Raw genomic sequence first — 57,671 nt, 5'->3', positions numbered from 1 at the left:
AGTAATCTCCATTTCATGTTGTATATTCCTCCTTTCGCTTTTGATTTTAGTATGTAGTTTCAAAAATGATTTATGCGATTTTCTTGTTATCCTTTAAATGGGATTCACACCATAATTGTTTTTGAAAATAATATATAATGCGGGGAAACTAAGCGTAGCCCTAAATCGGCGAAGGAGGGGTTAAATGGATATTCCAGATTACGACAGGGCACTATACTATACACTTTGGGGACAATGGGATGATTTGCTCGTTCTCATGGTTCGGACCAAAGACGATCTGCTTTCCAAAAAAATTCAACTGTTTCTAAACGCCTACCACTATTCATTAGATGAACGCACCATTATCCATTCCCATGACCAGCTGCTTTATTATTTAGAACATGCCATGAATCAGCAGCCGCAGCCCATTATGAAAATATAAATCATATGCCCCGGTAACACAAAATAAAAAAGAAGAACGCACCGCTGGTGTGCGTTCTTCCCTTTTGTGGCTATGGACGGTGCTTGTTATGATGCTTTCCTTTTCCATGCCCATGCCCGTTATTTCCTTTTTTCTTTCCATGTGTGTGCTTTTGTTTATTTTTTTCTTTGTCCTTCTTGTGCTTTCCGTTTTGCGGCTGTTTATTTCTATCGTTATGAATATGATTCTGCTTGTTTTTTTGATCTTTTTTCTTGTAATGCTGCTTTTTCTTCTGCTGTTCTTTTTTCTTCTTTTGTTGCTCTTTCTTTTTTTTCTGTTGTTCTTTCTTTTTCTTCTGTTGTTCTTTCTTTTTCTTTTCTCGCTCTTTTTTCTTTTTTTCTTGTTCTTTCTTCTTTTTTTCCTTAGCTTTCTTATCCTGATTTACATGTTTATTTCCATTCTTCTTGTCTACAGAATGACCATGATGATCTGCTTTCTTTGTATTAGGGTTTTGCTTTGTATGTTGATCTTTTTTACCATTTTGATGTTGAGGAGCATTCTTTTTATTATCTTGTTGTTTCTTTTTAGTCGCATGACTTTTATTTTCGTCTTTTTTTGGCTGAACTGGTTTTATTTTTACTTTTGAACCTGCTGGAATATTTGTTTCTCCAGTTATTTTTTTATTCATCCCACTACTTTTTGGACTCTCATTTTGAATATCGGAATTGCCAGTCAGTACCTTCTCCGCGTCCTTTTTGTTGATGGCAGCATATTGTTTATTTTCATTTTCATAAAATGTTTGTATAATAGCTAATTCTTTATCATTAAAATCATTTACATTTTTTATTTGCTTTTCCATAATTACTTCTGCCATCATGCTATTCATGGATTTATTTTTTTCAAGTGCATCCTGGCGAATATCTGATGGAATTAATAACGTAATAATATCCCAATCTATACGCTTCTCTTCAAAATAATGTTCAATAGCTTCCTGTACGGTACGCTCATGTTTATCAGAGGAATTAATACCAACTACTGCTTGTTTTCCATTCTCCAAAAAGCCGTGTGATTCACTTTGCTTCATAATATCCTGGATAACTTTAGCTACTTTTTTTCCTTTATAATCCGGGAAGTGTTGCAAAAGCTCTTCTGCATCATCATTTAATGCCTCTATAGAGGAAACTTGAAGATGCTTATCCAGCTTCAACTCAAGACTTGGATTAATATCCACATTTACATAGGCATAGGCTTCATGGTTATTTCCCAAAAGAAAGAACGGAATACCAATAACCAAGAATGTACAGACAACCGCAATCATTTGCGTAGCTAGCTTCCAACTTCCGAACGAAAATGAAAATGCCGGCTGTTCATAAGGTTCAAATTCTACCTCTGCACCTATATCCTTATCCTTTATAGGAATAGCCTTTTCAAATAAACCATCATGTGTCATGACGATGTAATAGTTACGATATTTTTCCATAATAATGCCTTTATTCACTTACCCACCCCCTTTAAGTAATCCTGTAGATATAAGTAATCCTCATTCAAAACGATGAAAATCGCTAGAATATACTTTCGATTCCGTTCCAATGTTTTCTTGCTTACATCCACTTGTTTAACCAATTCTTTAATGGGCAACTTCTTTTTCTTCTTAACAAATGCACTCAATTGATCATCCTGCTGCAAAATACGGGCAGTACGAATTGCAGAATCCCGTGCATCCTTATGCTTTGGCGCAATCTTCGTTAATTCTGCAAAAGATAATTTATAGGTTGAGAGCTTATGCTTAAAATCTAAAATTTCTTGTTTACGATGCCAATTATCTTGATCCAATTCATATTGCATTTTGACAGCAATAATTTCCATTGGATTTTCCATCTTTTCTTCATCATACGTTTCATCCAATGAAATAGATTGCGGGTATTTTTGATTGGATCGAATATAATCAATAATTTTCCGCGAGATAACCAGCTTTGCAAAAGATAAAAAAGAACTGCCTTTATCAGCAGAATAAGATTCTATCGCACTGTGAAAAGCAAATAGACCAATGCTGAATTCATCGTCGGTATCTGGATTAATAAATCTTTTGCATACTTCAGATACACATTTAGCGATAAACGGCTTGTAATTCTCTAATAAGTAATGAACCGCCTGCTGATCTCCTTTTTGTGCAGCAGCAACTATTTCTTCTAATGAAGTGTGCTCTAATGATTTTGAAGTCGACAATGTAGAGCACCTCCGACTATTATAAATTTCGTTATCATATGATTATTTGAGGGTGTAGTATAATGTTTATTTTTAATATATGTCAAAAAAGAAAACTTTCTTTTTATCGAAACTTTCTTCAAGAATTCCACCAACTTTTATCTATTTTCCAAGTAATGTATAATTCCTAACGTTAATAATAACTTAGTACTATCGCAAGGCTATCTCAAACCAATTACAATTTGTTTAAATCTCGGTAACGGTACCATCTTTTATCGGCTTGATACAATGGAAAATTCATTTTATAGATCGATTGGCTGACTTTTCACGGCCTCATATAAATAATCAATTGGTACAAACAATCCCACTTTTCCAAATGAGGAATGGTCCAATGTTGCAAAAACGACACCAATTACTTGTCCCTCATTATTTAGTACTGGACTACCGCTATTCCCACGATAAACAGGAGCATCCATCATGACAACGGGAAGTCCATCCTTCCAACTTTTTAATTGTATGTAATCTATAATTGTTCCTTGGTTGGCAATTCCATTAAATCGTAGCGGATTCCCTATAAAATAAACTGCTTCCTCCTCCTTAAATGTAAGCTCCTGTGCAAGCTTTAAAGCGGGTAATTGCTGTTCATCTTCTTGTAACTGAAGTACTGCCAAATCAATTTCCGGAAAATCAGCTACCACTTCTGCAGTAAATAAACCGTCCTCTGGAAATCCAATGATTGCCTCGTCCGCTCCTTCAATCACATGATGATTTGTAATAATCATTCCATCATTAGAGACGGAAAAACCTGTCCCTCGGCCATCCTGTGTTTCTACTACTACAATAGCTTGTTTGTATTCCTTAATCTCTGCCTTGGTAGATAATTTCGTGGATGTCATTAAAAATTCAAATATTGGAATAGAAAAGGTTTGTGGAAGTAAGGCACCAACATTTAATACCATTGCTACGACAATAAGCCAAAACGCCCATTTCGGAAATGGACGTTTTGGTGTTTTATTTTCTTTCTCTTTTGCAGCACGAAGAAGCGCTTCCTGACGCGCTTCTTCTACAAGCCGATACAGTTCTTCATCATCAAATTCTTCATACAAATCCTCATCGATAATATCTTGCGTATATGAATCCCGGTCATTAGCATACTGTTTTTCTTTTTCTTCATTGTCCACTTGACCACCCCGCACGATGGGGCATCTACACAGCTTTCATTGTTTTCCCTTGCTGCATCTGATACATCTGATGGTAGATACCTTTTTCCTTAATTAAGCTTGCATGGTTTCCTTGTTCTACTATTTTACCATGTTCCAGAACAAAAATCGCATCTGCTTGCTGAATGGTAGACAATCGGTGTGCAATAACCAAAGTTGTTCGTCCTTTTTTCAAAACTTCGAGTGCACGTTGAATGAGACTCTCTGTTTCAGTATCAATATTTGCAGTCGCCTCGTCAAGAATTAAAATAGCAGGATCAAACGCCAATGCCCTGGCAAAAGAAATAAGCTGTCTTTCTCCTAGCGAAAAAGTACTCCCACCTTCTGTTACCGGCTCCTCATAACCTCCAGGCAGCTTACTTATAAAGCGGTCTGCACCAACTGCCTTTAAAGCCTCTATCGCCATATCACGTGTTATGCCAGGATCATCCATCGTAACATTGGATAGAATTGTACCAGAGAATAAGAATGGATCCTGTAATACAATTCCCATATGCATTCTAACCTGCTGACGGGTCCATTCCTGTGTATCTTTTCCATCAATTAAAATGCGTCCCTCTTGTGGGTCATAAAATCGGAACAATAAATTCATTATTGAACTCTTCCCTGAACCTGTATGCCCAACAAACGCTGCAGTTTCGCCAGCATTAATATGAAAGTCAATATCATGCAATACCTTATTTTCATTGTCATATGCAAAGGTAACATGCTCAAAGGTAATATTCCCATGATATCTGTCCACCGGTTCTATTGATTCGGTTTCGCTTGGATGGTCCATCAATTCGAATACCCTGCTTCCAGCAACTCTTGCCTGTTCAATTAATGGCAGCTGATTCACAATATCAGTTACTGGATTAAATAGCCGATTTAAATAATCTACAAAAGCATATAAAACACCAATTGAAATGACACTGCTGGTTTCAAGTGACGCAGAACCAAAATACCAAATAAAAACAGCAAAAGCTAGGTTTCGAAAGACAGTTACCAAATTATAAGATGTGAGTGCACTTAGTTTTACCAATTTCTTTTGGTAAGTGTAATGTCTTTCATTTAGCACTTCATAATCTGCTGTTGTCTTCCGTTCCCGTCGGAATGCTTGAATAATTGGCATGCCCTGAATGGCTTCGTTTATATTCCCATTGATCTCACTAATTGTCGCACGGATTACTTTGTTATACTTGGCACCAAAATATTTATATACCCTCATCCAGCCATATAGTAATGGAATAATTAATAAGCATAATGCCGCAAGCTTCACATCCAATAAAAATAGTGCTCCAAAAACGCCTGCCATATAAATGACACTGGTCACAATGATAGACAGCACCCGTTCATATAAATCTCGGATTGCTTCCGTATCGTTCGTAATACGGGAAACGATTCTACCAGCCGGCTGATCCACATAATAATGAATTGGAATGCGTTGCGTATGAGAAAAAATATCATTGCGCATTTTCTTCACAATTTGATTAGATGCTTTTTGTAATAAGAAGGTCTGATAAAACTGAAAAACACCCGCAATAATGAGCAACACCATATATAAACCTAATAAAAATAAAATCGGTCCTTTTTCCGGTTGGAAGAAGTGATAAATTTCACCCAACGTTATTTTAGTTGCCCCATAGTTGTGTTTTTCTCCGCCAGTATCAATCACAACATTCTCTCCGTTGACACTGCGTTTTCCTTGTAATGAGACAGCTTCATGAACAAAGTAATACTCCCGTCCAACTTGTAGGATGGTTCCTTCTGAAAGAACGGAATCAGAGGCTGTTACACGATCAGCACGCTTGTAAAACCCGTCATGAAAAGGAATTGCATCCTTTCCGTTATCCGCTTTAACTTCCTGCCAGCTTCCTTCAATTCCAAGAATATGGTCATCAATAATCGTCTTTGCAATGAGTGGACCAGTAAGTTGAAGTACCGTGGCAAACACAAGACAAATTAGTCCAATGATGATGCTCCGTTTGAAATGCAATGCATAACGAAATAAGCGTTGTTCTGTAGAATGTTTCATATTATGCATCCACCTCCCCTTGCTTCAACTGTTGTTGATCGTATTGTTCCTTATACCAGCCATGATTACGCATTAATTCCTCATGGTTTCCTTTTTCGACAATCCTTCCATCGGCAAGAACAAGAATGAGGTCAGCATGAGCAACAGCTGACATACGATGCGCTGCGATAAAGGTTGTTTTATTTTTTCTTTCTTTCCGTAAGTGTTCAATGATTCTTGTTTCTGTTTTGCCATCAACTGCCGACATCGAATCATCCAAAATCAATATATCTGGATTTTTGATGAACGCTCGCGCTAGAGCAACACGTTGCTTCTGCCCTCCGGATAGCGTTACCCCACTTTCACCTACCATCGTATCCAATCCTTCTGGTAACTGATTGATATCATCTAGGAAATGTGCCAGCTCCATCACATGTTTTATTTCTTCATCTGTGGCATCGTCCTTACCAAATTGAATGTTTTCCCGAATGGTTTTAGAGAACATAATTTGATCCTGGGGCACATAGCCAATCCAATTGCGGATTTGCTCCAGACTCAGTTTTTCAATTGGCACACCTGATATTTTAATGTTTCCAGTTATACCAGGGTATTGGCGCAATAATAGTTTAAATAGAGTGGTCTTACCCGCACCTGTCTTCCCGACTATTCCAATGGTTTGCCCTTTCCTCACATCAAAGTCAATGTTGGACAATTGGTTTCGACTCGTATCAGGATAGGAAAAAGACATATCATCAAATTCCAAGTCCGTAACAGAAGCAACCACTTCTGCTTCCGATGCAGACTCCACATCAGCTCGATAATTTAAAATTTCATTCACTCGATCAAGCGATGCATTTCCACGCTGTAATATGTTAATCAATTCACCAACAGCAAACATTGGCCAAATCAACATACCCAAGTACACGTTAAATGTAACGAGGTCACCGAGTGATATACGATTCTCAAACACAAGTAATGCACCATATCCAAGCCCGATTGTATAAGATAGCCCTACTAAAATATTGATCGTTGGCTCAAATAAAGCATCAATTTTTGCTACTGCAATATTTTTGTCATACACATCTTCTGTCATATCTGAGAAGCGCTTTTTATCTTGTTTTTCTTGTACAAATGCCCTAATAACGCGAATGCCACGAATCGATTCCAACACATTATTATTCAAATTACCAAAAGCAGCCTGCGCTTTCGTGAAACGTTCATGAATGACTGCACCATATTTATTCATGACAATCGCCATAATAGGTAATGGAATAAGTGCAGCTAATGTAAGCTTCCAACTAATCGTAAACCCCATGACACCAATAATCATCAGCATAAAAATGCTGGAATCCACTAATGTTAGCACACCAAAACCAGCAGTAAGCGCAATCGCCTTTAAATCATTGGTGCTTCTTGCCATCAGATCCCCTGTCTTAAATTTCCCAAAGAAGGGGGGCGACATTTTTAAAAAATGAGCCATTAACTTACTTCGAATCCATCTTTCTAGAATAACTGCACCACCAAACAATGTGTAATCCCATAAAAAAGAAATACAATAATGCAAAAACGTAAGTAATACATATCCTATTACCAAATAAAATAATAGCTGTCCTGTAAGTGTCTCGAATTGAATATAATCGATTGCCATCCCAACTAATTTTGGAGGAATTAATCCAATTGCACTTGCAATAATCAATGCAATGATTGCAAATGTATACCTTCTCCAATAATGCTTAAAAAACCAATCTAAGTTTTTAAATACCTGAAACATATAATCATCTCTTCTCTCTTTCTGATTCACAACAAATTCAGCAAAAAATGCTAACCCGTTCACACCACCCTCAGCGATCAAACATAAAAAGAGCACACGCCCGTGACGTATGCTCCATAATATGCGTAAAAAAACGCACGTATCCTATGAAAGTCAAAAAGGCCACAGTGTAACGTGACCCTCTATTCTTAATTAAAATATGTACGCAGAAATTATCTGAAGTATATATTTATCCGCTGAAGGTCACAAAAATGTATTAAATTTGTAAATGACTGTAAAGCTAATTTCTTTTCCATGTTCATGACCTCCTTCCAGTTTTTTAAATTCTTATAAATTATAGTGTTTAACAAATTATTTGTCAATAGTGTTTTTCGGCAAAAAATTAGCGAGCACGATTTTACACTGTGCTAGCTTCGAACACCACAAGAATGACCTGTCTTGATTGTGGCATGTATTCAAGCTTGTCCCTTCGACCATTCTAAGACGTTCTGATTCCCACATGATATATTTACCTTAACCATCGATTTGCTTGCTGCCTTTATCATAAATAATTGAGACGAATGTCATTAAATCTTTGTTTCCTCATTTGATTTCTTATTTAAGCCTAAGTGAATCAAACGTTTTATTTTATCAAGAGGCACTTTTGTTGCTTGGGAAATTTCTTCGATGGATACTTGTGGGTTTTTCCCTACAAACTGACGAACTTTTGCACTCACATCCAAACATGTTGGACACATGGTAAATGGACTGCTTGACATTGGTTCATGACATAATCGACAATTTCGAACAAATACTCCCATTAAATCACCCCTTATTTAATGTTAATTATAGATTACACGAAAACTCTGTAAATTTCAATAACATTTTAGAATTTTTTGAAAAATGGTTCTTTCGTCATATAACACAGTTTACACGCTTATTTATTAATTATAATACGAATTTTTAACGAAAAACTATCATATTGTCATATAAATAGTTATCACTATACGAATACAGTATTTATTGCTATATTTTTAACAAACGTTTTTTTATCGACAAGAAACAGCAGGATTCCAAATAAATATTTTCCAAAGGGGTTTTTTAGTATGCATTTAGAAGAAATGTTAAAATTTAATGAAGAATTTGTATCTGGTAAACAATATCAGCAATACGAAACAGACAGTATTCCAAATAAACGAATGGTTGTTTTTACTTGTATGGAATCACGTTTGGTTGAATTACTGCCAAAGGCATTAAATATTCAAAATGGTGATGTGAAAATGTTAAAGAATGCAGGTGCAATCATTCGCAAACCATTTGACAGCATTATGAAAGGAATCTTAATTGCCGTGTTTGAATTGCAAGCAGAAGAAGTTGTCGTCATCGGCCATCATGATTGTGGTATGTCACACGTAGATCCAGACGCGCTTGTCCAAAAAATGGAGGATAAAGGCATCAAGAAAGAAACATTGACAGACTTGCAGCATGCAGGAATCAATTATTTTGATGAATTTCACGGCTTTGATACAGTGGAAGAATCTGTTATGCAAAGCGTATCCATCATACGTAACCATCCCCTGTTGCCAAAACATGTCAAAGTACATGGCTTAGTCATTGACCCACATACTGGAAAAGTGGATGTCGTTACGAAAGACCAAGATTGAAAGTGATAGAAATATAAGTGAACCTTCCAACTGGAGGGTTCTTTTTTTGTGTTTCCATTCGCAGTTATATCCAGCATCAGGATTCCAGAAACGGATCATTTATTTAACTGAAAGTCATTTATTCCCTAAAAAAGGATAAAACGACATCACCTCCACATACTACAGATATATTATTTTTTAAAGGACGAATAACTATATGCGCAGAAGAAAAGTAAAACAAGGTTTTTTTCCAACTACCATAAACCAACTAAAAGAAACATTGGAAAAACAATTCGAAAATAATTCGGATTTAATGTTTTCAAGTTTTACCCACCAAGGAAAGAAGCTTGCTGTCTTTTACATTCCTTATCAGATAGAGTCTAATAAATTGGAGAAATTACTGAAAACCCTGCTTTCCGAGGAAAAAGAATGGACAAGTGAAACATTATTAAATGAAATTCCACTCGGCTCAGGTAAAAAAACATCGGATTTACAACAAATATTAACCAAACTCATTGTTGGTGAAATATTTATTTATATTGAAAATGAGAACGAAGCAATCTCCTATCAAGAGGAAAGTAGAGAGAAGCGAAATTTAGAAAAAGCGGAAACAGAATCACTGGTTTTAGGTCCTAAAATTGCATTTACCGAATCACTGGAGACAAATTTGAATATCATTCGCTGGGAAATACGTTCTCCCGATCTTGTCTTGGAAGAATTAACAATTGGAAAAGATCTTCCTTGTAAAGTGCGAATGATTTATTTAAAAACTGTTGCCAATGATCAGGACATCCAGACGATGCGCCAGCGTTTACAGGATTTGGATGTTGACATGGTAGAAGATGCAGCAGTCCTGGCACAGTATATCGAAGATTCGGAGACTAATTTATTTCCGCAATTGGAAACAACGGAATTACCAGACCGATTTATATTTGAAATCAATGAAGGGAAGGTTGGCGTACTAGTCGAAAATAGTCCGACTGGAATCCTCGCACCCGCTACCATTTTTAGCTTTTTAAAATCGACTGAGGATTTATATATGCGCTGGCAAACCGGGTCTTTCTTACGCCTCCTTCGTATGATTGCAATATTTTTATCTATTATTATTACCCCTTTATATGTCGCCATTGTAAGCTTTCATTATGGGATTATTCCTACACAATTACTTGTGTCCATTGGAAAGTCTCGTGCAGCTGTTCCTTTTCCCCCACTTGTTGAAGCATTATTATTAGAATTCTTAATTGAATTGCTGCGAGAAGCTGGGGCTAGACTTCCTACCAAGGTGGGACAAACAATGGGTATTGTTGGGGGTATTGTAATTGGACAGGCAGCGGTAGATGCGGGATTAACGAGTAATATATTAATCATTGTTGTAGCTATGAGTGCGCTAGCTTCCTTTACTGCACCGAGTTATTTACTTGGAACAACGGTTCGACTCGTACGTTTTCCGCTTATTCTTTTGTCCGGATTTCTTGGGTTTTACGGATTGATGTTTGGGCTATGCCTATTAATTATCCATATGCTGCGAACGAAATCCTTAGGGCATTCTTATTTAATACCAGTGTACCCTTTAAATATATCTGATTTTTTGGGCGTCTTTATACGGTTGCCCATTCGCTATAACTATAAGCGAATGGAATCCTATCATCCGAAAAAATTATTCCGTTTTCCCAAAAAAGAAGCATTGGGTAAAAAACATATGAAGAAATAGGTGACTGTCTTGCAAATCAATATGGCAATCGACAATAAAATCAGCAGCTTCTATTTGTTTTTTATCATTACGAGCATCCAAATTGGAGTCGGCATCATGGGGGTTCCAAGATTCATCTTTAAAGTAGCGCATCAGGATGCTTGGATTTCCATCCTCGTTACTTTAGTATGGATGCTTCTTGTAATCCAAGTGATGCTGATGATTCTTAAACAATATAAAAATGCAGACTTATATGGGATTCAGGTAGATTTATTCGGGAAATGGATTGGTAAATTATTAGGTACCGTTTATATCTTTTTCTACTTTGTTTCCCTTGTTACCGTCTATCTAAATTATATCGAAGTCGTTCATGTGTTTTTATATCCGACATTAAGCCCGTTTGTTATGGCGATCTTATTAGCCTTCTTAGCATTATATACTGTTATGGGAGGTTTTCATGTCGCAGTTGGCATCTCTTTTATTTTCTTTTTTCTCCCGCAATGGTTATGGTTTTTATTGTACGATCCCATATCAAGAATGGATTTCGATCATTTTCTGCCGATGTTTGATGCTTCCTTTACACAAATTATGAAAGGGGCAAAGGTAACCATCTACTCGGTTCTCGGCTTTGAGATTTTATTTTTCATCTATCCATATCTCTCCAATAAGAAGAAAGTCAGAAGGTCTGCTTTTTGGGCTGTTTCCTTTTCTTCATTCGTCGTTATGACCTGTACTGTTATTTCAATTGGCTATTTTAGCCCACATGATTTATCAGATGTGAATTGGTCCGTAATCACCTTGTATAAAAGTGTTTCCTTTTCATTTATTGAAAGACTCGATTATATTGTAGTGGTTGAATGGATGATGATTGTGCTGCCTAATTTAGTACTGCTCCTTTGGGTTATTTCCCAAGGTTTAAAGCGGATTTACAATGTACCCCCTAAATATAGCCTATACATTATTTCAGCTATTTGTGTCCTGCTTGCCTCCATTATTAAAAAATATGACACCATTCATTTCATCACTAATTTTATTGCAAAGTTTGGATTTTGGCTTGTATTTATTTACCCGTTTTTCTTATTACTTTTTGTCTGGATAAAAAAATTACTGTTTCGTAAGGAGTCCTCACAAAATGCTTAAGCATTTCGTTCTATTCGGTTTATTATTAAGTACGCTGACGGGATGTATTGCAGCCCAAGAAGTGGAAAGTCTTGGAATTATTAATGCACGAGGTGTAGATGAAATAGATGAAAATGTAATCGAGACAACGCTTATCTTATTCCAATTTGACTCGCAATCTGATCAAATTACCAAAAAGGTCAGTGGACAAGGTGCAACCGTCAAAAGCGCATTAAATGATGCCAACCGTGAATCCAACTTTAAGCTGGCACCCGGTAAAATCGAGTTGGAAATATACGGAAAAGAGACAGCTGAGGGAGGTATTTTCAACTATTTGGATACCCTAAATCGGGATGCAACGATACCTGATAATCTCAATATTGCAATCAGTGATACGACAGCAAAAGCGTTATTGTCTTTAAATAAAGAAGATGTTGCCATGAATCTTGGACAATATTTACATCGCATTATTGCTGAGAGCTCCTCGGATCACTTATTTCCAAGGGTAACGCTCCAGGACTTTATTAGTCATTTGTATGATGTAGGAAAAGATCCTGTATTACCTATATTTGAGATTCACGATAATTTACCAAAACTTTCAGCCATTGGTTTGATGCAAGATGACAAATTAATGGGCTCTCTTCCAAGTTCAGATATTAATCTATTCAATATGCATATGGAAACGGTAAAAAAAGTAATTCTCAATTTGGATATTCCAGTCCAGCCATTCGAGAAATACTTGGAAAAAGAAGATTTTATACGGATTGACAGTGATGTACTCCATACTTCATCGAATTTAATTAAAAGCAGGTCAAAAACTACGTTGATGGATAAAGATGCATTAAAATTTAAAACAAAGCTCAGTGTAAAGCTGGATTTACTGGAACTGTCTGAAAAAATATTATTAACGGATAAACAGGTCATAGATATTTTGGAAAAAGAGTTTGAAAAAAATATTATTTCCCGATATGAAACGATACTTGCAAAAATGCAGGAACTTAACACGGATGCTTTTGGCTATGGTACCATTTACCGCATACATGCTAAAAAGAATAAATTAAGCGCGGCAGAATGGCGCAAACTTTTCCCAAACATTCAAGTTGATTTTCAAATTGACGTGGAAATCATTCAGCATGGTTCCATTATGTAAGCATATAGTGAAACTTCAATCAGTGGAGGCTTACAGCCAGTTAATCTGTGATAAAAAAAGGATGCCCGACATATGACAAAATATGCCGCGCATCCTTTCTTTTTACGATATCATCATCACTTATTCCCGCTCAGATTCTGATTCATCGCCATTTCCAGTATCACCATTCCCATTGTCAGAAACCAATCCAGCAAGTACATGTACGCGTAAGATAAATCCGACGAGTTTATCTTCTTCATTTACAACTGCTAGTGGATATTTGGTTTCCAAAGCTTTCGGGATTAAGTCATTGACATATTCATCCTGCTGCACAATGGTGAAATCTTGCTGTAAGACATCCTCTAAAGATTTCTTTTCCTTAATTCCAGCTATTGCGTCATCAATCGTAACTATTCCTTTCACACGTCGTTGACGATCAACTGCAAATACACTCGAAATGCCGTTCTCCTTCATTTCCTTAATTGCAACATTCAAGCCATCCTTTGTTGAAACAAGTGCGTTTGGAGCAATCATCACATTTTCAGCTTGAATGACCTTTGAACGATCAATATCTTTAATAAACTCAGAGATGTATTCGTTCGCTGGCTTTTCAATGATTTCTTCAGGTGTACCAACTTGGACAACCTTTCCATCTTTCATCACCGCAACTCGATCCCCAAGTTTAAAAGCCTCGTTCACATCATGGGTGATAAATATAATGGTCTTTTGTAGACGATCCTGAATATCTAGTAATTCCAACTGCATTTCTCTTCTAATGAGTGGGTCCAGTGCACTAAATGGTTCGTCCATTAAAAGAATATCTGGATCATTTGTCAATGCACGGGCAAGTCCAACACGCTGCTGCATCCCACCGGAAAGCTCATCCGGATATTTCTCCTCATAGCCTTTCAGACCAACAATCTCAATATTCTTCATTGCTATTTTGCGTCGTTCTTCTTTGGAAACATTTCGTACTTCCAAACCATATTCTACATTAGCTAAAATGGTACGGTGGTTAAACAAACCAAAATGCTGAAACACCATTGCCACTTTTTCTTGGCGAACTTTTTTTAATTGATGTTTATTACTCGTAACGATATTTTCCCCATCAATATAGATTGCACCATCTGTTGGTTTATTTAATAGATTAAAGCAGCGAATTAAGGTAGATTTCCCACTACCGGACAGGCCCATAATAACAAATACTTCTCCTTTTTTTATGTCAAAAGAAGCATCATATACTCCTACTGTATGACCTGTTTTTTCTAGTATTTCACTTTTTGACATACCTTCTTTAACCATAGGAATAACTGATTTAGGTTTGGGGCCAAATATTTTAGATACGCCATCTAATTTAATTTGTGTTGTCATTTATCTCCCCTCCTGTGTCGCTGTAATTTATCAGCGATTCCATTTGTGATGCGGTCAATAATGATTGCCAGGAATACGATACTGATACCAGCCTCGAACCCAAGCGCAATATCTATCCGGTTAATGGAAACAAGCACCTGCTCCCCTAACCCTTTTGCTCCGACCATGGAAGCAATAACTACCATTGCCAAAGCCATCATGGTTGTTTGGTTTACACCAGCCATAATTGTAGGCATTGCTTGTGGCAATTGAACCTTACGAAGCATTTGCCATTTCGATGAACCGAAGGACTGTGCAGATTCTATCACTTCCTTATCCACACCGCGAATGGCTAACTCCGTTAATCGAATAACTGGTGGAAGAGAGTAGATTAAAGTTGCAAAAATCGCTGAAACATTCCCTAATCCGAAGAAAAATATAGCAGGTATTAAATATACAAAACTTGGCATCGTCTGCATGGCATCCAATATAGGTCGCATAACTGTTGAAAAGCCTTTACTAAATGCCATCCATACGCCAAGAGGAATCCCAATTAATAAGGAAATAATCACTGCTGCTAAAACGATAGCTATTGTCGTCATCATGTCTTCCCATAAACCAAAGGATCCAATTAAAAAGATAAAGATCCCGTACAACACTCCTGAAAATAGGGTGCGAAAATACCATCCTAATAAAAAGATAATTAAAATAAACAGCCACCATGGCATCATATTTAGAAAAGCATCGATACCATGTATGGTTCTAGAAGCGATTAAAAAGATAAAATCAAAAAACCCTTCTAATGAACTTGCTAGAAAATCTACAAAATCACTTACATAATCTCCTAAGTTCGTGCGTATATCGGGAAAGCTTATCATAAGCTCACTGCAACAAAGGCAGCTCTCACACTCCTTTTTTCTGAAATTTTTAGGAAGAAAAGCAGCCAACCAAGTGGTTGGCTGCCCTGCCAAATTACTTCAAAGCATCCTTCACTTTTTTAGCAATATCCTCATCCAACCAAGCGGTCCAAAGATCTTCATGCTCTTTCATCCACCATTCAGCCGCTTCTTCAGCAGATGCATCATTATCTTCCATATATGCTAATGCTTCTTCTGTTAATTCACTGCTAGTTTCATAGTTTTTTAAGAATTCTACTACTTCTGGAGCTTGGTCTGGCATATCCTTATGCACTGCCACCACTACATCATTCGGAGGAAACTCTGTACCCTTTGTTTCATTCCACGTGTCTAAATCAAATTCTGGTTCTTCTAATAGTGTTAAGTCATATTTTGCTGTAATTGCTGTTGGAGACCAGTAATAGCCTACCCAGCCCTTTCCAGCTTTATATGCCGCTACCAAGTCTGCAACCGCTGCAGAATCTGAACCAGGCATAAAGTTATTCAATGTTTCATCTAAACCATATGTTTTAAACTTTTCGTCAATTGCGTCGGCAACTTCCCAACCACTCGGTGCATTGATAACACGTCCGCGTCCTGGATCTTCCGGATCTTCAAATACCTCTGGATATTTCTTCAAATCTTCAACTGTTTTTAAATCTGGTGCCATTGGCTCAATTCCACGTTCTGGATCTCCCTCAATGACATAAGTAGGAACGTATAGGCCTTGATTATTATCATCGAAGTTCGTGGATAATTTCTCAATATCACCGGCATCTATCGCCTCTTCATACACTTCCTTAATATTGTCTGTCCACACTTCCATATAAACATTAATATCACCTTCTCGCAGACCTTGAATTGTCGCTGCGGTTGAACCTGCTGTCACATCTGTTTTATAACCAAACCCTTCTTCAACAATGGTTTGTGCTACGTGATTATGAACCCGGATACTATCCCAGCCCGCGTCAGCAAATACAATTTTGTCAATTTCACCATCACTACTTGAACCGCTGCAGGCAGCAAGAACAAGAGCAACTAATCCAATACATAAAACTGCAATCTTTTTCATTCTATTACCCCTTTAATTTTTTTGAACTCCATGCATCCGTTTAGCCAGGTAACAATCCAAAATTCTTATCAAGCTAAATCATTTAGACTTCTATCGTCTAAATGTAATACCAATAATAATGATTAGTAAAAAATCAATTAGACTGGAAATGTAGCAGATAAAACCGAAGATGAATCGTGTAGAAAAGGCTGATGGGATCAGATGGATATACCATTTTTAAGCTTATCGAATAACTGGATTTGAAGCAAACAGGCTATGCATGGATAAAAACGAATTATTCCCAATCTCCATGGTTGTGTGTAACTTAACCATCTGTTTACAAGCATATACGCTTAATAACTGCCTATAACGCAACATTCCCCTAATTTTCTAAATGCTTATCTATTTATTCCCCCGAAAAAATATAATAAACATCAAAAAACCACATGTTTCGACACATGTGGTTAGATATACTAATAAATACTTCCATTTCCTTATTTTTTTACTTGTTTAATTATATTTACGACCTGTTCCAGGGATTCTTCACTTTTATATGTCTGCATACGATCTTTCATCATCTCACCGTATTCTTTTAGCTCATGTAATTCCTGCACAAGTGTTTCCGAAGTAAGGTTCTCCTCCTCCAGCATCCGGGCAAAACGTTTTTCTTGGAATGCATTGGCATTAACGATTTGGTCTCCCCTGCTGGCACTACGCGATAAAGGGATAAGCAGCATAGGGATTCGTAACGCCAAAAACTCAAAAATAGCATTTGACCCTGCACGTGACACAACAAAATCTGTTGCTGCCAAAAGATCCTTTAATTCTTTCTGCACATATTCAAATTGTTTATAACCTGTTTGTTCAACTGTTATATCGACTTTTCCTTCACCGCATATATGAATCACTTGAAAGCTCTTTAAAAGAATTGGCAGGCTCTCTCTGATTGATTCATTAATTTTCTGAGCGCCACCACTACCTCCCATAACCAAAAGTACGGGCTTAGACCGGTCAAAACCACAAAGAGCTAATCCTGTATCCTTGTCTCCTTGAAATAATTCCTGACGAATAACCGCACCAACATATTCTGCTTTTCTTTCAGGCAGGAATTGCATCGTCTCGGAAAATGTCGCTAATACCTTTTTAGTAAAAGGTATGGACAGCTTGTTGGCCAGTCCAGGGGTATAATCTGATTCATGAATAACAGCTGGTGTCCGCCGTAATTTAGCAGCCATGACCACTGGAACGGACACAAAGCCTCCTTTTGAGAAAATAACAGCTGGCTTCTTTTTCCCAATAATTTTCCACGCTTGTAAGGTCCCTTTTAATACTTTAAATGGGTCCTTTACATTCTCAATCGACATATAGCGTCTTAGCTTACCAGTGGAAATTGGATGGTATGTCACTCCTTCCACCTGTTCAATTAACTTTTTTTCGATTCCGTCCTTGGAACCAATATAATCAATCTCCCAGCCTTCCTGCTGAAAAACTGGAATCAAGGCCAGATTTACAATAACATGGCCGGCTGTTCCACCGCCTGTAAATAAAATACTTTTATTACTCATTTCAATGGACTTCCTTTCTTTCTAAATCCAGTTTTAAAAGGTATAATTGATTAAGTTTCTTTAAACACCCCACACCGTTCACTAGCTATTTATGAAGTCTACATAGGAAAAGGAAGAGTAAAATGTATGAAACATCTAATCTAAAGGAAAAACTGAAATTATTTTCGATTATTTTAATTCCCATTTTAATTACCCAGGTCAGTATGTATTTGATGAATTTCTTTGATACGGTAATGTCTGGCAGAGTCAGCCCGCAAGACTTAGCAGGTGTTGCCATTGGATCCAGTCTCTGGGTACCCATATTTACTGGTGTTAATGGTATTCTTATTGCAATCACACCTATTATAGCGCATTTGGTTGGCGCTGGGAAAACAAAAACAGTGCCGGAAAAAGTACAACAAGGTATTTTTCTCGCAACATTACTGGCTTTTATTATTCTTGTAATTGGTACATTTGTATTAAATCCGGTCCTCGATGCAATGGATTTGGATGTTCAAGTGAAACATATCGCGAAATATTATTTAATTTCACTTGCGGTTGGAATTATACCGCTCTTTATCTTTAATACGTTACGGGCTTTTATGGATGCACTGGGTAAAACACGAACTTCTATGCTTGTCATTTTAATTTCATTACCGCTGAATGTATTTTTTAATTATATCTTTATTTTTGGGAAGCTTGGATTACCAGCTTTTGGTGGTGTCGGTTCTGGAATAGCAACTGCCATTACCTATTGGATTATATGTATCATTGCTTTTATATTGTTAAAAAAATTAGAGCCATTTCGAAGCTATCATTTATTCACCGGTTGGGCTATGCCTTCCTTGAAAGCTTGGTTAGAACAGTTAAAAATTGGTGTGCCCATTGGATTTGCGATCTTTTTTGAAACGAGCATTTTCTCTGCTGTAACATTATTAATGAGCGCGTACAGTACGTATACGATTGCAGCACATCAGGCAGCAATTAACTTTGCTTCGTTACTTTATATGATTCCACTCAGTGTAGGTATGACCTTAACGATTTGTGTCGGCTTTGAGGCAGGTGCAAAACGATTTTTCGATGCCAGACAATATGGATATATCGGCTTATCCAGTGGGATATTCATCGCTGTCTTCGCTGGGCTTGTACTGTTCCTATTTAATGAGCCGATTGCTGGGTTATACAATACCAACCCTGAAGTGATTCAGTTAACAAAACAATTCATTTACTTTGCAATCTTCTTCCAGTTGGCAGATGCATTTGGCGCACCAATTCAAGGTGCATTACGTGGCTATAAGGATGTTAATATGACGTTTATTATGGCGCTTGTATCCTATTGGGTTATTGGACTTCCAACAGGGTGGCTATTAGCCAATTATACAGATCTTGGTCCATTTGGATATTGGGTAGGATTAATCGTAGGTTTAAGTTTTGGAGCTGTTGTACTATTGTTCAGACTCCTACATTTACAAAAGAAAAACATAGAAAAAGCTGGCAGTATCCTATCTTCATAACAAAGAAAAATCCACGAAGCACATCAAGCTTCGTGGATTTTTTTATATCAATATCAGCCTTCTAGCAATAGGTCATATGGGTCTTCCAGCAGCTGTTTAATTCGTACGAGGAATTGTACAGCATCTTTACCATCTACAATACGATGATCATAGGACAGTGCTAGATACATCATCGGACGTACCTCAATCGTATCATCAGGCATGACCATCGCACGTTTCTGGATATTGTGCATGCCAAGTATACCTACCTGTGGTGCGTTCAGAATTGGTGTGGACAACATGGATCCAAAAATACCACCATTTGTAATCGTAAACGTTCCACCTTGCAAATCACTCAATGCCAATTCCTTATTACGTGCCTTTTTACCAAGGTTACCAATTTCGCGTTCAACACCAGCGAAATCCAGTCTATCTGCGTCACGTACAACTGGAACAACTAATCCATCCTCTGTTGATACAGCGATACCGATATCGTAAAATTTCTTAATAACCAATTCATTCCCTTGAATTTCAGCATTTAACAATGGGAAATCTTTTAGTGCACCAACTACAGCTTTTGTGAAAAAGGACATAAAGCCAAGTTTAACACCATGCTTATCTACAAACTTATCTTTGCGTTGTGCACGAAGATTCATAACAGCTGTCATATCTACTTCATTGAATGTAGTAAGCATCGCAGCATTATGCTGTGCATCTACCAAACGGCTAGCTATTGTCATCCGGCGACGTGACATTTTCACGCGTTCAACTGGCTTATCGAATTCTGTTTTCTCAGCATCAGCAGCAGCTGGTTTTTTAGCAGGCTTGGAGGCAGGCTTTTCTTGCGCACCTTTAGCTGCTTGTTCTACATCCTCAGGACGCACTCTTCCAAGTGGATCTTTCACAGGTACAGCACTTAAATCAATATTTAACTCACGTGCTCGCTTTCTCGCAGCAGGTGAAGCAATAACATCATGTTTATTCGATTCTTCTGGTTCTTCCTTCTTCTCTTGCTTTACAGCTTCTGTTTTTTCTGGTGCTGGTTCTTCTTTAGCTGGTGCATCCTTTGCTTCAGGTTCTTCAGCAGGTGCGCCTGCTTCACCATTTTCGTCCAGCTTCCCGATAACATCGCCAACTTCCACATCCTCACCTTCACCAAGGATGATTTCAGTTACAACACCTGTAAAATCAGAGTTTACTTCAACGTTTACTTTATCGGTTTCCAATTCCACGATTGGATCACCTTTTTCAATCTTGTCGCCGACTTTAACAAGCCACTCGGCAATCGTACCTTCTGTTATGGATTCTGCTAGTTCTGGTATCTTGATTTCTTTCACTTGGATTCTCCTCCTAATGTCGGATTAATTGCTTTTTGCACGATATGATTTTGTTTTGATTTGTGAACATTTGGTTCGCCAACTGCTGGTGAAGAACGATCAGGTCGCCCTACATAACGAAGCTTTTGTCCTTCTTTCAGTAGACCTCGTACCTCATCCTTAATAAAGTTCCAGGCACCCATATTTTTTGGTTCCTCTTGAACCCAGACAATTTCTTCAACCTCCGGCAAATCTTTTAATTCTTTTTCCAATTCCTTTTTCGGGAATGGATAGATTTGCTCTACACGCAGCGCACGAAGCCATCCAAAGCTTTCATCCGACTGTTCCATTGCATCTTCAATATCCACCATTACTTTTCCACTACCAAGTAGAAGTCTTTTTGCGTTCTTCTTACTAACCTTTAAGTTAGGTTGATTGCGTAATGGTTGGAATGTACCGTCTGTAAATTCCTTTGCATCAGAAGCAATTCTCATATTACGTAACAAACTGCTTTTCGGTGTCATCAGTACAAGCGGACGCGCCTCTACTTGACCACGCATTGCTGCCTGTCTACGAAGCAAATGGAAAAATTGTGCAGAAGATGTAGCATAGGCAACAATCCAGTTGTTTTCAGCAGCAAGCTGTAAGAACCGCTCTAAACGAGCACTGGAATGTTCCGGCCCTTGCCCTTCATAACCGTGCGGCAATAGCATAACCATATTCGATTTATCGCCCCATTTTGCACGTGCAGACGAAATGAATTGGTCAAAGATCACCTGTGCAGCATTTGCAAAATCACCAAATTGCGCTTCCCAAATAACGAGTGTTTCTGGTGAATGAACGCTATATCCATATTCAAAGCCTAGAACACCAGCTTCAGATAGCGGACTATTTCTGATATCGAAGGATGCTTTTGTTTCTTCCAAATGATGCATCGGACAAAATTTTTCATTTGTTTCGATATCATTTAAAACAGCATGACGATGCGCAAAGGTTCCTCGTTCAGAATCCTGACCAGTTAAACGAATCGGAATACCATCCTGCAGAATGGAAGCATAGGTTAAAGCTTCACCAGTACCCCAGTCCGCTTTATTTCCTTCATTCAATGCATCTTTACGTCTCTTCAAAATACGCTCCAGCTTTTTATTAGGATGGAAAGATGCCGGACGTTCCAATAGACCTTCATTTAACTTTTGAAGTGTTTCCAAAGGAACAGCAGTATCATATTTATCCAAACCATTTGCCAAAGCGGATGGCATGGTCTTATCTTCAGATGTCTCTGCATTCTCTTCTTTTAAACTTTCATAGATATTTCGCAAATCTTCTTGGACTTTTTCTTTCATACCTTTTAAGTCATCCGTAGCGAGAACACCTTTTTCTTCCAAGTCTTTAGCAAAGACCTCTGTTACAGATGGATGGTTGTCGATTTGTTTATAGAGCAGCGGCTGTGTCATACGCGGCTCATCCATTTCATTATGTCCATAACGTCTATAACCAACCAAATCAATCAATATATCTTTATTGAATTTCTGACGATACTCATACGCAATACGAATCGCTGATACACATGCGATTGGATCATCAGCATTGACGTGAATAATTGGTATTTCAAACCCTTTTGCCAGGTCACTTGCATATCTAGTAGAACGGCCATCCGTATGATCAGTCGTATAACCTACTAGATTATTAGCAATAATATGCAATGTACCACCGGTTGTATAGCCAGGTAGATTACTTAAATTTAACGTCTCCGCAACAACACCTTCACCTATAAACGCTGCATCCCCATGAATTAATACTGGAATAGCCTTATTCATATCTTGCTTAGGATAACCTGCGTTTGTGCGATCGTCCTGTGCAGCTCTTGCAAACCCTTCTACAACCGGGTTTACAAATTCCAAGTGGGACGGGTTATGTGCTAACGTAATTCTTGTGGTTGTTTCATCACCATGTTTTACTTCCTTCACAGCGCCAAAGTGGTACTTCACATCTCCACTCCAGCCGTAATTGATACCAGTAGATCCTTCAGATGGAATCAATTCCTTATCAGGTGAATGGTGAAATTCAGAAAATATAATATCTAATGGTTTACCAAGCACATGCGCAAGCACACTTAATCTACCACGGTGTGCCATTCCCATCATAATATTTTCAACCTTATCATTTGTCGCATGTTTAACAATATGATCAAGCATTGGTACCATTGTTTCCAAGCCCTCTATTGAAAAACGCTTTTGTCCTACAAAGGTTTTTTGCAGGAATTCTTCAAAGCCTTCTACATGAGCCAAACGGTTTAGCAACTGCTTTCTTTCTTCATTTGGCATTGATATTCTCGCATTACCAGTTTCCACAAAATCTAAAAGCCAATTACGTTCCTCATCATTGTGGACATGATCAAATTCAAATGCCATTGTTCCTGTATAATATTTTTTCAACTTTTGAATAGCTTCAAGTGCATTTGTTGCATCCTTTGGCGCTTTTTCCCAAAGCCAGGATGCTGGAATACTTTTTAAATCCGCTTCCGTTAAGTCGTACGATTTTGGATCAACCAGATCAGATTGACGTTCCTTTTGCAGTCCAACTGCATAAATATCCGCTTCCAAATGTCCATAACGACGAATAGCCTCAACCAATTTCATTGCTGAGGTTAATTTCTTTACATCTTTTATGGATGAAGCCCCTGATTCCTCCAATACTTGCTTTTCCTTATCGTGCATCCAATCCGGCGCACCATGTTGATCAAATAATTCTTTGATAGATGAATCGACTGATTCGGGATCATTCGTGTACAGCTCAAATTGTTCTTCCAAATAACCGATATTCGGTCCAGAAAATCTTGCCCAGAATCTTTCAGCAGATTCTTCGTTTTGTCCCACGTCTCCTACCCCCATTAGCTTTCTCCGTTGTATACGGCTGGATTGTTACAAACAATTGGATGAAGTCTTCTACATCAAATCCCAATCATGCCGCGCTTCCCCTAAATAAACGAGCATATCTTGTCATTTTCTTTTTCGCATAAAAAAGACTGGGTTCGACCAAGAATGTTGTCTCATGTCAAGACAATACGATTGGGACGCTTCGGACTCCCCCATTTTCACCCATCTTCCATTATAGAACGCAAGGTGGACTTCATCAACTAATATACCTTATTTATTTCAAGTGAACAATAGTTACTTCCACGCGCCATTTAATAAGGAAAAACCCATGCTTTTTTACATCTGTTTTTCAGTTGAATTCATCCTTAAATGATGCAATATTTCTTTCCCACTTTACGCGAATGGATCGAAGTCCTTCTGATACACAAGCCATTCCTAAAACGGTCATTTTAAACGATTCGGAGGATTTTCATTATTACTGGGTTCACTTTAGCTGCAACATCCGTTATAATAAGAGCATACTAATCATTAAATACAAGTGTGTCTCACGTACATAGAGATTATTTAAAGGAGGAAACAGCATGAAATTAGCACTAATTCTAGGAGTAGCAGTTGTTTTCATTACCTCATGCTTTACATCTGCACATGAAGCAAAGCCAGGTGTACCAAAAAACAATCAGTAATAAATATTAAAACCGCCAAACATATCAAACGTATGCTTGGCGGTTTTTTCATGTGAGATTTGGAAATCCCTGCTGTCGTAACACTTCATATATAATAATTGCTGCCGTATTGGACAGATTTAAAGACCGTACCTTTTCATTCATGTGAATTCGTAGACAGTAATCCTCTTTACCTTCTAATAGTGAAACTGGTATCCCATTTGTTTCACGACCAAATACAAAAAATAAATCCTCAGATGAATCACTAAAATCATAATCCGTATAATGCTTGGTGCCAAAGTTTTCAATATAATAAAATATACCATTTGGATTCGCTTTATAAACCTCTTCCAAAGACTGATGTTCTACTATATCGACATGCTTCCAATAATCAAGTCCAGCACGACGAAGCATTTTATCTTCGGTTGAAAAACCAAGTGGATGGACTAAATGAAGGGTCGTATCTGTCGCTAAACAGGTACGGGCGATATTTCCCGTATTAGCAGGTATTTCCGGTTGATATAAAACAATATGCAAACTCATCATTCATTCTCCTTGCTGTCACAACTTATAACTATCCTAGTATAGCATTTATTCGCCAATCCGGAAAAATTTATATTGAATTTCAGGTGTATAAGCTGTTGAATCTTCATAGGTCCAATATCGATTACGACTATTATCTGTATGGGCATTTACCAAAGGCATACCATAGGCATCTTTGTTAACTACAATTGTTGTATGATCCCATCTGCCATCTCCCTGAAAGTCATAGCAAATGACATCACCTGGCAGCAGCTGGTCTGCTGATTCTACTGCAACACCCTGTAAACCATTATTCGCAGCACTTAAATACCAACGCATGGCATTAGCAACAGACCAGCTAAAGCTCCATGATTTCCCGCTATACCACCAGCCCTTTTCACGAACAGGTGCACCATGCATTGGTGCGCCGCCCGCATGCAAGCATTGCGAAATATAATTTGTACAATCTACATCAAAATGTTCATATGCTGGATTGTAACTATTCCACCAGCGTTCTGCATACTGAACTGCAGACAATCGGTCATATTCAAAACGGCTATCGTTTTTTTCGCGGCGTTCAAATGGGAGCTTGGGATTTGAATGTGACTGATGTCGTTCCAATGCAGACACGCGATGATGCTGATGAATTTCACCTGACTTAATTCCAAAACGACATGGAAATATCTGCTCTTCTTCATAATAATAATTTTTTTGTTTAATTAGCAGGCGAAGATGCATACGATACTGATAGGAAGCATTTTCACGCTCACAATTATCCAGCTTGGACGCCTTCCCTCGTACTCGAACAATATATGCGTCTCTCTTTGCAAGTTGAGCTATCTTCTTACCCCACCACTCATTTGGATCTCCTTCATCAGATAACTTCTTTATCCACCATGCTTTTAATTCATCCATAACAAAACCCCTCCAGTTCCAATATATGACGGGAAGGGTTTTCCAATATCTAAAACACATTAATTTTTTTCTACGAGTATTTCTTCTTGAAATAAACTATTTTCCATTTCCACAATGACCTGTTCATCTTTTTCCTTTTCCATTGCTGTTCGAATTGCCTCTAGAGCTTCTTCCGTACCAATTTTACCAAGTGACCATGCAGCGGTACCTCTTATAACAGGACGTGGATCTTCACGCATGACAATCGATAATTCTTCAACAGCAGCCTTTTCTTTGAAATGTCCCAATGCAATAATGGCATTTCGTTGTAAAGGTTTTTTTCCTCGCCAAAAACCAGCTATATGACCAAATTTTTCTTTAAAATCACGGTTAGACATTCGCAGCATTGGCACCAATCTAGGTTTGACAACTTCTGGATCCGGCTCAAATTCTTCATGAAAATGGGAATCTATCTTCTTATTTCGGGGACAAACGACCTGACAGGTGTCACAGCCATACACACGATTTCCAATTTTTGTTCGAAACTCTTCTGGAAGAAAATCCTTTGTTTGTGTCAAAAAAGCAATACAACGTTGGGCATTGAGTCGGCCTCCTTCAACCAATGCACCAGTAGGACATGCATCCAAGCAGATACGGCAATCCCCGCAGCTGTCTTCCACCGGTGAGTCAGGTGTAAAGGGAATATTCGTTAATAGTTCGCCCAAGTACACGAATGATCCGAATTCTGGTGTGATAATAGAAGTGTTTTTTCCACTAAAACCAATACCAGCGCGCTCAGCCACTGCACGATCAGATAATTCCCCCGTATCAACCATTGACTTTAAAACAGCATCCGGCACATTTTCCTGAATAAATGCTGATAATTTCGCCAATCTATCACGCAAGACAATATGATAATCAATCCCCCATGATGCCCTAGCAAATATCCCCCGGCGATCTCCCTTGACTCCCCTTGGTGCATCCTTCATTCGTGATGGATAGGCAAGTGCAACAGAGATAATCGTTTGTGCCTCAGGTAATAATCGTTTCGGCTCTGTTCTTTCTTCAATCGAACCCTTTTCAAATCCCGATTGATAACCACTTTCTTGTTGCATTCGCAATCTATTTTTAAGCTCACCAAAAACATCAGCAGAAGCAAAGCCAATTTTATCAATGCCGATTGTTTTACTATATTGGATAATTTCTTGTTTTAATTGCTCCATTTGCATGAGGAGCCCTCCTCAATAAAAATACAAAAATGATACGATATTAATTTTATTCTGCCTCTAAAACAACATAAAATATTTTATATATAGCAACCCTAGGATACTACGCTCTTCCAAAGATATTCAAGTACCCATCCACATAATAAAAAACACAGCAGACGTAATCAAATTACGAATTGCTGCGTTGACATATATAATATGGAGCGGGTGAAGGGAATCGAACCCTCATCATCAGCTTGGAAGGCTGAGGTTTTACCACTAAACTACACCCGCATGTTATTAAAAAGTATATATGATATTTACATTTACGCAATCATGCCTCTGCATCTACTAGCTTATCCAAGGATGCGTTTGCTTCGAGGCAACTCGAAGCTAATTCGGTAGATGCATCGCTCGTGGCTGAGGTTTTACCACTAAACTACACCCGCATGATAATTGAAAAGGTACCGTATTTTATCTTACGCAATCATGCCCCTGCATCTTATAGATTATTCGATGATGCCTGTGCTTTGAGGCAACTCGAAGCTAATTCGGTAGATGCATCGCTCGTGGCTGAGGTTTTACCACTAAACTACACCCGCATGATAATTGAAAAGGTACTGTATTTTATTTTACGCAATCATGCCCCTGCATCTTATAGATTATTCGATAATGCCTGTGCTTCGGGGCAACTCGAAGCTAATTCGGTAGATGCATCGCTCGTGGCTGGGGTTTTACCACTAAACTACACCCGCACTACTTAAGAATCGTATCTTAAATTTTGATGCTACGCAATCATGCCCCTGCATCTTATAGATTATTCGGTGATGCCTGTGCTTCGGGGCAACTCGAAGCTAACTCGGTGGATGCATCGCTCGTGGCTGAGGTTTTACCACTAAACTACACCCGCACTTTCAAAAGACAAGATTTATTTTATCAGTAATTTTTACACCTTGCAAGTATAAAGTGATGATTAGCCATTGTTTCATATAAAAAACCTACCTACAAAACAGGTTGTAAGCAGGCTTCTGCTACTAAAGTGTGCAATTCTCAACGGCACATTTATCACAAGCAAGTAATTTACGAAAATAGTTCATATCTTTTACGATATAGTATTTATTATTATTTTCTACAATTCCTTTTTCTTTCCATCTATTCACTACTCGGCTCACTGTTTCTCGTGAGACCCCAATATGCTTACTGACATCCTGTAATTTGACTGGTTCCGTTATGCGAATGCCATTCTTCGTTACGATTCCATACATGTTTGTATAGCGAACAAAGACAGATGCAATTGCACCTTCCGAACCAAATGCAACATAATCGCGTATTTTCGCCTTGCTTGAATCAAGTGACTCAGCAAACCAGCAAATAAATTCCATGCCTAATTTACCATTTTGTTCGATCAAATCCATTACATCGTCTTTTTTAATATAATATATAATACTATTTTTCATTGCTTCAGCAGAATTGGAATATACTTCTCCGCCGAAGACACCTATTTCACCAAAGCAGTCGTTTGTGTTTCTTGTGAAAAGCAAAATTTCTTTGTTTTGCCCAAGATCTTTATAAATCCTAACTTCCCCTTTATGGATAAAATATAAATAATTAGCTGGTTCTCCCTCGTGAAAAATGATTTCTCCGCGAGGAATGTCCCGATGGTCGCAGTTTGCAATTAACATATTATATTCGTTTGGATGAATTCGCTGTAAAATCGGAATCACATTAATCACACCTTTTATAATATAGTATTACTATACAGCAAAAGGAAGTTATAAAGAGTGATAAATATCACTCTTTATAACTATAGCATAAATATTTTCATAATAATATAATCAGTTAACAGAGCATTTACATTCTTTCCACATCGTTATAAAATAGTCTTAATGTGATGAAAGGAAGAGATACATGTTTGTATATCCGGTAATCCTGTCACAAGATAAATTTGTTCATCGTGACAGCTTAAATTATCCGTTTGAAGAAAGATCCATGCAGTTTGGGGATGGTGTGTATGAAGTAATTCGTATTTACAACGGTACCTATTATTTACTCGATGAGCATGTGGATCGTCTGTACCGTTCAGCTGAGGCAATCAAAATTAATTTAGATTTGGATAAAGATAAATTAATTGCGCTTCTTCATGATTTGATGGAACGTAATAATATGACTGAAGATGGGAAAGTATATTTACAAGTAACACGTGGATCAGCGCCTAGAGATCACGTCTTCCCGCTTGATGCTGCTCCAAATATGTACGCCTATGTTGTAAAAGTACCACGCAATACAGAGCTTCTTTCAAACGGTGTTGCAACCATTACACACAGGGACATCCGCTGGGAATATTGTTTCATTAAAAGCCTTAATCTATTGCCAAATGTGCTTGCGAAGCAGGAAGCAAAGGATCACCATTGTTATGAGGCGATTCTTCATAAAGATGGACTAGTTACAGAATGTAGTGCCTCCAATGTTTACTTAGTCAAAAATGGAAGTATTTACACACATCCAGCCACGGAAAATATTCTTCACGGTTGTGTACGTATGCGTGTGGAACAATTTACGAATGATTTACAAATTCCTTTCATTGAAGAGGCATTCCGAATAGAAGATATCGGAAAAGCAGATGAGTTATTTTTAACTAGCAGCACCTCTGAAGTCCTCCCTATCATTGAAGTAGATGGACAGCAGATTGCTGATGGAAAACCAGGTAATATCACAAAAAAACTGCAAGCTGCCTATGAAAAAGATGCAAATATTCTTAATAAATCCACCGTCAATCAATAATTATTATTCAAACCATTTCCGTCGCCTGGAAATGGTTTTTTTTAATTTAAAAAATATCCTCATAAATCTCAACAGTTATTGCTTCGGATACCGAAATAGTTTAGAATGATAAAAGGTTTAGAAAATTCGTTATTCCATGAAGGGAGATTAAAAAATGAGCAAACAAAAACGCGCTATCACTGCAGAAGACCTTACTAAACTCTCTATATACAGTGATCCACAAATATCACCTGCAGGAGACACGTATGCTTATGTATCAACAAAAATTAACGACAAGCAGGAATATGTTTCGCATATTTATTTACAAGAAATAGACGGTCTACCAAGACAATGGACTTTTGGTGAACACAGTGACACGCACCCGCGATTTTCACCAGATGGGTCACAAATGGTCTTCCAATCTACGAGATCTGGTGGCGCTCCTCAGCTTTGGCTTCTTTCAACGAATGGCGGCGAAGCCATGCAGATAACAACCTTTAAGCATGGTGCTTCCTCTCCTAGTTGGTCCAGAGATGGAAAATCCATTATTTTTACTGCTTCTTTAGATGCCGACGATGATGTGAGCGGGCAAGAAGAAATGTCGGAGGAAGAGCGTAATAAAGAAAAAGAAAAACGAAACAATAAGCCACTTGTAGTGACCCGTTTGAAATATAAATCTGATGCAAAAGGTTTTCATGATGATAAATGTGTACAAATTATTCAATATGATCTTGAGAAAAAGACGTTTACACAATTAACTTCCAAACAAAAGGATCATGCTTTTCAAGATATTTCACCATCTGGCACCCAAATATTATTTGCTGCCAATTTAAATGAAGATGCGGATCAAGAATTAACAAACGACTTATATTTGCTTGACATCACGACAAATAAAACAACGAAGCTCACTGATGGAAATGGCGCATATGGCAGTGCGAGCTTTTCACCAAGTGGAAATAAAATAATCAGCTTTGGGCATGAATTTACGTATAGTGGTGCTACTTTAAATGAAATATACGTATTTGATGTTGAATCAGGAGAAAGAACATGTTTGACATCCGCTATGGATATGCAGCTTGGTGATGCCATGATTGGCGATACACGTCAAGGTATTTCCGAGGTTGGTCCTATCTGGTCAAAGGATGAAAAAGAAATATTTTTCATCGCAACGGATCGTGGAAGCACTGCATTATACCGGTTGAAATTAACTGGCGAATTAGAAACTGTTTATGCTGAAAATAACCATATCTTTGGTTTTACAAGGCATGCGGAAAATGAAAGTATTATTATAGGGATAAGCTCACCGACGAACCCAGGTGATTTCCATTTACTTCAAGAAGAACAGCAAACAAAGCGATTAACAGCAGCAAATGAAAGCGTCCTGGCGGATATTCATTTAAGTGAACCGGAAGAACTAACCATTACAGCTGAAGATGGTTGGGAAATTCAAGGCTGGTTATTACGTCCATTCAACATGGAAAATGACAAGAAATATCCCTTTGTGTTAGAAGTTCACGGTGGTCCTCATGCCATGTATGGTAATACCTTCTTCCATGAAATGCAGCTGCTTGCAGCTAAAGGGTACGTTGTGCTTTATACAAATCCGAGGGGCAGTCATGGCTACGGTCAAAAATTTGTTGATGCAGTTCGCTCAGATTATGGTGGAAAAGATTATAGTGATTTAATGTCTGCAGTTGACCAAGCCATAGAAGTATATGACTTCATTGATACGGATCGGCTCGGTGTTACCGGGGGCAGCTACGGTGGATTCATGACGAACTGGATAGTTGGTCACACGAATCGCTTTAAAGCAGCAGTAACCCAACGTTGTATAAGTAACTGGCTCAGTTTTTATGGTGTGAGTGACATTGGATATTTCTTTACCAAATGGGAGCTGGGACATCGTTTAATGGATGACCCCAAAAAGTTATGGGAGTTTTCACCATTAAAGTATGCGGAGAATGTTGAAACCCCACTGTTGATTTTACATGGAGAATTGGACTTCCGCTGTCCAATTGAACAAGGAGAACAACTGTTTATTACTTTAAAGCAATTACGAAAAGAAGTAGAGTTTGTCCGCTTTCCAGGTGCCAACCACGAATTAAGCAGAAGTGGGAAACCAGCAATGCGTATCGCCAGACTAAACCACATTTGTCGCTGGTTCGAAACTTATTTATAAACCATTAACGCAAAGAAGGGGCTGCAAAGTTGCAGCCCCCATTTACTTCATATATTTATTTAAAAACGCTTGTAACGTATCACGGTATCTTTCATTTTCAATTACAAATGCTTCGCCATGACCAGCACCATCCACTTTGAGCAACTCTGCTTTATCATTTGAGTTTTCATAAAGCTCCTCCGCTAATCTTGTTGGTACAAAAGTATCCGCATTGCCATGTATATATAATATTGGTAAATCTGTTTTCTTCACTTGTTTCAATGCCGACGCCCCTCTGAGCGTATATCCTGCCCGTGCTTTCGTTACTAAGCTTGTTGTATCTAAAATTGGGAACGCTGGCAAATGAAACATTCTTTTCATCTGGTATGAAAACATATCGTAGACACTCGTATAAGGACTATCTGCAACTACTGCCTTCACATTCTCTGGAAGCTTCTCACCACTCGTCATTAATACTGTGGAAGCCCCCATGGATAGGCCATGCATGATAATTTCTGTGTCCGATCCAAGTTTATCTATCAGCATATCTACCCAATCTACGTAATCCAAACGATCATGCCAACCAAAGCCAACATAATCTCCTTCACTTTGCCCATGTCCTCTTGCATCTGCGGTGAAGACGTTATATCCAAGCTCTTCATAATAATATTGACCGTACAATCCCATGTCGCTGCCACGACCAAGATAACCATGTGCAAAAACAACTAATTTATTCGTAGGCTGTTTTGCCTTCAAAAAATATCCCTTCAGCTTTAATCCATCTCTTGACTTCAATTCCATTTCCTCAAAGTTCTGATTGGCTACCCATTCTCGCCAATCACCATCCAGAAACACATCCATAGCCTCGGCGGATACTTCTAAATCGGAATTCCCTTGCAGAAAGTCTTTCGGTCCACGTTTAATTGCTAGATTATAGAAGTAAAAGCTGGCAATTACATCGATAATGAGGAATAGTACTAAGATAACAGCTAGTATTTTCCAACGCTTTCGCTTCATTAAACCTTCCCCTTCCCTTACAGTTGGCGCTAAAAAATTTTCCCTCCCTATTCGGGGAGGGAAAATATTAACTGTCTACATTTGGTTATTTCTAGGTCTATTATACTAGATGTCAGTGGTAATTAGAACAAGTAGATACTGGAAACGCATGGAAACATAGTTTGAAACTAACTATTTTATTCTAATGAAACAGTCCGGATTCCTTCGACTTTTTCTTAAATCCATCGGTAAGTTTATTGATATGCTCCTTCAAGAACATACCGATTAGAATGAAAATCAGACCAAATAGCGCTAGAAATCCGATATCCCATAATGCACGTTCCCATACAATTCCACCAACTGCTTCCCGCATTAAATCAATTGCATACGTAAACGGCAGCAATGGATTAATAAATTGAAAGAACTTTGGTAATAAGACGACTGGATAGGTCCCACCCGAACCCGCTATCTGGAAAACAAGTAGTACAATTGCCAATGCTTTACCAACATCTCCAAACACGGACACCAACGTGTATACAATCGTAATAAAGATAAAGCTGCAGAATAACCCAAACAAAATAAATAAGAATGGGTGCTCCACATGTACCCCGAGCAATAGAATATCTCCCGAAGTAACAATAATGGTTTGGAAAATACCAGCTGTTAAAAATGTCAGCATGCGCCCAAAGTACATTTCCCGTCCAGTAAAGCGTTCTGGTTGCAAAACATCCGTTGATAATAACGAAATAAGCAACAATGCTCCAACCCAAATGGAAAGTACCGTATAGAATGGGGTCATACCAGTTCCATAATTTTCAATTGGGAAGATTTTATTTTCATGTAATTCGACAGGCTCCGAAAAGAATCCACGTTCTGCTTCAGGATCATTCTGCAGTAAATCAATGATATCGTGAATATCTGCTTCCTCTTGCAGTTTTCTAATTTTATCCGCAAGTTCATTTACTTTCTCATTCACATACGGATATTCCCCAAGTACATCTTGAATCATTTCTTTTCCATCTTTTAATGAACCATCTGTACGTTGCAGAATGTTTTTCACTTCAGGAATGGTTTGTTTAACTTCCGTTAATATTTGCTTTGCACTTGCCAATGTCTGCTTTGCGTTAGCAATTTCTTTTTTTACAGTCGGTTCAATATTCTCGGTATATTCTTTTACAAACTCATCTAATCTCGTATCCGTTTTCTCTGCAATGCCTTTAATATCTGTGAGGATTTTATTAATTTCTCCTTCTTTTTCCTCTAGCACCTGCCGTAGCTGACCTGCATCATCCTGCAGCTGTTCAAGATTTCCTTTCAAGGTACCAAGCTCATCCAGTGCTTGATCTACTTTCACTTCCTGATCAGGGGTTAATTCTGTTGTTTCCTTTAATTGATTTAATGCATCCTGAACCAATTCAATTGTTTGAATAGAGTCTTCTACTTTTCCATTTAACTGATTTGCTAATTCATCTACTCGATCAAAGTCAATGGATGTATCAAGAATGCCGCCAATGAAATCATTGATATCCTTACTAATTTGCTGGGCCTTTTCCAGTCCTTTGCGAATTTCAGGTCCCATTTGATCCAATCTCTTTTCGGCATCATTTAAGAAGCCTAATGTATTATTAATAGTATCCAGCCCTTGATTAGCAGCTGACTCTGCTTGTGGTACCATCTTTTGCGCCTTGCTAATGATCCCCCCTGCTTTATCTGCATCTGATAATGTGCCATCCAACAAATCATGAATTTCTGGAAGTTCTTTTTCTATCGTGAAAATATACTTTTCAAAACGCTCAATATCTGGCAAATCCTTCTCAATTTCAACACCTATTTTATTAAACATGTCAAAAATAACACCATTCACTGTTGAGATAAATTCACTGCTAATATTTTCAACAATGACACTAGCACCTTTTTCCGTTATTTTGGGTGCAATCGCATTTATTTTTTCATTCACATAATATTCCATATTTGCCTTTTGCGGTGAATCACTTATAACCGTTGATAATTGTTCTGAAAAATCACTAGGAATCATAATGACTGCATAAAAATCCCCATATTCGACCTTATCCATTGCTTCTTTACGATCAACAAATTGCCAATTCATAGAATCATTATCTTTTAAAGTCTTGACCAAATCATTACCAACATGGATTTTCTCACCTCTTACCGTTGCCCCTTCATCCTCATTAACGACCCCAACCGGGATTTCATCTGTCTGGCCATAAGGATCCCAAGATGCCTTAATATTTAACCAAGCATATAAAGATGGAAGTAAAATCAATCCACCAATTATGATTGCAACCACCCAATTTGTTACGATATTTTTAATGTCCCTCGAGTAAATATTCCAGCTATTTTTCAAATTAATCGACCCTATCCTTCAATTTTTCAAATTCATATGTAATCTTTTTTAGCTCTACTATAGCTTACCCTTTTGGTAAAAAGTGAATCATCCCAAATAGATAGTAGTTATTGTACATTTATTTTTTCATTTTATCTACCAAAGTCCCGTAATAAATATAAAAACGAACCATCATCAAATGATTCGTTTTCATGTGTTCAGCTTTCCTATCATTATTTTATCACGTTTCACTTTATCACAGATTAACTGGCTGTAAGATCTCCACCTCAAGCATTTTTATTGATAATAAGAATTGTAAGTGGGGGATCAACAGCCAGTAAAGGCCTGATTGGTTCAACTAACAATCAGTGGGGGAAGTGCGAATATCCCCACTGATTGAAGTTTCACTTTATCACAGATTAACTGGCTGTAAGATCCCACATCAAGAATTTTTGTTGATAATAAATATTATCAGCGGGGATCAACAGCCAGTAAAGGCCTGATTGGTTCAACTAACAATCAGTGTGGAGGGTGAAAATCCCCACTGATTGTAGTTTCACTTTATTTGTTTCAATGAAATTTTCCAGTTCACGCCAGTTGCGATACCATATGCATTTGCAAAAGACCCTTGATTAATTGCTATCCCCAGCTTATCCAAGGAGTTTACATATATGAGTGGCTCACCGAGCTGGCTGTCAGCAAAAGAACGCCCGTAAGTCATGGCGTGCTGATACACACGGCGATTATTATTCGCAATCGTCACCTCAAATACGTCACCATGAACTGCTCCAGCTTTCGCAAAAAGATCCCTACTAATATTCGTCCACAAGTTTCCGAAACGTACATCCAATATATCAATGTGACCCTGAAGAATTCCTGCTTTCAATGTTGCAGCAGGCTGCTCCAACTCTGTTAATTCCGAAACAGATAGTGCTGGTCCAACCTCTTCATAGGAAATGATTCCCGCTGCTAAGCGTGCACCAGTATAGGCATAAACATCTCTACCGTGAAATGTATATGACTCTCCCGATTGTGGCAATCGATTTACCTTTTCATCAATCACCCGAGCCGATTTGATACCTACCTCATTTAACACATGCGTTAAAGTTCCATTGTTTGGCGTAACAATATATTGATTGGTCTCTGTTTCTACCACAACACTTAATCGTTCGGTTCCGACACCAGGGTCCACTACCGAAACAAATACAGTTTGTGCTGGCCAATAAGAAATAGTTTGAACAAGACGATAAGAAGCCTCCCAAATATTAAATTGTGGAATTTCATGTGTTAGATCAAAAATACGTAATGTTGGGTTTACTGATAATGCAACACCATACATGGCACTAACTGCTCCATCACATAGTCCAAAATCTGTTTGCAGTACTAAATGAGCCTGTGACATATTACATTCCTCCAATGATTAAACGCAGCCTGATGCCTGCGAATGAATTAAAAAACGCCCTTGCCAAAAAAACGGCAAGGACGTGATTGATGTAACGTGGTACCACCTTACTTCACTATATATGAATTCATATATAGCCTCTTCCAGCACAAGCGCATAACTTATGCGGTGACTTGGATAACGAGAGTCAACACTCGTCGACACCTACTACTGTATCTTATGAAATACAGGTTCAGCTTGAAACTCCGGGGCCATTGTTCAGATTCATACACATACCTCTTTTCAGCATATGAGGCTCTCTGTCATGCTTCGGAATCTTACTTTTCCCCATCATCGTTTTTCGAAAACCATTTTGATTAAACCGTATTATATAGAACATATCATTAAAATGCAAGCTCTGTTTTGAGAATATTTCCACATAAACAGCTATACTAAGTATAATACGTATGATCGGAGCGTTGAAAATGGACTACATATTTTTTATAACTGGCTATCCTGGTTTTCTCGCTGCTGAGCTAATCAAGCAGCTTTATAAAGACCATTATCCTTATGTAAAAAAAATGTATGTATTGGTTCACCCTCAAATGTTGGAAAAAGCAACAAGAGACCTAGCGAAGTTTTGTCAAGCACAGCAGGTAGAAGCGCAGATGTTTACAATTATTCCTGGTGATATAACGAAACCAAACCTCGATATGGAAACAGAATCAAATCGAGTCATACAGAAAGAAATCACGCATGTTTTTCATTTGGCTGCCATCTATGATCTAGCCGTACCAGAGAGCCTGGCTTACTATGTCAACGTGAATGGAACCCATCAAGTAAACGAATGGGTTAAAGGACTACCACAGTTAAAGCGATATATTTATTTCAGCACCGCGTATGTTTCCGGAAAACGGGAAGGGCGGATTTATGAACGAGAATTAATAGAAGGTCAATTCTTTAAAAACCATTATGAACAAACAAAGTATGAAGCAGAAATTCTTGTCCAGCAATTGAAACAAGACTATCCCATCACAATTATACGGCCTGGAATTGTAATTGGTCATTCTAAAACAGGAAAAACCGTCAAATTCGATGGATTATATTTTTTATTAAACTTTTTGGACCATCTAAGGTTCCTACCATTTACTCCTTACTTTGGCGATGGGTTGCCGGAGGGGAATTTTGTTCCATTTGATTATGTATTGGAGGCGACAAGTTATTTATCATTACACCAGCGTGGTATTGGGAAAGTCTATCACTTAACCGATCCAAATCCCTATTCCATGCATGACATACAAACGATGTTAACCATGCAATATACGGGAAGTATGCCTAAAGGAAAAATTCCCATTTCGCTTGCAAAGGCCCCGCTTAAACTGGCTCCAATTCGAAAATGGTTACATCTTGAATTTCAGGCAATGGATTACTTTTCCATTTCTTCCGTTTATGATTGTACGGAAGCCATCACGGATCTACAAGAAACAAATATAAGCTGTCCAGATTTGAAAGAAACCATTGGACCAATGGTTGCATTTTACCGTAAATATAAACATGATAATAACTTGCAAGTTCCTATCCTTTAGTTTGATTGGGAAATCAGGCTGTATGGTCCTCCTTACAATTCCTGGCAAGGATTGGGACAATGGTCGGATGATACTCCACTAGAAGGGCTAAACCCTTTGATATAGGCACTTACACCATCTATGATTATTGTACCATTTATTGGAAAAACACGTTTTTCCCTGTGTTTATGTAGTATAATATAGTGGACAGACTAACAGGGTGCACCCGACGAAAACTTGAGGAAAATATCGGCGGCTTTAAATCCCCAGGAAAGGGGCTGAAGCGTCTTGATACCGATTGAAAAGACACTCGAGTTAATGTTCATGTTTGCAACATTACTGTTGTTGGTTGTGAACAACCGTGAAAAAAAGTAATTATCCTCACCTCAAAATCGAATAAGGGATAATTACTTTTTCGCCACTTATAAAGTCGCCGGACCCTGTAACTGTCCGGGCTGCAGGTGGCCGCCTGCAGTCCGTTTTCATTATATGATGTTCAGCGATTTATTGCAATGGCATGAATGAATAAATTTGTCTTATTATTTATATATTCCTTCTTTCGACAAAATGAAACAAATAATATAACTTTTCCTAGTTAATCCTCCACTACCTTATCTAAATATCTCAATATAACCTGCCATGCTTCCAATTTCCCTTCAAAATTTTTTGTATAACGACCAGGAATAGGACTAGTGGATGGAAGTTTTATAACTTGAACCTCTCCTAGATCCATTTTTCCAAATGTTTTTCGAAACACTTGGTGGGATTTCGTTCCATTACATCCAACTACGCGTATAGTCGGATATTTCTTTAATAATTCTGGGATTGCATTCGGTATCTCTTCAGTTATCGTGTGGTCTAAACTGCCTTTCCGTTTACACGACGCAATTGAATCCCATAATGCTACATGATGCTGATGCAATAGCTTTAATTTCTCTGCATAGGAATTGGGTACATCGCCTTTGCCAAATAGATGGAACATGATTCGCCAAAAATGATTTCTTGGGTTTCCGTAATATTGCTGCACTTTAATAGAAATTTCACTTGGTACAGAGCCTAAAATAAGCACTTGTGGTTTACTGGGCAAGACTGGTGGTAAGGCAATAATTCTTTCATTACTAGAAGAATGAGTCTCAGATGACATCATGGCGTTTTCCGATCTTTGATAAACGAAATACATCGTTCCGCAATAAATTCCTTATCTGTATCAAGGGTTGCAACATGATAGCTATGTTCAAGTGGCACCAATTGTTTATCGTTACTGGAAATATGGTCAAAAACATATTGTGCATTCTCAGGTGGTACAACATGGTCCACAGTAGATGAAAATAGGATGGCTGGGACCTGAATAAGATGAAGTTCGTTTTTAACTTTATCCATCAATTTTAGTAATTCCCCCATTGATCGTACTGGTGTTTCCTTATATGCTAGTTCTTCTACACCTTCGCGCTTAATATCTGAACCGATACCAGCAACAAACCGTTCTTCCCCGTCCTTCATATCATGATAATAGGTTTCCATGCCTGAAAGTTCGATAGCTGGATTAATTGGTAGGATTCCTTTCAAATCAGGATGTCGTTCTGCCAAGTATAATGTCAACGTACCTCCCATAGATAAACCAATAACAAAAATATCATCACAGGTTTCCCGAAGCTTCTCTAAGGCACGCTCAACATCATGCTGCCAATCTGTAGCATTTGCTTTCTCCATATCCTTTGGGTCGGTTCCATGTCCCGTTAGCCTCGGACCATAAACAGTGAAGCCTTGTTTAGATATTTCCAAGCCTAATGCTTGCATGCTTTGCGTTGTACCTGTAAATCCATGTATAATCAATACCCCAATTTGATTGCCTGGATAATAAAATGCTTCTGCTTGGTCCATGATTGGATAGTCATATGTCATTGTTTTGAATCCTTTCTTTTTGGTGATATGTATTTCGTTTCTATTCAATTACATCCTTCCCACGCAAAAATCCAACGCCCATTGCTCTTGTTGCTTATCCTTCCAAAGATGAAGCAGTTTACCCACTTCCACAGCAAATTCTGCAAATGCAGTCCCTTTCGCAGTGATAAGTTCGTCTCCAATTTCCATGGTTGTATTTGTGTAAGTTGCATTTGAAAAAGCATCATTGAAATGTTTATACGTAATTGGATTACAAGTGAAAGTAGTATTTTCTAGTAATCCCGCATAGCCGAGGATAGCAGCCGAGCCACAAATAGAGGCAATTGGAGTCTGTATTGCTCTTGCATCGTTCATGAACTGGTGCAGTTTCACATGTTTCGCAACATGCTCTATTCCATCTCCACCTGGCAAAATCACCAATTTAAAGCTACTGGGATGAAGGTTTTCCAGCTGTTCATCCGGAATGATTGTTAATCCTCCCAAACTACGAACTGGCTTACCATCCACGGAAAAAGTTACGATATCGTAGTTACCAATCTTTTTCAAAAAAAACAACAAATGACCAAGTTGAAAATCTGCATATTTTGGATATACCAAAAGTAGAATGCGTTGCAATCGTATCAAATCCTTATCCACTGTTTTTATTTTGTAACTGTTGGAATTTCTTTGATGATACGTGCCGGATTACCACCTACAACAACATGATCTGGAACATCTTTCACAACAACTGATCCCGAAGCAACTACCACATTATTTCCTATCGTTACTCCCGGATTAATAATAGAACTTCCACCAATCCAGGCATTGTCCCCTATCGTGACTGGTTTACCATATTCCACCCCTGAATTTCTCTCCACAGGATCCAATGGATGTGTTGCACTATATATTTGAACACCAGGTGCCAACATACAATCTTTCCCTATTTTCACAGGACATACATCTAAAATGACACAGTTAAAATTCGCATAAAAATTCTCACCAACATGGATATTATAACCGTAATCACAACGGAAATCTGGTTCTATGTATAAGCTTTCTCCTGTAGTACCGAAGAGTTGTTTCAATAGCTTCGTTCGCTCCGCTACATCCATCTCTGTTGTTCCATTAAACAGTCTTGTTAACCTTCTTGCCTCTTGTCGGTCAAGAACCAACTCTTCATCCGATGGTCTGTACAGCAAGCCTTGAATCATTTTCTCTTTTTCTGTCATCGTTGAAAACGCTCCATTCAGTTAAATATCTGTTAAATACATATTATCATGTTAATTCAAAACTATGCATTTCCTCTTTAATACTATTCGACAATATTTGTTGAAATCCTGCATCAAAAAAGTATTTGTCACTACCAATCGCTTATCTGCAAAATGCTTTTGACAGTTTCGAAGGTCGGGCATCATTCTGACACTTGTTCAAATGGTTCATTCATGGCAAACTACTGATATGTAGGGAGAATTGAAATGGGGATAATAAAGAATGAAATTACGTACAAAAGCTGATATTTTTCAAGTCATTTACAAAGATAAAAACATGATGAAAACCCTTCAGGCTGTTGAATCTTTACAGCTGCCTGATAGTTGGATTTGTGCGGGATGGCTCCGCTCCAAAATTTGGGATATTCAACACGGCTATCACATACAAACAAAGAGCCCCGACATCGATGTAATTTATTTCGATAACGATCAAATGTCTGAAGCCACAGAAAAAGAATTAGAGAAAAAATTGCACGACATAATGCCCGAACTCCCTTGGTCTGTGAAAAATCAGGCTAGAATGCATCTCACTAATCAGGTCCCAGCTTATCTTCATTCCATCGATGCGATATCTAAGTTCCCGGAAACCGCTACTGCAATAGCAATTCGCATCACAAAAGAAGGAGCACTTGAAATAGCTGCACCACATGGGATTACGGATGTATGTGAGGGCATCATTCGTCCCACACCTTTCTTTCAGCAATCCACTAAACGGATAAAAATATATGAAAAGCGCGTTCGTGAAAAAAACTGGCTATCCCGCTGGCCAAACCTTATGTATGCATAACAACAACACCTTCGAGTTTTTATATGTTATTTCTATTTCTACATACCCTTTTCGAAGGTGTTTTATATGGTCTCAAAGTATTAGGTTAATCCAAACAATCGACTGGTTTATTTATAGCCACTCAAGAAATTCCAGCCGATTTCCGAAGGGGTCATGAATATAAAATCTACTTGCACCTGGTAAATCAGCATCCAACTGATAAGCGACATTTTTTTCGTCCAGCATTTTCATTAAAAGGTGAATATTTTTGATACGAATTGCTGGATGTGCTTTTTTTGCCGGTGAAAATGATACTTCAACTCCGATATGAAGCTGTACTTCACCAAGCTGAAACCAAACCCCTCCTCTTTCTTTTAATGGTTCAGGCTTCTCCAGTTCTTCCATTTCTAAAATCCCCTGATAAAATTCACGCGCTTGTTGTTCCCCACCGTTTGGACATGCCAACAATACGTGATCCAGCTTTTCCCATTCGTACATGATATAACAGCCCCTTTTCCATCTTATTCTTACTATACCTTGTTTCATAACCCATAGATAATACGCTTTTTGTATAGCAAGTGATAACCATGTATAATCACTACTTAAGAATGAAATCCCCAAGGCACCTATTTTAGATCAATAAAAAAAAACAGCCCCATTAGAGCTGTTACACTATTTTTCGCAAAATGATAGCCACAATTGCCGTATTGGTGATAAAAAGTTTTAAACCACCACTCTTCCAAGTGGGTGTTTGCAAAAGCTATCCTGTCTTCCGCTGCACAATGACGGCCCGACATTACAGCTTCAATATAAAACTCCCTATTATCACATTAGAGGTTAAAACTTCATAAAATACGAGCATTGCAGCTTATTTACATCATACTACTACAACCGTTTTATTACAATGTAAATTCATTCCAATAGCGTAAAATGAATCAAATGTCCTAATACTTCAAATCGTATCATGAAGAAAGGAAATTCATAAGGTTACCCATACTTTAAGATAAATAGAACATGGTATTACATTCATACTTTATTGAAAGGAAACTACATGTATAATAACAGTAATTCCTATATTATATTTGAAACGATTATCAGAATCATTCGTATATGATAGATAAAGGGGGAAAATGCGTGAAACGAATAATAAACGGTCTGCTTATTGTTTTCATGGCTGTCATCTTAGTCGCTTGTAGCAACGAAAGCAATGAAACAGTAACGATTTCCGATAAACATTTAGAAGCCGAAATAAAAGCAACACTTGATATAACCGATGCTTCGTTAACCAAAAAAGACCTTACATCTATACAGGAAATCGAAATTACAAGCAAAAAAATTAAAGACTTATCAGGTATCGAGCAATTAACAAAATTAGAACGTTTAACATTTTTAAATGAACCAATTTCCGATTATGCTCCTTTGGCATCACTACCCGCATTAAAGGAATTACATATTCATACGAGAGCAGCCAAACTCGATTCCGCTCAACGCGATGTGATAGAAAAGCTACGAAATAAAGGAATTTCTGTCACTTTAAAGGATGAGCAACCAATTGGTGATCCCGATGGAGCAGGTGGTTATTTATGGAAGATTGAAAATGGCCAAACAACAGTATATTTACAAGGAACCATTCATGCTGGGACGAAGGATTTTTATCCTTTAAATACACATACTGAACAAGCCTACTTGGATGCAGATATTGTTGTACCAGAAGTAGATATCACTTCATTGAATCTTTTGGAAACCAGTCAATTGCTTATCAGTATTGGCACCTATCAGGATGGCACAACTATTGAAGATCACATTCCGAAAAAACTCTATACGAAGCTTAGCAAGTATATGGAGAAAGAACAAATTCCACAGCAGATGGAAATGTACCGTCCATGGGTACTCTCTTCCATGCTGGATTCCTTCATGTTGGAAAAGCTAGGCTATACATATGGGGTTGATGAATATTTTCTTAAAAAAGCTAAGAAGGACCAAAAAGAGATTATCGCGCTGGAAACAGCTGAAAGTCAACTGTCAGTTTTTGCAGATACATCTGAAGCCTACCAAATTCAAATGCTGGAAGAAACCCTCACAAGCATGGAATCATATGAAGATGATATGTTGGAGCTTTTCTCGCTCTATTTAGCAGGGGATGAAAAGGAGTTACTCAACACGCTGATGGGAGACACCGAGGAAGAACCGAATCCCGAAGAAGAAGCATTTATGAAAGCATTAAATGATGATCGGAATATCGCCATGGCCGATCAGATTGAACATTTTCTCGAGGAAGATCAGAATAATGTTTATTTCGTGATTGTCGGTACTTTGCATCTTATTCAGGAACCACATATCGTCTCACTTTTACAAGAAAAAGGTTATGAAGTAGAACGCGTCTATTAAATACAAAAATCTTACATCCATTGAGGGAAGGGAGTGAATCCATTGAAGAAATACTTTATCTTTGCCATTAGTTTTCTCATCATGTTTTCTATCTTACAAGTTCTGTCAGGGGTGCTACTGACAGCCACATACACACCAGAAATAAATCCTCTATGGAATCAAAGCGCCCAATTAACGGATGAAGTAGTTATGTACGGCACGTTCAACCCATTCTTAATTACGGTATTAACCGCTTTTTTATCAGCGACCATCGCCTATTTCATACCAAATATAAGTATGAAGCATAAACAACGTGACAATTAATCTAAAGAAACAAAGCTGGAGAAACCCTGATAGGTACTCCAGCTTTGTCATTATTTTAAATATATACGTTTCGTTTTTCGAGCACGTTTCTCTTTTGGTGGAGCATATCCTCTTTCAAAAATCTTACCCTTTGTCATTTGATGCTGTTGTAATAAATCCTCCACGGACCCTGATTCTGTTGATTTCACGGCATACTGTAATATTTTTGCTGCCGCACGGGCATCCTCTAATGCATGATGATGTTCAAAACGAATATCGTGAAATGCCGCCAATGTATTTAGCTTATGATTTTCTAATTCAGGCCATGTTTTTTTGGAAATAGCAACTGTACATAGATAATCCAATACTGGGTATGGCAGCTCATAATAATCTAAAGTATTACGAATCACACTCATATCAAAGCTGGCATTATGAGCCACAACCAAATGATGATTCAAATAATTATCCAGACGAGGCCATAATTCCGTAAAAGTTGGTGCATCAACTACATCAATTGGTGTAATACCATGAACATACGTATTATATGGACTGAACTCCATTTGTGGATTGATCAAGCTATAAAATTCATCGATAATTTGATGTTCATCTGCAATCACCACACCGATTGCACATGGGCTAAATCTTTTTTCATTCGCTGTTTCAAAATCAATGGATACAAACTGCATTCCATTTCCACCCCCATCAGCTCGTTCATGTTCCATATTATAACATGGAAATGCAGACAACAGACTTGGGAGATTCTTAGATTGATCACCGGCTCTGAAATCTCCCATTCTATGAAGTTGTTTTTCTAGCTTGTTGTCCTTTAATTTGGAAAGCCATGATCAATGCCAATGCAGAGAGGGCCGTAACCACGTAAAAAGCAATATTTACCCCTTGAATAAGCCGGTTCATATCCTCCTGTTCCCCTATATCCGGCGTCGCGCCTGTCATAATCGTAATCAAAACACCTGTCCCAATGGATGCTGCGACCATTCGCATCGTATTATTCATTGCAGTTCCATGTGGAATTAAACGATTGGGCAACTGATTAAGACCAGCAGTTGTTGCAGGCATCATAATCATCGATAGCCCAATCATGCGAATCGTAAAAACGATGGTTAAATAGGATAATGAAGTCGTTTCCGTTAAATTTGTATATAAATAAGACGTAACAGTAAGCATCAATAAGCCAATAATCACGAGCCATCTAGCTCCAACCCGGTCAAACACACGACCGATAACAGGAGATAAGAAACCCATGATTAATGCCCCAGGAAGAATAACTAGCCCTGAATCTAAAGCAGAGAATCCGGCCATTTTTTGCATATATATAGGCAAAATGGTTTCCGCAGCAATTAACCCCATAAACGCAATCATACCAATTATGGTAGTGATCGTGAAAATTTTATTTTTAAAAACACGAAACTCCAATACAGGCTGTTTTAGTTTCAATTGACGTAATATAAATACAGTCAATGAAAGACTTCCCATTATAAGCGCAATCAGAACCATTCTACTGGACCAACCAAAATTACCAGCACTACTAAATCCATAAAGTAACCCACCAAAACCAATGGAGGACAGAATAATGGACAGTACATCTACTTTTGGAAATGTCCTTGTTGTAATATTTTTCATTAAAAAGTAAGCAAAAATTAGATCAATTAAAGCAAACGGCAAAATAATATAGAAAAGGGAACGCCACGGGAATATCTCCACTAACCAACCAGCAAGTGGTGGACCAATTGCCGGGGCAAATGAGATGACAAGCCCAACCATCCCCATCGCTGTCCCCCTTCTCTCTATCGGGAAAATCAATAGAAATATCGTCATCATTAATGGCATCATAATTCCTGCTCCAGCAGCCTGTACCACCCGGCCAGTCATTAACAATGGAAAATTAGGTGATAAAGCACAAATAAGTGTACCAAACGCAAAGGTGCTCATGGCAAACATAAACAATCTTCTTGTTGTGAACGTTTCAATTAAAAAAGCGGTGATTGGAACCATGATTCCGTTCACCAGCATAAAGATAGTCGTTAACCATTGTGCCGTATTTTCTGTTAAATCTAAATCCTTCATAATAGGCGGAATTGCTGTTGCCAATAGGGTTTGATTCAATATGGCCAAAAACGATCCTGCGATAAGCACTGCGACGATTGGCAGCTTATTTATTTTTTCAATTGGATTCGATTTATCCACCAATCGCATTCAACCTCCATCTGCTAACATACTTACTTGGGCAAACAATCTATTCATAGTCTAGCATACTTCGTCCCATTAATAGACCTTTCCTTCTTATTAGGGAAGCGAATGGATAACAACCATTTATATTTACAAATTGTGGCTTATGTCACTATTTCTTCATTACTACGTTAGAAAGCATTCACAAAGGACATGCTTTTTTTATCGGTTTTAGGGGTAATATAAATATACAAGGGAGTGTCAGAATGTATAAAAATCATGAAAAAAAATTAATTTGGCTTGCCTTTATCGTCGCAGCCATTATGCTCTTGTCCATTTTGGGAAGGTTATTCGGTGGATAATATAAGGGAGGTTCTATCGATTTGGTAAATGAACAAGCAGTCCACTACAGTAGAATATTAACGGAGCTTACACTTTCCTTTCATATCATCTATGCCACAATCGGCGTTGGCGTCCCGTTAATGATAATGATTGCGCATTGGATCGGTATTAAAAAGAATGATGAGCATTATATTCTATTAGCCAGACGCTGGACCCGCGGTTTTGTTATTACAGTTGCAGTCGGTGTTGTGACCGGTACAGCAATTGGCTTGCAGCTCTCTTTACTATGGCCAAACTTTATGGAACTTGCGGGTAATGTCATTGCACTACCACTTTTCATGGAAACATTTGCATTTTTCTTTGAAGCCATTTTTTTGGGTATTTACTTATATACCTGGGATCGCTTTGAGAATCAACGCAAACATCTTCTTTTCTTGATTCCTGTTGCTATTGGGGCTTCTTTTTCTGCAGTTTTCATCACTATGGTTAATGCGTTTATGAATGCGCCACAAGGGTTTGATATGCTGAACGGCGAACTTGTGAATGTCAATCCACTTGTTGCTATGTTCAATCCAGCTATGCCGACAAAGGTGGCACATGTAGTGGCAACAGCCTACATGACTTCTGCCTTCGTGCTAGCATCCATCGCTGCTTTTCGATTATTAAAGGGTTCTAACCATATTTACCATAAAAAAGCATTATATCTCACTGTAAAAATCGGATTAATTTTCGCGATTGCGAGTGCCTTAATTGGGGACCTATCCGGAAAATATTTAGCAGAATACCAACCAGAGAAATTGGCTGCTGCAGAATGGCACTTCGAAACATCTGAAAAGGCGCCACTTATTCTTTATGGTGTCTTAGATGGGGAGGAAACCAAATACGCCATCAAAATACCATTTGCTTTAAGTGTATTGGCACATAATAACCCAACCGCAGAAGTAATTGGACTCGATCAATTTGCAAAGGAAGACATTCCCCCACTTTATATTCACTATTTATTTGATATCATGGTGACCATTGGTGTGTGGATGATTATCCTGGCACTCCTCTACTGGATTGGCATCAAACGGGATTGGTCTTTCATTCATACGAAAGGATTCCGATGGCTGCTCGTATTGGGTGGACCTTTATCCATCATTGCCATGGAGGCTGGTTGGTGGCTCGCCGAAGTTGGACGGCAACCGTGGGTATTACGCGGTATCATGCGAACGCCAGATGCAGCTACAAGCAGTAACCAGGTTGACCTGATGCTCGTGTTATTTGCTGGTCTATATATAATTTTAGGCATCGGCTCCGTTGTCGTATTACGGCGTATGTTCAAACATAACCCTGTTGAAAAAGAATTAGCAGATCGAGCAGCAGAAAAGGGTGGTGTTTCATAATGGATTTGGAAATCCTTGGCATACTTGTTTTATGGACCTTTTTATTCGGGTATCTCATTGTAGCTTCCATTGACTTTGGTGCTGGATTCTTCAATGCATATAGTACTCTTAGAGATAAACAACACTTGCTTTCCAAAGTCATTCAACGTTATCTTTCACCAGTTTGGGAAGTTACCAACGTCTTTTTGGTTTTCTTTTTCGTGGGGATTATCGGATTTTTCCCGAAAACTGCTTTTTATTATGGTACTACCCTACTTGTTCCTGTCAGTATTGCCATTATTTTATTGGCAATTCGCGGATCCTATTACGCCTTTGAAACATATGGTTCCAGAGGTCATAAGGGCTATTCATTTATGTATGGGCTTGCTGGCTTAATATTGCCAGCCTCCCTCTCGATTGTATTAACCATATCAGAGGGTGGATTTATTTCCATGCAAGATGGTAAACCAGTCTTGGATTATTGGTTATTATTTAGTAGCCCGCTAACCTGGAGTATCGTCGTATTAAGTATTGCGGCTGTATTGTATATTTCCGCTGTTTTTTTAACCTGGTATGCGAATAAGGCAAAGGATAAGCAGGCGACAGAAATCATGCGAAAATATGCATTAATATGGGCTTTCCCAACAATTATCACTGCCGCGGGAATTATTGTTGAATTACATTCGCATAATCCGGAGCATGCGAGCAGGCTGATGGATTTATGGTGGGTATTTGGATTATCCGTTTTATTCTTTATCAGTACAGTATTTCTTATCTGGAAACGGCGCAATTATGGGGTTGCTTTTGGGTTATTAGCAGGACAGTTTGCACTGGCGTTTTACGGCTATGGATTTTCTCATTATCCGTATCTGCTTTATCCGCATCTAACCATTTATGATAGCTTCACAAACGAAGCAATGGCAATTTCCTTAATTGTTGCCTTTATAGCAGGGCTTGCATTACTGATTCCGTCCATCTTTTTACTGTTTCGATTATTCATTTTCAATACCGATTATGTCAAAGGTAAATCAGACTATAATTAGGAAAGGAGATCGATCGTGGTATGCAACAATTTTTAATGTTTTATGCACCTTTTCTTATTCTGATTGTATCGATTATCTTTGCTTTTTGGATTGCCCCAAAGGATCGATCCATAACCAAAGAAAAGTCAGATGAAGCATAAGATTTAACATACCATTGCTAAAGCACCGCATCCCAATGTAAACGGAGCGGTGCTTTTTGCTGTCAAAAATCCGTAACATTCATTTGAAAATTACGTGATAAATATCACGCTTTACACAATAAAAAAGGATTATACTTGAGATAATCAACAAAGGAGGCGAGAAAAATGATCCGAGAAATACTGCTGGTCATTCACATCTTTCTTGCCTGTATTTGGGTCGGCGGAATTTTATTTGTTGGTTGGGGTGTATATCCTGCTGCCGCAAAAATGAAGCTGCATGTTCAACGAAAATTCTTATTATCATTAATGAAACATGTGCATCATCTCTTCACACTTGCGGGATTCGGCGTCATTTTATCCGGAATTCTTTTAGGCACAGTGTTTGGCCCCATTCATAGCATAGACATGTTGTGGCATACAGCATACGGAAAAACTTGGCTCGCCGCTTTAATCACTGGAAGCATAACCCTATTTTGGGGAGTATGTATTGGTTATCGGGAAATGAAACTTATTTTCACGGATATATTTTTATGGCGGGAGGCAGCAAATGGCAATAAAAAACCGTTATATCGAGAATTAATTCGACTGGCTGCCTTGGAATCCGTTGAAGCAGTCGGATTTACTGTCCTCATTATTCTTATGGTGGCCCTTTAAGATTAGCCTAATAAGCAAGAAAAGGAGGTAATTGAAATGAATCCATCCGAAAAACAACATATAACAGTATTACCAGATGATTATCACTTTTTTCGTTTTTCTTGGTTCCAGCTTATGCGTCCGCTCACATTTACTGGTACAATTAGTCCTATTCTTGCTGGTACCGCATTTGCTGCATTAAAAGGAAATGTACGGTTAGATTTATTGTTCTTTCTTTTAGCTGCCTCCATTTTGATTCAAGCTGCAGCGAATATGCTAAATGATTATTTTGATTTTTGTAACGGACAGGATCAAGACCGATGGCAAACAAAACAACATACAGGGCCAGCGCATCACCACATCCCCACTGTTGCACTTTTTTTAATTGGCGTGGCTGCCATGCTCGGCATCTGGCTCGCATCAGAAAGTAATTGGATTATCATTCCAATTGGCATGATTGGTATTGCTGTTGGATTCTTTTATTCAGCAGGGAGGTATTCCTTATCAGCGCTTGGTTTAGGCGAGCTGACTGCTGCAATTTATTTAGGGGTAATCCCAACTCTTCTAGCTTATATAATACAGGGCAATTCGATTGATACCGGTATTTTTGCCGTTGCACTTCCTTATGCCCTATTGATTGCGCTCATGATATTATCCAATAATATTCGCGATATCCAAAAGGATGCTGACTTTCGCAGTACACTAGCAATTAAATTAGGTAGAAAAAAAGCTGCCTATTTACATGCTACTATGTTATTATTCACTTATGTGACTGTATTTCTACTCATCGCTACCCAACTCATCCATTGGACAGCCGTTTCTGTCATACTAGCAGCACCATTTTCCTGGCGATTATATAGCGCGTATCGGTTAGATGCTACACGTTCAATGGAAATCGCTGGTATGAAATGGTCCGCTCTTCACCACTGGGTGTTCGGATTATTACTTTCCATCGGTATTTGGATTGGCGGCTAATCATGTAACGCATTCAACATGACTGTGCTAACCAAAGTACACGCATGTTGGATGTCATCTCTTGAGAGTCCCATGTTTAAAGACGGTGTATGACCCACTTAAGCTTTATCGTTCGGAAAGTCTGTATAATTAAAACGTATCATGTTTTGGCCACTTCATCATTTTTCAGCTGTCAAAGCCACATCCAGCTCAAGCCTCACCATCAATCAATTATTTCTGTCGACGGGAATTTTAATGCCATACCTGAATGCTTGCAGTTTTATTTATTCCTCTATTGGTGCTAGGCCAAAAATAAGATTTATTTGTATTTTTATATAAAAATTTTTGAAAACGCTTCCTCTCAAACATGTGTTATGAAAGGCTTCGTTCCATTTCGATAAATTAGCGGGAATTTTCAGTTTTATACTACTTTCAAGTATTGACAACATTCCGAAATCTGTTATGCTATGAACTAATTTAATGAAACGTGAAGAATGTACCCAATGCTTTTTTCTCGTTTTGAAAAGGAGCTAGCTATGCATACAGACCATCAAATACTTAGAATCCCCGGCCCTACACCCATTCCACCTAGTATTCAGCTTGCCATGAGTCAACCAATTATCGGACATCGAGATTCCTTAACGAAAGAGCTGTTGGAAAGAATCCAACCCTTACTAAAGCCCGTTTTCGGTACAAAGGAGAAGGTAACTATTTTAGCTTCCAGTGGTACAGGAGGTTTGGAAGCTGCAGTATCCAACACCCTTAACAGCGGTGATGAAGTACTCGTTGTTGTTACGGGTGCATTTGGTGAACGCTTCTCTGTTATTTGTGAATCCTATGATATCCAAGTACATACGCTAGAAATAGAATGGGGAAAAGCAGCAGATCCGACTGAAATAGAACGTATGCTTAAACAACACCCGAATATTCGTGCCGTATTCCTTACCTATTGTGAAACTTCTACAGGTGTACTCAATCCAATTGAGAAGCTTGCTGAAGCCATTCAAACGCATTCTGATGCGCTTATTATTGTTGATGGTGTTTCCTGTATAGGCGCGGTTCATATGGAAATGGATGCATGGGGTATTGATGTCGTCGTCTCTGGTTCTCAAAAAGCATTCATGCTGCCCCCAGGGCTGGCATTTATAGCGATGAGTAAACGTGCAAGTGCAATCAGTCATTCGAAAAAGCATCATGGATTATATTTTGATTTAAACAAATATGAAGCTGCTGCTGAATCAAGTAGTACACCTTTCACGCCAGCAGTTTCTCTTTTATTCGGACTTGAACAAGCTTTACATTTAATGCATGAGGAAGGATTTGCATCAACTGTAAAACGGCATAACAAAATGATGCAGATGACAAGAGCTGCTTTTCGTGCCATGGATATTCCCTTACTCACAACCGACTCGGACGCATCCCCAACAGTAACAGCTATAGCACCAATTGATTTTAATGCTGAGGCATTGCGCACAGCATTAAAAAAAGAGTTTCAACTTATCATTGCTGGCGGACAAAAGCAGTTGAAAGGCAAGATTTTTCGTATAGGTCATATGGGATTTTGTTCCCCCGCAGATGTATTCCAGTACATTTCCTTGGTTGAGATTTGCCTGCACCATATACGAAGCAATCATATACTTGGTGCTGGAACAACAGCTGCACAAAAAGTTTTTGTACAACCCAATTGATTTAAAAAATGTATAAAAGGAGTTAAAACATGTCCTACGATATATTAATTTCGGATCCATTACATGAAGATGGTATACAACCACTACAAGTGCACCCGGAAATGAATGTGATAGTAGAAACCGAATTATCCCAGGAAGCATTAGAGCAACGAATCGAAACCGTTGATGCATTAGTTGTTCGCAGTCAAACACAGGTCACAAGAACTTTAATTGAGAAGGCGAAAAACCTTAAAATAATCGGTCGCGCTGGAGTCGGGGTTGACAATATTGATTTAGAAGCGGCAACAGAACATGGAATGATTGTCGTAAATGCTCCAAATGGGAATACAAACTCGGCAGCAGAACATACGATGGCTATGCTCATGTCTTTATCTAGAAAAATCCCGCAAGCACATATGGCTTTAAAGCATCATAAATGGGAGAGAAATAAATATGTTGGTACAGAGTTAAAAGGCAAAACACTTGGTGTTATTGGTATGGGGAGAATCGGCGCAGAAGTGGCCTACCGTGCAAAAGGACAACGGATGCATGTCATAGCCTATGATCCTTTTCTAACGGAAGAAAAAGCTAATAAACTTGGTATCCGCTATGGCAGTGTGGATGAGGTAATTGCCGCTGCAGATTTTATAACCGTACATACACCTCTACTGAAAGAAACGAAGCACCTTATCAATGCCGATGCCTTTGAAAAAATGAAGCCAGGTGTTCAGATTATTAATTGTGCACGTGGAGGTATTATTGACGAGGCAGCGTTATACGATGCCATTATTTCAAAAAAAGTGGCAGGAGCTGCCTTGGACGTTTTTGAAGAAGAACCGATTCGTAATAATCGATTGCTAGAGCTCCCAGAAGTCATTGTTACACCGCATTTGGGGGCAAGCACCGTGGAAGCACAGGAAAATGTCGCCATCGATGTGAGCGAGGATATTATCCGTTTCCTAACAGAAGGTACAGTCAAAAACCCGGTAAATCTGCCTGCAGTGCCCCGAAGCATATTAAATAAAATTGAACCTTATTTTTACCTTGCTGAAAAACTCGGCGCATTTCTCACCCGTTTAGTAGACGAAGTGGTTGAAGAAGTGAATATATATTACGCAGGTGAATTATCAGAGCTGGAAGTGGCACCATTAACGCGTAACACAGTCAAGGGATTATTGCAGCGTCATTTAGGAGAGCATGTCAATGATGTTAATGCGCTTTACCTTGCTGATCGAAAAGGCATTACCATTCATGAGCATCGGACAAATGCCAAAAAAGGATTTACCAATTTACTCACCGTAGAAATTAAGACAAAATCAGCAATAAGAAGTGTATCCGGAACTCTTCTGAATGGGCTTGGTGCGAGAATTGTCAAAGTAGATCATTATCGTGTTGATGTTACACCAGATGGCCATATCGTTGTGATTCATCATCATGACCAACCTGGTGTAATCGGAAGAATGGGTAGTTTACTAGCCAATTTTGATGTAAACATTGCAACGATGCAGGTAGATCGATCCGATCGTGGCGGGGAAGCGATTATGTTACTGAAGATTGATAAAGTCATAAGTGATGAAGCATTACAAGGTTTAGATGAGCTCAACGATATTGTTGACGTCAAACCAATCGATCTATAATTAATAGTATCTAAATTCTAACTTAATCAAAACAAAAAAACCGGCTATTTTTCGTCTAACATAAGACGGTCTAAGATAGCCGGTTTTATATGATAACCAAAATATTTATTTACTGTTTTGATTAATAATAGAAAGAACCTCACCCAATCCTTTTACTTCATAGTCCGGTTGGTCGTCACTTGCTACTCTTTGATGATGATTAATCCATACAGAGTCAATACCAGCAAGGTTTGCCCCGCGAATATCTGTTAATAGATTATCTCCAATCATGATTGCTTCACCTTCTTGGACGTCTAATAAGCTTAATGCATAATCAAATATACCTTTATCTGGTTTCCCTCTACCATAACTGCCTGAAATAACAATATGATCAAAATAGCGTGCTAGTTCCGGAGAGAGATTTAACTTCGTTTGCTGCAAATCTGGAGACCCATTGGTAAGCAATAATAATTTATAGGTTCCATATAAACTGTCTAATACAGAGAAAGTATCAGGATAGTAATATACATGTTTTTTACGCATCTGTGGAAACGTATCGGCAAGCTGCTGTCCAAGCTCCGCATCTACAATTCCAATGCCCTTCAATCCTTCCGTCCATGCTTCTATTTGATAGTCTGGCACAATGTGGTGAAGTTTCTTAAAATCTTCACCTTTATCCTCGAACTTGCCCCATAATCCTTCAAATGGATTGATGCCAATTTGCTGTGTAAATGGATATGTTTCATAGCTTTCATACAGCTTGCGTGCCTGTACTTTTACACTTTCCACCAATTTATTGGAATCGATAGCAGGGTTTATCGCTGCAGCTTTTTTACATGTATCTTGAAATGCCATTTGAATGCTTTTCGCATCCCATATTAACGTATCATCCAAGTCAAATATAATTGCTTTATACATTCTTTCTATCTCCCATCCATTCCATCGATTTCTACTTCTATTACTTTATCAAATAATCTGAAAAAAACAACCATTGCAGGAAAAACTTATGAACTTCGCTTTGCTTCCCTAATTATTTGTACCGTATACTATTAGAAAGGAGGTATGAAGATGTGTCTGATTAATTTTCAAATTGGCAGTCATCCCGAATACAAACTAATTGTTGCTGCAAATCGTGATGAATACTATAAACGTCCTACTGCTCCAGCACATTTTTGGAAAGATGCGCCATCTCTATTAGCTGGACGTGATTTAGTCCAACTTGGAACTTGGCTGGGGATAACGAAAGAAGGGCGATTTGCTGCCTTAACGAATTATCGACAGCCGAATAAGCAACAAACCCATACGAAATCAAGAGGTGCCATTGTTGCTGATTATCTTCAATCCAAACAAGATCCAGTAACCTATTTACAAGCTTTACAACAACATAAAACACTTTATTCGGGATTCAATGTAATTGTAGGAAATGCGGACAAGCTGTGGTATTTGAATAATCTAGAAAACAATATTGAACCTATCTCTAGTGGTATTCATGCATTAAGCAATCATTTCTTAGATACACCTTGGCCAAAAGTTAAATATGGGAAAAAAATACTTTCCGAATTGAAGAAGGAATCAGCCAAACTGCTTCCTGAACGACTATTTCACCTGCTTGAAAATACGGAAATAGCCAATCAGCAGGATTTACCTGATACAGGTGTTGGTTTGGAATTAGAGAAACAGCTTTCACCGCTTTTTATTCAAACGCCCCATTACGGGACCAGATCAGCTACGGTTTTACTCATAAATCATAATCACCATGTCCAGTTCTATGAACGAACATATGAACAGGGTAAACTAAAGGATGATGTCGAATTTAGTTTTCAGATTACAACATAAAGTGAAACTTCAATCAGGGGGGTTTTTGCACTTCCCCCACTGATTGTTAGTTGAACCAATCAGGCTTTTACTGGCTGTTGAACCCCCACTTATCATTCTTGTTATCAACTAAAATTCTTGGTGGGAGGCTTACAGCCAGTTAATCTGTGATAAAGTGAAACTTCAATCAGTGGGTTTTTCGCACTTCCCCCACTGATTGTTAGTTGAACCAATCAGGCCTTCACTGGCTGTTGATCCCCTGCTTATAATTCTTGTTTTCACCATCTGCATCTTCCATACCCCTATCTTTTTCCAGTGAAAACGGAAAGTACAGTAAATAGGTACTTGTTAATTGTTTTTGAATCGTCCTTTTGCTTTGTATACAATTTTGTAAACCGCGATTTCCGATAGTTCCAGTCATTCTCCGCCTGATAATGAAATAAAGAATCCTTCATTTTTATTCCTCCTCTTTGATCTTAAGTCTATTTTATAAGGTTCAAAGGAAAACGTCGTCGGCATCATGACTGAATTATTATATCAAAAATAACCTTCCAAAATCGGAGAAACCATCCAACTGCAGACTGACGAGAAATCAGCCTAGCTCCATTCGCAATCCAAGCATACAAAAAAGACCAGTCCCTCCGCTCATTGGGAGAAACTGATCTTTTTTGAATATTTCTCTTTCTTTTTCAGTCGGATAAAAGCTTACTCCAAATTAATATTCAGCTTTCCTTCTGCCTTTGCACGTGCTTCATTACCATAGCTATCTTTCACAATAACTTCGATAACAGCACCCTCTGCATAAGCATTAGATGTCGCTGTCCAGTAACCGACATAATGACCTGGCGTTGTTTCCATCATCGGCAGCTCCGTTGCGTTAGCAATTTTTGCTCCGTGATTCGTTAATGGCATATGAATAACATAGGTTGCACGCAAGCCTGGCTCACTATCAAATTCAATCTTAACACTTTCTCCAGCCTGTAAATCAACGTCCTCTGTAGGTGTTAGATTTTCAATCTCTGGTGCATCAAATTGGACATCCAATGTGACGCTCTGGGTTGTAGAATTACCTGCGAGATCATAGGCTGTTACTTCAATCACATTCTCTCCATTATCCAATAGAATACGCTTGGAATAGGAACCGTCCTCTGCCAAATCTGCAC

The 57,671-nt window shown here is 38.3% G+C and carries 50 protein-coding genes, 1 tRNA gene, 1 other RNA gene, 1 pseudogene and 1 other annotated feature (1 of these 54 running past the window's edge); of the genes and pseudogenes, 21 read left to right on the top strand and 32 right to left on the bottom strand.

Annotation, left to right across the window (positions count from 1 at the left end):
- Positions 1-17, bottom strand: the start of a protein-coding gene (locus tag DX933_RS00270) for a YhcN/YlaJ family sporulation lipoprotein (protein WP_123314477.1). Its footprint begins 643 nt before the window's first position; only the first 17 of its 660 coding nucleotides appear in the window; its start codon is at positions 15-17; the stop codon falls past the left edge of the window.
- 167 nt (positions 18-184) lie between these two features.
- Between DX933_RS00270 and DX933_RS00265 the strand changes: the two genes are divergently transcribed.
- Positions 185-421, top strand: coding sequence for a YhdB family protein (locus tag DX933_RS00265; RefSeq protein WP_123314476.1), 237 nt, complete (start codon positions 185-187; stop codon positions 419-421).
- 70 nt (positions 422-491) lie between these two features.
- On the opposite strand, the gene DX933_RS00260 is transcribed toward DX933_RS00265, so the two are convergent.
- The 6 genes from DX933_RS00260 to DX933_RS00235 all read right to left on the bottom strand — a co-directional run bounded on the left by DX933_RS00260 (position 492) and on the right by DX933_RS00235 (position 8,389).
- On the bottom strand, positions 492-1,898 hold the full coding sequence (locus DX933_RS00260; RefSeq protein ID WP_123314475.1) for an anti-sigma-I factor RsgI family protein: 1,407 nt from the start codon (positions 1,896-1,898) through the stop codon (positions 492-494).
- On the bottom strand, positions 1,895-2,626 hold the full coding sequence (gene sigI / locus DX933_RS00255; RefSeq protein WP_123314474.1) for an RNA polymerase sigma-I factor: 732 nt from the start codon (positions 2,624-2,626) through the stop codon (positions 1,895-1,897). Before sigI ends, DX933_RS00260 begins: the two co-directional genes overlap by 4 nt.
- 281 nt (positions 2,627-2,907) lie before the next feature.
- Positions 2,908-3,801, bottom strand: coding sequence for a S1 family peptidase (locus DX933_RS00250; RefSeq protein ID WP_223805826.1), 894 nt, complete (start codon positions 3,799-3,801; stop codon positions 2,908-2,910).
- Positions 3,802-3,811: 10 nt separating this feature from the next.
- Complete coding sequence (locus tag DX933_RS00245; protein ID WP_123314473.1) at positions 3,812-5,839, bottom strand: ABC transporter ATP-binding protein; 2,028 nt, start codon at positions 5,837-5,839, stop codon at positions 3,812-3,814.
- A gap of 1 nt (position 5,840) precedes the next feature.
- Positions 5,841-7,589: an ABC transporter ATP-binding protein gene (locus tag DX933_RS00240; RefSeq protein WP_123314562.1), complete on the bottom strand. Its 1,749-nt coding sequence runs from the start codon at positions 7,587-7,589 to the stop codon at positions 5,841-5,843.
- A 566-nt stretch (positions 7,590-8,155) separates the two neighbouring features.
- Complete coding sequence (locus tag DX933_RS00235) at positions 8,156-8,389, bottom strand: hypothetical protein (protein ID WP_123314472.1); 234 nt, start codon at positions 8,387-8,389, stop codon at positions 8,156-8,158.
- 285 nt (positions 8,390-8,674) lie between these two features.
- Between DX933_RS00235 and DX933_RS00230 the strand changes: the two genes are divergently transcribed.
- The 4 genes from DX933_RS00230 (at position 8,675) to DX933_RS00215 (ending at position 13,170) form a co-directional block, all read left to right on the top strand.
- Positions 8,675-9,232 (top strand): beta-class carbonic anhydrase, encoded by a 558-nt coding sequence (locus DX933_RS00230; protein ID WP_123314471.1) that lies wholly within the window; start codon positions 8,675-8,677, stop codon positions 9,230-9,232.
- 196 nt (positions 9,233-9,428) lie between these two features.
- Positions 9,429-10,922, top strand: coding sequence for a spore germination protein (locus tag DX933_RS00225; RefSeq protein ID WP_123314470.1), 1,494 nt, complete (start codon positions 9,429-9,431; stop codon positions 10,920-10,922).
- A gap of 9 nt (positions 10,923-10,931) precedes the next feature.
- Positions 10,932-12,041 carry a GerAB/ArcD/ProY family transporter gene (locus tag DX933_RS00220; RefSeq protein WP_223805825.1) on the top strand — a complete coding sequence of 370 codons (1,110 nt, stop codon included), beginning with the start codon at positions 10,932-10,934 and terminating at the stop codon, positions 12,039-12,041.
- Positions 12,034-13,170, top strand: coding sequence for a Ger(x)C family spore germination protein (locus DX933_RS00215; RefSeq protein WP_123314469.1), 1,137 nt, complete (start codon positions 12,034-12,036; stop codon positions 13,168-13,170). The genes DX933_RS00220 and DX933_RS00215 overlap by 8 nt, the downstream gene beginning before the upstream one ends.
- Before the next feature lie 120 nt (positions 13,171-13,290).
- Here DX933_RS00215 and DX933_RS00210 read toward each other — a convergent pair whose 3' ends face one another.
- From DX933_RS00210 to DX933_RS00195, 4 genes are all read right to left on the bottom strand, one after another.
- Positions 13,291-14,520 (bottom strand): quaternary amine ABC transporter ATP-binding protein, encoded by a 1,230-nt coding sequence (locus DX933_RS00210; protein ID WP_123314468.1) that lies wholly within the window; start codon positions 14,518-14,520, stop codon positions 13,291-13,293.
- The gene (locus tag DX933_RS00205; RefSeq protein ID WP_123314467.1) at positions 14,517-15,377 is read right to left on the bottom strand and encodes an ABC transporter permease; all 861 of its coding nucleotides are present in this window, start codon (positions 15,375-15,377) and stop codon (positions 14,517-14,519) included. The genes DX933_RS00210 and DX933_RS00205 overlap by 4 nt, the downstream gene beginning before the upstream one ends.
- Positions 15,378-15,471: 94 nt before the next feature.
- Positions 15,472-16,467 carry an ABC transporter substrate-binding protein gene (locus DX933_RS00200; protein WP_123314466.1) on the bottom strand — a complete coding sequence of 332 codons (996 nt, stop codon included), beginning with the start codon at positions 16,465-16,467 and terminating at the stop codon, positions 15,472-15,474.
- 473 nt (positions 16,468-16,940) lie between these two features.
- Positions 16,941-18,011 (bottom strand): undecaprenyldiphospho-muramoylpentapeptide beta-N-acetylglucosaminyltransferase, encoded by a 1,071-nt coding sequence (locus tag DX933_RS00195; protein ID WP_123314465.1) that lies wholly within the window; start codon positions 18,009-18,011, stop codon positions 16,941-16,943.
- A 122-nt stretch (positions 18,012-18,133) separates the two neighbouring features.
- Between DX933_RS00195 and DX933_RS00190 the strand changes: the two genes are divergently transcribed.
- A complete protein-coding gene (locus DX933_RS00190; RefSeq protein WP_123314464.1) occupies positions 18,134-19,504 on the top strand; it encodes an MATE family efflux transporter in 1,371 nt (456 codons plus the stop codon).
- 53 nt (positions 19,505-19,557) lie between these two features.
- Here the strand turns inward: DX933_RS00190 and odhB are convergent, their stop codons facing one another.
- The 6 genes from odhB to DX933_RS00160 form a co-directional block, all read right to left on the bottom strand.
- Positions 19,558-20,820 (bottom strand): 2-oxoglutarate dehydrogenase complex dihydrolipoyllysine-residue succinyltransferase, encoded by a 1,263-nt coding sequence (odhB, locus tag DX933_RS00185; protein WP_123314463.1) that lies wholly within the window; start codon positions 20,818-20,820, stop codon positions 19,558-19,560.
- Entirely contained in the window at positions 20,817-23,675 is a 2,859-nt protein-coding gene (locus tag DX933_RS00180; RefSeq protein WP_123314462.1) for a 2-oxoglutarate dehydrogenase E1 component, read from the bottom strand. Before DX933_RS00180 ends, odhB begins: the two co-directional genes overlap by 4 nt.
- Positions 23,676-24,406: 731 nt before the next feature.
- Positions 24,407-24,880 (bottom strand): tRNA (uridine(34)/cytosine(34)/5-carboxymethylaminomethyluridine(34)-2'-O)-methyltransferase TrmL, encoded by a 474-nt coding sequence (gene trmL / locus DX933_RS00175; protein WP_123314461.1) that lies wholly within the window; start codon positions 24,878-24,880, stop codon positions 24,407-24,409.
- 48 nt (positions 24,881-24,928) lie between these two features.
- Complete coding sequence (locus DX933_RS00170) at positions 24,929-25,774, bottom strand: amidase domain-containing protein (RefSeq protein WP_123314460.1); 846 nt, start codon at positions 25,772-25,774, stop codon at positions 24,929-24,931.
- A 59-nt stretch (positions 25,775-25,833) separates the two neighbouring features.
- The gene (gene queG / locus DX933_RS00165) at positions 25,834-26,982 is read right to left on the bottom strand and encodes a tRNA epoxyqueuosine(34) reductase QueG (RefSeq protein ID WP_123314459.1); all 1,149 of its coding nucleotides are present in this window, start codon (positions 26,980-26,982) and stop codon (positions 25,834-25,836) included.
- Positions 26,983-27,178: 196 nt separating this feature from the next.
- A tRNA-Gly gene (locus tag DX933_RS00160) sits at positions 27,179-27,252 on the bottom strand.
- A gap of 122 nt (positions 27,253-27,374) precedes the next feature.
- On the opposite strand from DX933_RS00160, the gene DX933_RS00155 reads away from it, so the two are divergent.
- Positions 27,375-27,722 (top strand): hypothetical protein, encoded by a 348-nt coding sequence (locus DX933_RS00155; RefSeq protein ID WP_123314458.1) that lies wholly within the window; start codon positions 27,375-27,377, stop codon positions 27,720-27,722.
- A 270-nt stretch (positions 27,723-27,992) separates the two neighbouring features.
- On the opposite strand, the gene DX933_RS00150 is transcribed toward DX933_RS00155, so the two are convergent.
- The gene (locus DX933_RS00150; RefSeq protein ID WP_223805824.1) at positions 27,993-28,682 is read right to left on the bottom strand and encodes a Crp/Fnr family transcriptional regulator; all 690 of its coding nucleotides are present in this window, start codon (positions 28,680-28,682) and stop codon (positions 27,993-27,995) included.
- Between the two features lie 184 nt (positions 28,683-28,866).
- On the opposite strand from DX933_RS00150, the gene dat reads away from it, so the two are divergent.
- Both dat and DX933_RS00140 read left to right on the top strand, forming a co-directional pair.
- A complete protein-coding gene (gene dat, locus DX933_RS00145) occupies positions 28,867-29,739 on the top strand; it encodes a D-amino-acid transaminase (protein ID WP_123314457.1) in 873 nt (290 codons plus the stop codon).
- 154 nt (positions 29,740-29,893) lie between these two features.
- Positions 29,894-31,897 carry a S9 family peptidase gene (locus DX933_RS00140; RefSeq protein ID WP_123314456.1) on the top strand — a complete coding sequence of 668 codons (2,004 nt, stop codon included), beginning with the start codon at positions 29,894-29,896 and terminating at the stop codon, positions 31,895-31,897.
- A 42-nt stretch (positions 31,898-31,939) separates the two neighbouring features.
- On the opposite strand, the gene DX933_RS00135 is transcribed toward DX933_RS00140, so the two are convergent.
- The 3 genes from DX933_RS00135 to DX933_RS00125 form a co-directional block, all read right to left on the bottom strand.
- Positions 31,940-32,893, bottom strand: a complete 954-nt coding sequence (locus DX933_RS00135) for an alpha/beta hydrolase (protein WP_123314455.1) — start codon at positions 32,891-32,893, stop codon at positions 31,940-31,942.
- A gap of 181 nt (positions 32,894-33,074) precedes the next feature.
- The gene (locus DX933_RS00130) at positions 33,075-35,237 is read right to left on the bottom strand and encodes a YhgE/Pip domain-containing protein (protein WP_123314454.1); all 2,163 of its coding nucleotides are present in this window, start codon (positions 35,235-35,237) and stop codon (positions 33,075-33,077) included.
- A 535-nt stretch (positions 35,238-35,772) separates the two neighbouring features.
- Entirely contained in the window at positions 35,773-36,618 is an 846-nt protein-coding gene (locus tag DX933_RS00125; RefSeq protein ID WP_123314453.1) for an SAM hydrolase/SAM-dependent halogenase family protein, read from the bottom strand.
- Between the two features lie 73 nt (positions 36,619-36,691).
- Positions 36,692-36,961: a binding site (T-box leader), on the bottom strand.
- 121 nt (positions 36,962-37,082) lie between these two features.
- Here DX933_RS00125 and DX933_RS00120 point away from each other — a divergent pair.
- Positions 37,083-38,183, top strand: coding sequence for an SDR family oxidoreductase (locus tag DX933_RS00120; RefSeq protein ID WP_123314452.1), 1,101 nt, complete (start codon positions 37,083-37,085; stop codon positions 38,181-38,183).
- Positions 38,184-38,757: 574 nt separating this feature from the next.
- Here the strand turns inward: DX933_RS00120 and DX933_RS00115 are convergent.
- The 4 genes from DX933_RS00115 to DX933_RS00100 are packed head-to-tail and all read right to left on the bottom strand — an operon-like array spanning position 38,758 to position 41,272.
- Positions 38,758-39,306, bottom strand: coding sequence for a DNA-deoxyinosine glycosylase (locus DX933_RS00115; RefSeq protein WP_123314451.1), 549 nt, complete (start codon positions 39,304-39,306; stop codon positions 38,758-38,760).
- A complete protein-coding gene (locus tag DX933_RS00110) occupies positions 39,306-40,064 on the bottom strand; it encodes an alpha/beta hydrolase (protein WP_123314559.1) in 759 nt (252 codons plus the stop codon). Before DX933_RS00110 ends, DX933_RS00115 begins: the two co-directional genes overlap by 1 nt.
- Positions 40,065-40,112: 48 nt before the next feature.
- Positions 40,113-40,679, bottom strand: coding sequence for a DJ-1/PfpI family protein (locus DX933_RS00105; protein WP_190279357.1), 567 nt, complete (start codon positions 40,677-40,679; stop codon positions 40,113-40,115).
- A 26-nt stretch (positions 40,680-40,705) separates the two neighbouring features.
- Entirely contained in the window at positions 40,706-41,272 is a 567-nt protein-coding gene (locus DX933_RS00100) for a maltose acetyltransferase domain-containing protein (protein ID WP_123314449.1), read from the bottom strand.
- 262 nt (positions 41,273-41,534) lie between these two features.
- Here DX933_RS00100 and DX933_RS00095 point away from each other — a divergent pair, with 262 nt between their 5' ends.
- Complete coding sequence (locus DX933_RS00095; RefSeq protein ID WP_123314448.1) at positions 41,535-42,098, top strand: nucleotidyltransferase family protein; 564 nt, start codon at positions 41,535-41,537, stop codon at positions 42,096-42,098.
- 111 nt (positions 42,099-42,209) lie between these two features.
- Here DX933_RS00095 and DX933_RS00090 read toward each other — a convergent pair whose 3' ends face one another.
- The gene (locus DX933_RS00090; RefSeq protein WP_317843061.1) at positions 42,210-42,575 is read right to left on the bottom strand and encodes a VOC family protein; all 366 of its coding nucleotides are present in this window, start codon (positions 42,573-42,575) and stop codon (positions 42,210-42,212) included.
- 189 nt (positions 42,576-42,764) lie between these two features.
- Positions 42,765-42,950: non-coding RNA, 6S RNA (gene ssrS, locus DX933_RS00085), on the bottom strand.
- A 261-nt stretch (positions 42,951-43,211) separates the two neighbouring features.
- Between ssrS and DX933_RS00080 the strand changes: the two genes are divergently transcribed.
- Together DX933_RS00080 and DX933_RS00075 are read left to right on the top strand one after the other, a co-directional pair.
- The gene (locus DX933_RS00080) at positions 43,212-44,465 is read left to right on the top strand and encodes a TraB/GumN family protein (protein ID WP_190279356.1); all 1,254 of its coding nucleotides are present in this window, start codon (positions 43,212-43,214) and stop codon (positions 44,463-44,465) included.
- Positions 44,466-44,507: 42 nt separating this feature from the next.
- Complete coding sequence (locus DX933_RS00075) at positions 44,508-44,768, top strand: hypothetical protein (RefSeq protein ID WP_123314446.1); 261 nt, start codon at positions 44,508-44,510, stop codon at positions 44,766-44,768.
- 50 nt (positions 44,769-44,818) lie between these two features.
- Here the strand turns inward: DX933_RS00075 and DX933_RS00070 are convergent, their stop codons facing one another.
- Together DX933_RS00070 and DX933_RS00065 are read right to left on the bottom strand one after the other, a co-directional pair.
- A complete protein-coding gene (locus tag DX933_RS00070; protein WP_123314557.1) occupies positions 44,819-45,433 on the bottom strand; it encodes a 3'-5' exonuclease in 615 nt (204 codons plus the stop codon).
- Between the two features lie 109 nt (positions 45,434-45,542).
- Positions 45,543-46,955, bottom strand: a complete 1,413-nt coding sequence (locus DX933_RS00065) for a DHA2 family efflux MFS transporter permease subunit (RefSeq protein WP_317843060.1) — start codon at positions 46,953-46,955, stop codon at positions 45,543-45,545.
- Positions 46,956-47,317: 362 nt separating this feature from the next.
- Between DX933_RS00065 and DX933_RS00060 the strand changes: the two genes are divergently transcribed.
- From DX933_RS00060 to serA, 7 genes are all read left to right on the top strand, one after another.
- On the top strand, positions 47,318-48,661 hold the full coding sequence (locus DX933_RS00060) for a cytochrome ubiquinol oxidase subunit I (protein ID WP_123314444.1): 1,344 nt from the start codon (positions 47,318-47,320) through the stop codon (positions 48,659-48,661).
- Positions 48,661-49,683 carry a cytochrome d ubiquinol oxidase subunit II gene (locus DX933_RS00055; RefSeq protein ID WP_123314443.1) on the top strand — a complete coding sequence of 341 codons (1,023 nt, stop codon included), beginning with the start codon at positions 48,661-48,663 and terminating at the stop codon, positions 49,681-49,683. Before DX933_RS00060 ends, DX933_RS00055 begins: the two co-directional genes overlap by 1 nt.
- Positions 49,684-49,703: 20 nt before the next feature.
- Positions 49,704-49,823 (top strand): cytochrome bd oxidase small subunit CydS, encoded by a 120-nt coding sequence (gene cydS / locus DX933_RS18835; protein ID WP_397315550.1) that lies wholly within the window; start codon positions 49,704-49,706, stop codon positions 49,821-49,823.
- A 165-nt stretch (positions 49,824-49,988) separates the two neighbouring features.
- Complete coding sequence (locus DX933_RS00050) at positions 49,989-50,477, top strand: hypothetical protein (protein ID WP_123314442.1); 489 nt, start codon at positions 49,989-49,991, stop codon at positions 50,475-50,477.
- A 36-nt stretch (positions 50,478-50,513) separates the two neighbouring features.
- Positions 50,514-51,431 (top strand): prenyltransferase, encoded by a 918-nt coding sequence (locus DX933_RS00045; RefSeq protein ID WP_223805823.1) that lies wholly within the window; start codon positions 50,514-50,516, stop codon positions 51,429-51,431.
- Between the two features lie 515 nt (positions 51,432-51,946).
- Positions 51,947-53,098: a pyridoxal-phosphate-dependent aminotransferase family protein gene (locus tag DX933_RS00040; protein ID WP_123314441.1), complete on the top strand. Its 1,152-nt coding sequence runs from the start codon at positions 51,947-51,949 to the stop codon at positions 53,096-53,098.
- Between the two features lie 29 nt (positions 53,099-53,127).
- Positions 53,128-54,714, top strand: coding sequence for a phosphoglycerate dehydrogenase (serA, locus tag DX933_RS00035; RefSeq protein WP_123314440.1), 1,587 nt, complete (start codon positions 53,128-53,130; stop codon positions 54,712-54,714).
- 105 nt (positions 54,715-54,819) lie between these two features.
- Here serA and DX933_RS00030 read toward each other — a convergent pair whose 3' ends face one another.
- Positions 54,820-55,611: an HAD family hydrolase gene (locus DX933_RS00030; protein ID WP_123314439.1), complete on the bottom strand. Its 792-nt coding sequence runs from the start codon at positions 55,609-55,611 to the stop codon at positions 54,820-54,822.
- Positions 55,612-55,761: 150 nt separating this feature from the next.
- Between DX933_RS00030 and DX933_RS00025 the strand changes: the two genes are divergently transcribed.
- The gene (locus DX933_RS00025) at positions 55,762-56,529 is read left to right on the top strand and encodes an NRDE family protein (RefSeq protein WP_123314438.1); all 768 of its coding nucleotides are present in this window, start codon (positions 55,762-55,764) and stop codon (positions 56,527-56,529) included.
- Positions 56,530-56,810: 281 nt separating this feature from the next.
- Here DX933_RS00025 and DX933_RS18290 read toward each other — a convergent pair whose 3' ends face one another.
- Positions 56,811-56,963 carry a hypothetical protein gene (locus DX933_RS18290; protein ID WP_190279355.1) on the bottom strand — a complete coding sequence of 51 codons (153 nt, stop codon included), beginning with the start codon at positions 56,961-56,963 and terminating at the stop codon, positions 56,811-56,813.
- Between the two features lie 250 nt (positions 56,964-57,213).
- Positions 57,214-57,671 (bottom strand): annotated as a pseudogene (locus tag DX933_RS00020) (peptidase S8); the annotation flags it as partial.

Origin of the sequence: Ornithinibacillus gellani, assembly GCF_003730295.1 — a bacterium.
Classification (GTDB): domain Bacteria; phylum Bacillota; class Bacilli; order Bacillales; family Amphibacillaceae; genus Ornithinibacillus_A; species Ornithinibacillus_A gellani.
Note: the sequence above shows the minus strand (reverse complement) of the source record. Positions and strands in the feature narration are given on the sequence as shown.

What these genes read in the sequence shown, in the direction of transcription:
- DX933_RS00040 (WP_123314441.1), top strand. Translation starts at nt 51,947, where the DNA reads ATGCATACAGACCATCAAATACTTAGAATCCCCGGCCCTACACCCATT.
- DX933_RS00025 (WP_123314438.1), top strand. Translation starts at nt 55,762, where the DNA reads ATGTGTCTGATTAATTTTCAAATTGGCAGTCATCCCGAATACAAACTA.
- serA (WP_123314440.1), top strand. Translation starts at nt 53,128, where the DNA reads ATGTCCTACGATATATTAATTTCGGATCCATTACATGAAGATGGTATA.
- DX933_RS00055 (WP_123314443.1), top strand. Translation starts at nt 48,661, where the DNA reads ATGGATTTGGAAATCCTTGGCATACTTGTTTTATGGACCTTTTTATTC.
- DX933_RS00215 (WP_123314469.1), top strand. Translation starts at nt 12,034, where the DNA reads ATGCTTAAGCATTTCGTTCTATTCGGTTTATTATTAAGTACGCTGACG.
- DX933_RS00140 (WP_123314456.1), top strand. Translation starts at nt 29,894, where the DNA reads ATGAGCAAACAAAAACGCGCTATCACTGCAGAAGACCTTACTAAACTC.
- DX933_RS00230 (WP_123314471.1), top strand. Translation starts at nt 8,675, where the DNA reads ATGCATTTAGAAGAAATGTTAAAATTTAATGAAGAATTTGTATCTGGT.
- trmL (WP_123314461.1), bottom strand. Translation starts at nt 24,880, where the DNA reads ATGAGTTTGCATATTGTTTTATATCAACCGGAAATACCTGCTAATACG.
- DX933_RS00265 (WP_123314476.1), top strand. Translation starts at nt 185, where the DNA reads ATGGATATTCCAGATTACGACAGGGCACTATACTATACACTTTGGGGA.
- DX933_RS00030 (WP_123314439.1), bottom strand. Translation starts at nt 55,611, where the DNA reads ATGTATAAAGCAATTATATTTGACTTGGATGATACGTTAATATGGGAT.
- DX933_RS00225 (WP_123314470.1), top strand. Translation starts at nt 9,429, where the DNA reads ATGCGCAGAAGAAAAGTAAAACAAGGTTTTTTTCCAACTACCATAAAC.
- DX933_RS00045 (WP_223805823.1), top strand. Translation starts at nt 50,514, where the DNA reads ATGAATCCATCCGAAAAACAACATATAACAGTATTACCAGATGATTAT.
- DX933_RS00170 (WP_123314460.1), bottom strand. Translation starts at nt 25,774, where the DNA reads ATGGATGAATTAAAAGCATGGTGGATAAAGAAGTTATCTGATGAAGGA.
- DX933_RS00120 (WP_123314452.1), top strand. Translation starts at nt 37,083, where the DNA reads ATGGACTACATATTTTTTATAACTGGCTATCCTGGTTTTCTCGCTGCT.
- DX933_RS00090 (WP_317843061.1), bottom strand. Translation starts at nt 42,575, where the DNA reads ATGTACGAATGGGAAAAGCTGGATCACGTATTGTTGGCATGTCCAAAC.
- DX933_RS00195 (WP_123314465.1), bottom strand. Translation starts at nt 18,011, where the DNA reads ATGAGTAATAAAAGTATTTTATTTACAGGCGGTGGAACAGCCGGCCAT.
- DX933_RS00245 (WP_123314473.1), bottom strand. Translation starts at nt 5,839, where the DNA reads ATGAAACATTCTACAGAACAACGCTTATTTCGTTATGCATTGCATTTC.
- queG (WP_123314459.1), bottom strand. Translation starts at nt 26,982, where the DNA reads ATGCAAATGGAGCAATTAAAACAAGAAATTATCCAATATAGTAAAACA.
- DX933_RS00200 (WP_123314466.1), bottom strand. Translation starts at nt 16,467, where the DNA reads ATGAAAAAGATTGCAGTTTTATGTATTGGATTAGTTGCTCTTGTTCTT.
- DX933_RS00050 (WP_123314442.1), top strand. Translation starts at nt 49,989, where the DNA reads ATGATCCGAGAAATACTGCTGGTCATTCACATCTTTCTTGCCTGTATT.
- DX933_RS00240 (WP_123314562.1), bottom strand. Translation starts at nt 7,589, where the DNA reads ATGTTTCAGGTATTTAAAAACTTAGATTGGTTTTTTAAGCATTATTGG.
- DX933_RS00100 (WP_123314449.1), bottom strand. Translation starts at nt 41,272, where the DNA reads ATGACAGAAAAAGAGAAAATGATTCAAGGCTTGCTGTACAGACCATCG.
- DX933_RS00210 (WP_123314468.1), bottom strand. Translation starts at nt 14,520, where the DNA reads ATGACAACACAAATTAAATTAGATGGCGTATCTAAAATATTTGGCCCC.
- dat (WP_123314457.1), top strand. Translation starts at nt 28,867, where the DNA reads ATGTTTGTATATCCGGTAATCCTGTCACAAGATAAATTTGTTCATCGT.
- DX933_RS00095 (WP_123314448.1), top strand. Translation starts at nt 41,535, where the DNA reads ATGAAATTACGTACAAAAGCTGATATTTTTCAAGTCATTTACAAAGAT.
- cydS (WP_397315550.1), top strand. Translation starts at nt 49,704, where the DNA reads ATGCAACAATTTTTAATGTTTTATGCACCTTTTCTTATTCTGATTGTA.
- DX933_RS00205 (WP_123314467.1), bottom strand. Translation starts at nt 15,377, where the DNA reads ATGATAAGCTTTCCCGATATACGCACGAACTTAGGAGATTATGTAAGT.
- DX933_RS00070 (WP_123314557.1), bottom strand. Translation starts at nt 45,433, where the DNA reads ATGCAGTTTGTATCCATTGATTTTGAAACAGCGAATGAAAAAAGATTT.
- DX933_RS00110 (WP_123314559.1), bottom strand. Translation starts at nt 40,064, where the DNA reads ATGACATATGACTATCCAATCATGGACCAAGCAGAAGCATTTTATTAT.
- DX933_RS00115 (WP_123314451.1), bottom strand. Translation starts at nt 39,306, where the DNA reads ATGTCATCTGAGACTCATTCTTCTAGTAATGAAAGAATTATTGCCTTA.
- DX933_RS00235 (WP_123314472.1), bottom strand. Translation starts at nt 8,389, where the DNA reads ATGGGAGTATTTGTTCGAAATTGTCGATTATGTCATGAACCAATGTCA.
- DX933_RS00135 (WP_123314455.1), bottom strand. Translation starts at nt 32,893, where the DNA reads ATGAAGCGAAAGCGTTGGAAAATACTAGCTGTTATCTTAGTACTATTC.
- DX933_RS00125 (WP_123314453.1), bottom strand. Translation starts at nt 36,618, where the DNA reads ATGTCACAGGCTCATTTAGTACTGCAAACAGATTTTGGACTATGTGAT.
- DX933_RS18290 (WP_190279355.1), bottom strand. Translation starts at nt 56,963, where the DNA reads ATGAAGGATTCTTTATTTCATTATCAGGCGGAGAATGACTGGAACTAT.
- DX933_RS00190 (WP_123314464.1), top strand. Translation starts at nt 18,134, where the DNA reads ATGTATGAAACATCTAATCTAAAGGAAAAACTGAAATTATTTTCGATT.